50 protein-coding genes, 1 pseudogene and 2 riboswitches (2 of these 53 only partly in view) are annotated in these 57,671 nt (G+C 51.1%); of the genes and pseudogenes, 26 read left to right on the plus strand and 25 right to left on the minus strand.

Annotated elements, in window-relative coordinates; all coding sequences use genetic code 11:
* A protein-coding gene (locus ACO0LD_RS03920) for a peptidase U32 family protein (RefSeq protein WP_423003894.1) crosses the window boundary here: on the minus strand, positions 1-1,180 show its 5' portion. 794 nt of this gene lie to the left of the window's left edge; only the first 1,180 of its 1,974 coding nucleotides appear in the window; the start codon lies at positions 1,178-1,180; its stop codon lies beyond the left edge, outside the window.
* 305 nt (positions 1,181-1,485) lie between these two features.
* Between ACO0LD_RS03920 and dacB the strand changes: the two genes are divergently transcribed.
* Positions 1,486-2,991 (plus strand): D-alanyl-D-alanine carboxypeptidase/D-alanyl-D-alanine endopeptidase, encoded by a 1,506-nt coding sequence (dacB, locus tag ACO0LD_RS03925; protein ID WP_423003896.1) that lies wholly within the window; start codon positions 1,486-1,488, stop codon positions 2,989-2,991.
* Positions 2,992-3,013: 22 nt separating this feature from the next.
* On the opposite strand, the gene ACO0LD_RS03930 is transcribed toward dacB, so the two are convergent.
* Both ACO0LD_RS03930 and ACO0LD_RS03935 read right to left on the minus strand, forming a co-directional pair.
* Positions 3,014-3,943 carry a hypothetical protein gene (locus tag ACO0LD_RS03930; RefSeq protein ID WP_423003898.1) on the minus strand — a complete coding sequence of 310 codons (930 nt, stop codon included), beginning with the start codon at positions 3,941-3,943 and terminating at the stop codon, positions 3,014-3,016.
* A gap of 187 nt (positions 3,944-4,130) precedes the next feature.
* Positions 4,131-5,585: a tetratricopeptide repeat protein gene (locus ACO0LD_RS03935; RefSeq protein WP_423003900.1), complete on the minus strand. Its 1,455-nt coding sequence runs from the start codon at positions 5,583-5,585 to the stop codon at positions 4,131-4,133.
* A 176-nt stretch (positions 5,586-5,761) separates the two neighbouring features.
* Positions 5,762-5,853, plus strand: a riboswitch (glycine riboswitch).
* Between the two features lie 200 nt (positions 5,854-6,053).
* Positions 6,054-6,170, plus strand: a riboswitch (glycine riboswitch).
* A gap of 51 nt (positions 6,171-6,221) precedes the next feature.
* Here ACO0LD_RS03935 and ACO0LD_RS03940 point away from each other — a divergent pair.
* From ACO0LD_RS03940 to ACO0LD_RS03965, 6 genes are all read left to right on the plus strand, one after another.
* A complete protein-coding gene (locus tag ACO0LD_RS03940) occupies positions 6,222-6,455 on the plus strand; it encodes a hypothetical protein (RefSeq protein WP_423003902.1) in 234 nt (77 codons plus the stop codon).
* Positions 6,456-6,645: 190 nt separating this feature from the next.
* Positions 6,646-7,395 carry a hypothetical protein gene (locus tag ACO0LD_RS03945; RefSeq protein ID WP_423003904.1) on the plus strand — a complete coding sequence of 250 codons (750 nt, stop codon included), beginning with the start codon at positions 6,646-6,648 and terminating at the stop codon, positions 7,393-7,395.
* Positions 7,396-7,439: 44 nt separating this feature from the next.
* On the plus strand, positions 7,440-8,027 hold the full coding sequence (locus ACO0LD_RS03950) for a C39 family peptidase (protein WP_423003906.1): 588 nt from the start codon (positions 7,440-7,442) through the stop codon (positions 8,025-8,027).
* Between the two features lie 138 nt (positions 8,028-8,165).
* Positions 8,166-8,456: a YkgJ family cysteine cluster protein gene (locus ACO0LD_RS03955; protein WP_423003908.1), complete on the plus strand. Its 291-nt coding sequence runs from the start codon at positions 8,166-8,168 to the stop codon at positions 8,454-8,456.
* The gene (locus ACO0LD_RS03960) at positions 8,453-9,256 is read left to right on the plus strand and encodes an ornithine carbamoyltransferase (protein ID WP_423003910.1); all 804 of its coding nucleotides are present in this window, start codon (positions 8,453-8,455) and stop codon (positions 9,254-9,256) included. Before ACO0LD_RS03955 ends, ACO0LD_RS03960 begins: the two co-directional genes overlap by 4 nt.
* A 365-nt stretch (positions 9,257-9,621) precedes the next feature.
* Positions 9,622-11,349, plus strand: coding sequence for a methyl-accepting chemotaxis protein (locus ACO0LD_RS03965; RefSeq protein ID WP_423003912.1), 1,728 nt, complete (start codon positions 9,622-9,624; stop codon positions 11,347-11,349).
* Positions 11,350-11,452: 103 nt separating this feature from the next.
* On the opposite strand, the gene ACO0LD_RS03970 is transcribed toward ACO0LD_RS03965, so the two are convergent.
* Complete coding sequence (locus tag ACO0LD_RS03970) at positions 11,453-12,085, minus strand: hypothetical protein (protein ID WP_423003914.1); 633 nt, start codon at positions 12,083-12,085, stop codon at positions 11,453-11,455.
* The gene (locus ACO0LD_RS03975) at positions 12,085-12,825 is read right to left on the minus strand and encodes a hypothetical protein (protein WP_423003916.1); all 741 of its coding nucleotides are present in this window, start codon (positions 12,823-12,825) and stop codon (positions 12,085-12,087) included. Before ACO0LD_RS03975 ends, ACO0LD_RS03970 begins: the two co-directional genes overlap by 1 nt.
* A gap of 252 nt (positions 12,826-13,077) precedes the next feature.
* On the opposite strand from ACO0LD_RS03975, the gene ACO0LD_RS03980 reads away from it, so the two are divergent.
* Positions 13,078-13,923 carry an undecaprenyl-diphosphate phosphatase gene (locus tag ACO0LD_RS03980; RefSeq protein WP_423003918.1) on the plus strand — a complete coding sequence of 282 codons (846 nt, stop codon included), beginning with the start codon at positions 13,078-13,080 and terminating at the stop codon, positions 13,921-13,923.
* A 39-nt stretch (positions 13,924-13,962) separates the two neighbouring features.
* On the plus strand, positions 13,963-15,819 hold the full coding sequence (recQ, locus tag ACO0LD_RS03985) for a DNA helicase RecQ (protein WP_423004085.1): 1,857 nt from the start codon (positions 13,963-13,965) through the stop codon (positions 15,817-15,819).
* Positions 15,820-15,893: 74 nt separating this feature from the next.
* Here recQ and ACO0LD_RS03990 read toward each other — a convergent pair whose 3' ends face one another.
* Positions 15,894-16,604, minus strand: coding sequence for a tetratricopeptide repeat protein (locus ACO0LD_RS03990; RefSeq protein WP_423003920.1), 711 nt, complete (start codon positions 16,602-16,604; stop codon positions 15,894-15,896).
* A 396-nt stretch (positions 16,605-17,000) separates the two neighbouring features.
* Here ACO0LD_RS03990 and ACO0LD_RS03995 point away from each other — a divergent pair.
* Positions 17,001-18,236: pseudogene (locus ACO0LD_RS03995) on the plus strand (MFS transporter).
* Positions 18,237-18,246: 10 nt separating this feature from the next.
* Here ACO0LD_RS03995 and ACO0LD_RS04000 read toward each other — a convergent pair.
* The 4 genes from ACO0LD_RS04000 to ACO0LD_RS04015 all read right to left on the minus strand — a co-directional run bounded on the left by ACO0LD_RS04000 (position 18,247) and on the right by ACO0LD_RS04015 (position 20,003).
* The gene (locus ACO0LD_RS04000; RefSeq protein WP_423003922.1) at positions 18,247-18,507 is read right to left on the minus strand and encodes a hypothetical protein; all 261 of its coding nucleotides are present in this window, start codon (positions 18,505-18,507) and stop codon (positions 18,247-18,249) included.
* Positions 18,508-18,695: 188 nt separating this feature from the next.
* Positions 18,696-19,241: a hypothetical protein gene (locus ACO0LD_RS04005; RefSeq protein ID WP_423003923.1), complete on the minus strand. Its 546-nt coding sequence runs from the start codon at positions 19,239-19,241 to the stop codon at positions 18,696-18,698.
* 112 nt (positions 19,242-19,353) lie between these two features.
* On the minus strand, positions 19,354-19,536 hold the full coding sequence (locus ACO0LD_RS04010; protein ID WP_423003924.1) for a hypothetical protein: 183 nt from the start codon (positions 19,534-19,536) through the stop codon (positions 19,354-19,356).
* Between the two features lie 113 nt (positions 19,537-19,649).
* On the minus strand, positions 19,650-20,003 hold the full coding sequence (locus ACO0LD_RS04015) for a plasmid stabilization protein (RefSeq protein WP_423003925.1): 354 nt from the start codon (positions 20,001-20,003) through the stop codon (positions 19,650-19,652).
* Between the two features lie 251 nt (positions 20,004-20,254).
* Between ACO0LD_RS04015 and ACO0LD_RS04020 the strand changes: the two genes are divergently transcribed.
* Positions 20,255-20,947, plus strand: a complete 693-nt coding sequence (locus ACO0LD_RS04020; protein WP_423003926.1) for a helix-turn-helix transcriptional regulator — start codon at positions 20,255-20,257, stop codon at positions 20,945-20,947.
* Between the two features lie 46 nt (positions 20,948-20,993).
* Here ACO0LD_RS04020 and ACO0LD_RS04025 read toward each other — a convergent pair whose 3' ends face one another.
* Entirely contained in the window at positions 20,994-21,428 is a 435-nt protein-coding gene (locus ACO0LD_RS04025) for a hypothetical protein (protein ID WP_423003927.1), read from the minus strand.
* A gap of 204 nt (positions 21,429-21,632) precedes the next feature.
* Between ACO0LD_RS04025 and ACO0LD_RS04030 the strand changes: the two genes are divergently transcribed.
* Positions 21,633-22,703: a LacI family DNA-binding transcriptional regulator gene (locus tag ACO0LD_RS04030; RefSeq protein ID WP_423003928.1), complete on the plus strand. Its 1,071-nt coding sequence runs from the start codon at positions 21,633-21,635 to the stop codon at positions 22,701-22,703.
* Between the two features lie 337 nt (positions 22,704-23,040).
* Here ACO0LD_RS04030 and ACO0LD_RS04035 read toward each other — a convergent pair whose 3' ends face one another.
* Positions 23,041-23,286, minus strand: a complete 246-nt coding sequence (locus ACO0LD_RS04035) for a hypothetical protein (protein ID WP_423003930.1) — start codon at positions 23,284-23,286, stop codon at positions 23,041-23,043.
* A 174-nt stretch (positions 23,287-23,460) separates the two neighbouring features.
* Between ACO0LD_RS04035 and ACO0LD_RS04040 the strand changes: the two genes are divergently transcribed.
* The 4 genes from ACO0LD_RS04040 (at position 23,461) to ACO0LD_RS04055 (ending at position 30,510) form a co-directional block, all read left to right on the plus strand.
* Entirely contained in the window at positions 23,461-25,773 is a 2,313-nt protein-coding gene (locus ACO0LD_RS04040; protein WP_423003932.1) for a TonB-dependent receptor, read from the plus strand.
* 326 nt (positions 25,774-26,099) lie between these two features.
* On the plus strand, positions 26,100-27,989 hold the full coding sequence (locus tag ACO0LD_RS04045) for an amylosucrase (protein ID WP_423003934.1): 1,890 nt from the start codon (positions 26,100-26,102) through the stop codon (positions 27,987-27,989).
* Between the two features lie 188 nt (positions 27,990-28,177).
* The gene (locus ACO0LD_RS04050; protein WP_423003936.1) at positions 28,178-29,182 is read left to right on the plus strand and encodes a PfkB family carbohydrate kinase; all 1,005 of its coding nucleotides are present in this window, start codon (positions 28,178-28,180) and stop codon (positions 29,180-29,182) included.
* Positions 29,179-30,510 carry an MFS transporter gene (locus ACO0LD_RS04055; protein ID WP_423003938.1) on the plus strand — a complete coding sequence of 444 codons (1,332 nt, stop codon included), beginning with the start codon at positions 29,179-29,181 and terminating at the stop codon, positions 30,508-30,510. The genes ACO0LD_RS04050 and ACO0LD_RS04055 overlap by 4 nt, the downstream gene beginning before the upstream one ends.
* 54 nt (positions 30,511-30,564) lie before the next feature.
* On the opposite strand, the gene ACO0LD_RS04060 is transcribed toward ACO0LD_RS04055, so the two are convergent.
* From ACO0LD_RS04060 to soxC, 10 genes are all read right to left on the minus strand, one after another.
* Positions 30,565-32,388 (minus strand): tetratricopeptide repeat protein, encoded by a 1,824-nt coding sequence (locus tag ACO0LD_RS04060; RefSeq protein WP_423003940.1) that lies wholly within the window; start codon positions 32,386-32,388, stop codon positions 30,565-30,567.
* Between the two features lie 53 nt (positions 32,389-32,441).
* Positions 32,442-34,553, minus strand: a complete 2,112-nt coding sequence (locus ACO0LD_RS04065) for a hypothetical protein (RefSeq protein WP_423003942.1) — start codon at positions 34,551-34,553, stop codon at positions 32,442-32,444.
* Between the two features lie 196 nt (positions 34,554-34,749).
* Positions 34,750-36,480, minus strand: coding sequence for an Hsp70 family protein (locus ACO0LD_RS04070; protein ID WP_423003944.1), 1,731 nt, complete (start codon positions 36,478-36,480; stop codon positions 34,750-34,752).
* Positions 36,481-36,728: 248 nt separating this feature from the next.
* On the minus strand, positions 36,729-38,441 hold the full coding sequence (soxB, locus tag ACO0LD_RS04075) for a thiosulfohydrolase SoxB (protein ID WP_423004087.1): 1,713 nt from the start codon (positions 38,439-38,441) through the stop codon (positions 36,729-36,731).
* A gap of 469 nt (positions 38,442-38,910) precedes the next feature.
* A complete protein-coding gene (gene soxX / locus ACO0LD_RS04080; RefSeq protein WP_423003946.1) occupies positions 38,911-39,546 on the minus strand; it encodes a sulfur oxidation c-type cytochrome SoxX in 636 nt (211 codons plus the stop codon).
* An 11-nt stretch (positions 39,547-39,557) separates the two neighbouring features.
* Positions 39,558-40,391, minus strand: a complete 834-nt coding sequence (gene soxA / locus ACO0LD_RS04085; protein WP_423003948.1) for a sulfur oxidation c-type cytochrome SoxA — start codon at positions 40,389-40,391, stop codon at positions 39,558-39,560.
* 11 nt (positions 40,392-40,402) lie between these two features.
* On the minus strand, positions 40,403-40,714 hold the full coding sequence (gene soxZ / locus ACO0LD_RS04090) for a thiosulfate oxidation carrier complex protein SoxZ (RefSeq protein WP_423003950.1): 312 nt from the start codon (positions 40,712-40,714) through the stop codon (positions 40,403-40,405).
* A 287-nt stretch (positions 40,715-41,001) separates the two neighbouring features.
* Positions 41,002-41,490, minus strand: coding sequence for a thiosulfate oxidation carrier protein SoxY (gene soxY, locus ACO0LD_RS04095; RefSeq protein ID WP_423003952.1), 489 nt, complete (start codon positions 41,488-41,490; stop codon positions 41,002-41,004).
* A 154-nt stretch (positions 41,491-41,644) separates the two neighbouring features.
* A complete protein-coding gene (locus tag ACO0LD_RS04100; RefSeq protein ID WP_423003954.1) occupies positions 41,645-42,658 on the minus strand; it encodes a c-type cytochrome in 1,014 nt (337 codons plus the stop codon).
* A gap of 1 nt (position 42,659) precedes the next feature.
* Positions 42,660-44,024 (minus strand): sulfite dehydrogenase, encoded by a 1,365-nt coding sequence (gene soxC / locus ACO0LD_RS04105; RefSeq protein ID WP_423003956.1) that lies wholly within the window; start codon positions 44,022-44,024, stop codon positions 42,660-42,662.
* 330 nt (positions 44,025-44,354) lie between these two features.
* Here soxC and ACO0LD_RS04110 point away from each other — a divergent pair, with 330 nt between their 5' ends.
* Positions 44,355-44,681, plus strand: a complete 327-nt coding sequence (locus ACO0LD_RS04110) for a rhomboid family intramembrane serine protease (RefSeq protein ID WP_423003958.1) — start codon at positions 44,355-44,357, stop codon at positions 44,679-44,681.
* A 17-nt stretch (positions 44,682-44,698) separates the two neighbouring features.
* Positions 44,699-44,911: a hypothetical protein gene (locus tag ACO0LD_RS04115; RefSeq protein WP_423003960.1), complete on the plus strand. Its 213-nt coding sequence runs from the start codon at positions 44,699-44,701 to the stop codon at positions 44,909-44,911.
* A 293-nt stretch (positions 44,912-45,204) separates the two neighbouring features.
* On the opposite strand, the gene ACO0LD_RS04120 is transcribed toward ACO0LD_RS04115, so the two are convergent.
* The gene (locus tag ACO0LD_RS04120) at positions 45,205-45,549 is read right to left on the minus strand and encodes a hypothetical protein (RefSeq protein ID WP_423003962.1); all 345 of its coding nucleotides are present in this window, start codon (positions 45,547-45,549) and stop codon (positions 45,205-45,207) included.
* Between the two features lie 201 nt (positions 45,550-45,750).
* Entirely contained in the window at positions 45,751-49,275 is a 3,525-nt protein-coding gene (locus tag ACO0LD_RS04125) for a winged helix-turn-helix domain-containing protein (protein ID WP_423003964.1), read from the minus strand.
* 181 nt (positions 49,276-49,456) lie between these two features.
* On the opposite strand from ACO0LD_RS04125, the gene ACO0LD_RS04130 reads away from it, so the two are divergent.
* The 5 genes from ACO0LD_RS04130 (at position 49,457) to ACO0LD_RS04150 (ending at position 54,001) form a co-directional block, all read left to right on the plus strand.
* A complete protein-coding gene (locus tag ACO0LD_RS04130) occupies positions 49,457-50,107 on the plus strand; it encodes a hypothetical protein (RefSeq protein WP_423003966.1) in 651 nt (216 codons plus the stop codon).
* 414 nt (positions 50,108-50,521) lie between these two features.
* Positions 50,522-51,547, plus strand: coding sequence for a hypothetical protein (locus tag ACO0LD_RS04135; protein ID WP_423003968.1), 1,026 nt, complete (start codon positions 50,522-50,524; stop codon positions 51,545-51,547).
* A gap of 124 nt (positions 51,548-51,671) precedes the next feature.
* Positions 51,672-51,944: a hypothetical protein gene (locus tag ACO0LD_RS04140; RefSeq protein ID WP_423003970.1), complete on the plus strand. Its 273-nt coding sequence runs from the start codon at positions 51,672-51,674 to the stop codon at positions 51,942-51,944.
* A 148-nt stretch (positions 51,945-52,092) separates the two neighbouring features.
* The gene (locus ACO0LD_RS04145) at positions 52,093-52,704 is read left to right on the plus strand and encodes a Vps62-related protein (protein WP_423003972.1); all 612 of its coding nucleotides are present in this window, start codon (positions 52,093-52,095) and stop codon (positions 52,702-52,704) included.
* An 853-nt stretch (positions 52,705-53,557) separates the two neighbouring features.
* Complete coding sequence (locus ACO0LD_RS04150; protein ID WP_423003974.1) at positions 53,558-54,001, plus strand: rhomboid family intramembrane serine protease; 444 nt, start codon at positions 53,558-53,560, stop codon at positions 53,999-54,001.
* Between the two features lie 468 nt (positions 54,002-54,469).
* Here the strand turns inward: ACO0LD_RS04150 and ACO0LD_RS04155 are convergent, their stop codons facing one another.
* Positions 54,470-55,360: a LysR family transcriptional regulator gene (locus tag ACO0LD_RS04155; protein ID WP_423003976.1), complete on the minus strand. Its 891-nt coding sequence runs from the start codon at positions 55,358-55,360 to the stop codon at positions 54,470-54,472.
* Positions 55,361-55,521: 161 nt separating this feature from the next.
* On the opposite strand from ACO0LD_RS04155, the gene ACO0LD_RS04160 reads away from it, so the two are divergent.
* From ACO0LD_RS04160 to ACO0LD_RS04170, 3 genes are all read left to right on the plus strand, one after another.
* Positions 55,522-56,121, plus strand: coding sequence for a short chain dehydrogenase (locus ACO0LD_RS04160; RefSeq protein WP_423003978.1), 600 nt, complete (start codon positions 55,522-55,524; stop codon positions 56,119-56,121).
* Positions 56,122-56,276: 155 nt separating this feature from the next.
* Positions 56,277-57,131, plus strand: a complete 855-nt coding sequence (locus ACO0LD_RS04165; RefSeq protein WP_423003980.1) for a hypothetical protein — start codon at positions 56,277-56,279, stop codon at positions 57,129-57,131.
* A 290-nt stretch (positions 57,132-57,421) separates the two neighbouring features.
* On the plus strand, positions 57,422-57,671 hold the beginning of the coding sequence (locus ACO0LD_RS04170) for a substrate-binding periplasmic protein (protein ID WP_423003982.1). 572 nt of this gene lie beyond the right edge of the window; the window shows 250 of its 822 coding nt (coding positions 1-250); its start codon is at positions 57,422-57,424; the stop codon falls past the right edge of the window.

Genomic DNA, 57,671 nt, shown 5'->3' on the forward strand with positions numbered 1-57,671 from the left:
TCAGGGTACCGACTTTCAAACCTGTCAGTTCTGCCATTTTTTCATTCGGGAAGACGCGCCAGATTTCACCGTTTTCTGATGCACCTACGCGCTCTACCGTGTTGGCTTGTATGCCTGCAACGTCGCGTTTGACCATGTAGTTGAGGCCATCACCATTCGACATGGGTTCATTGGCTTCGATCTCAAAGAAGTTGGCGGCCAGACGGGTGACATAACCGAGGTGCAGGCCTACATATTTGGGGGAATCGAACGCACCTATGTCTTCAAGACGGCCATTGGCGAAATAATCGGTATGACCACGGTGGAAGTTCTTGTCCACATTGGGGCTGAATGACACCTGACTATTGCCGCTGGAAGCGCGTGTAAATTCTGGCCTGCGTTCCAGAATTTCATCAAGCAATAAACGGTAATGGGCGGTGATGTTCTTGACATAGCCCATGTCCTTGTAGCGGCCTTCTATCTTCAATGACTGTACGCCAGCATCAAGCAAGGCTTCGAGGTTGCGGCTCTGGTCATTGTCTTTCATCGACAGCAGATGTTTTTCATAGGCGACTATCCTGCCCTCGCCATCGCTGAGGGTATAAGGCAAGCGGCAGGCTTGCGAGCAATCACCACGATTGGCGCTGCGGCCATTATCGGCATGCGAGATATAGCATTGGCCAGAGAAGGCTACGCACAATGCACCATGGACGAAATATTCAAGCGGCGTGGCAACTTGCGCCTTGATGGCCTGTATCTGTTTGATCGTCAGTTCACGCGCCAGTACCAATTGTGAGAAGCCGACATCGCCAAGGAACTTGGCTTTTTCCACGCCACGGATATCGCACTGTGTGCTGGCATGCAGCTGGATAGGCGGGATGTCGAGTTCCAGTATGCCCATGTCTTGCACAATGAGGGCATCAACACCTGCCTCATACAATTGACGTATCTGCTTCCTTGCCGGTTCCAGTTCAGAATCATGCAGGATGGTGTTCATGGTCACGAAGATGCGCGCATGATAACGGTGGGCAAATTCCACCAGGCTGGCTATCTCACTGATTTCATTACTGGCATTGTGCCGCGCACCAAACGAAGGTCCGCCGATGTACACGGCATCAGCACCATGCAAGATCGCTTCGCGGCCTATCTCTACAGTTTTGGCAGGCGATAAAAGTTCGGTCTGGTTGGCAAGCAAGCTCATGACGATGGCCGGTGACAGGGAAAGGGCGAAATTATAAAGGAAATCAAGGGCTTATGTCGTATTTGCTGCTGTAACCCAGTATTAATTGAATGTTGATTAAGCAATATATGTACTGGCAAAGCCGCTTTCTTGAGTTTCAATCAACATTAATGCCTGGTTTTTGTCTTTAGCAGTGTAGATCAAGGTGGGCAAATAACCAGAAGATATGCGGCGCAGACAAAATTTCATTGCGCAAAAAGAACGCTTTCCTGTTTCCCTTTCTTGCCTGCTCTACAATGTTGTCTGCCACGATCAAATCTGAACTTATGCGCCTATCTCCTGCCAGCCTGTTATTCGTTTTACCCTTGTTACCTGCTTTTGCATTCGCACAAGCCAATCTACCGTCCTCAGTAGAAGCAGTGTTCAACAGGACCAATGTGCCAGTCCAGGCATTCAGCGCAATTGTCATGCCTGCCAGTGGCGGCCAACCAGTGTTGATGCAGGCGGCAGACCGGCCCATGAACCCGGCATCTGCCATGAAGTTGGTGACGACTATCGTAGGGCTGGAAGAACTGGGGCCGACCTTTCGCTGGAAGACACAGATACTGGCCGACAAGAGCAACAAGAAAGATATCTACGCTGGCAACCTGTACATACGCGGTGGTGGAGAGCCCAACCTGACCATAGAAAAACTGGGCGGCATGTTGCGCAATCTGCGCCAGCAAGGTTTGCGCCGCCTGCGTGGCGACATCATTCTTGACCGCAGTTATTTCCAGCCTGAGCGGCCAGATATCGGTGCGCCACAATTCGATGAATTCCCCGATGCTTATTACAACGTCATACCCGATGCACTGCTGGTCAACAGCAACCTGAGCAGCATCGCCCTTGAATCAACATCGGACAAAATCGAGGCACGCCTTAACACGCCGCTGGACAAGGTCAAGATCGTCAATCACCTGCACTTCAATGAACTGCCCTGCTCTGCCTGGGAAACGGAATGGCAGCCGCCTGTCATCGAGATGGTCAACAATATGGCAGATGATCCCGAGACAGATAACCCGAATGCGCCAGCCAGCAAAAAGCCTGTACGCCAGACCACCAAAGCTGGCCTGGAGATTACACTCAGTGGCGGTTTCCCCAAGCGTTGCAAGATCATGAACAATATCAATATCCTTGACCGCAACCAGTATCTCGCGCACCTGATACGCGCACTATGGCAAGAAATGGGCGGCACCTGGCAGGGTGAAGTGCGCGATGGTAAGACACCTGCCTCGGCCATGGTATTGGCTGAGCGCCAGTCCGAACCGCTGGCCGATATCCTGCGCATCATCAACAAGCAGTCTGACAATGTCATGGCGCGCATGCTGTACCTGACTTTGGGCGCAGAGTCTGCCAACAAACAGGGCATGAGCAATTTGCAGGCAGCGGACGCACGCATCCGGCAATGGTTGTTCAGGCAGGGCATCAATGATGCCGGGCTGGTGCTGGAAAATGGTTCTGGCCTGTCACGCGTGGAGCGTATCAGCCCGCAACAAATGGCTGGTTTATTGCAGGCGGCTGCACGTAGTAACTGGTATGCAGAATTTGCCAGCAGCCTGCCGGTCGCATCCATGGACGGCACCATGCGCCGTCGCCTCAAAGGTGGTCCGGCAGAATTGCGCGCCCGCATCAAGACCGGCACCTTGAAAGATGTGGTGGCTATTGCAGGCTATGTGCGGGACATCAATGACCAGCAATGGATAGTGGCAGCGATGATCAATCATGATGAGGCCGTCAAGGCGAAAGGCGCGCTCGATGAGTTGATTACCTGGGTAGCCGCAGGTCGCCCATAGATTTCACTGCGATTCACTGCGCCTATTTGGCTTTGACCGGCTTGTCATTCACCACGACATACTTCTGCGTATCGGCATCAAACACCAGCTTCTTCTTGCCCTTTTGTGCGGTGATGACGAAGTCATAGCTGTTGGTGCGTTCACCTGCACTGTCGGTCATGCGGCTGACCTGGCGGTAACCGTAAGTCTTGCCTGCAAATTCGACGATGAGCGGGCCTGGTGCGGCGATGCCGGGGGCCAGCTCCCACCTGGCCAGGTAGTCATAGCAATGTGGTGGGTCTTGTTCATTTTCATGCAGGTGCAGGCGCGGATGCTTGCCTTTACCTGGGCGCATCATGTTTTCGCATTCCGGGCCGCTCTCCACATGTTTGACGAGATCCACATCCTTGTCCTTATCAAGCATGGGGCTGATCTTGTCTGCTTCTATGCGCAACAAGCGCAGCCATACATGCACTTCGTTTTTTTCTACATGGCTATGTTCTATTGCCATAGCAAAGTCACCGGGGAATAATTCCACCATGCTGGTCTTGCTGATACGCCCATTGGCTGCCAGCCATTCAACCACATCCTGACGATTGGTCAGTGACCATGCTTCGGCACGGCGCTTGAACCAGTAAGCGGCAATCAGGTTAGGCAAACCCGATGCCAATGGTTCACCCTTGACCAGCAAGACCGCAGTATCTGCATCGAGTTTTTGTACATGCAAGGCATGCATGCGCAATGCCAGTTGGGTCGTCGTGGGAACAGAGGCTGGCAACTCGGCCTTTAACTGTGGTGCCCTGATGATGTCCTTGTCGTCATTGATATCCCAGCCCTTGAACACCAGGCGCATGAGGTCACGCTGCTCCAGCGTTTGCACCGACTCATTGCGTGCGCAGGCCACCAGCATGCACAGGCATAACATGAGTGCTGTGTAAGCGGGTAGGAGAGTGAAACGCCGGGTTAATTGCACTGGAGAAATTCTTCTGGATGGAGCAATGTAGATTTTAACTGATAGCTGCGCGGTGGCGGTTGTTTGGAGGGCGGGAAAATTTTTTTGATGGCAGATTTGCGGGGTTCATAAAACCTGGCTTTGTGCCACAAATCTTTCCCTGGGGAGGCAGAAGTCTCCATCCTCAGGTTCTATCTACAAAAGCGCTCTACTCCCCATTCTTGAACCGCCTTACAGCCTCATCCCGTTTGGCGATGAGCTTGTCACCCTTGGCCTGCATACCCAGGGCAAAGTAAGACTGCGCCAGGGCTTCCAGGGTGTAGATGTCCCACTCATTACCGTTGGCCATGCTCTTTTCCAGCAAGACGATGGCTTGTTTGTGGTTGTTCTTTTTGGCATATAGCAGGGCCAGTTCATTCACCAGCAATTGATAGGGCTGGCTGGTCAGGCCACGTTCAAACCAGATGCGTGCACCTTCCTGGTCTTCGCGGTAAATGGCGATGCCCTGGTAATAACAGAGGCGTGATTTCAATTCATCCACCAGTATTTCATCACCCGTGGTCTTTCTGATGTTGCCGATGAAAGTCTCCATCTCAGAAAAAGAACCGCCCCATTGAGGCAGCAATTTGCTCAGATAGGCATACACTGGCGAATACAATTTGGGGTCATATTGCAGCGCGTTTTTCAGCAAGGCGTTGTCACCTTCCTTAATGCCAAGTGCCCTGTTATTGACTATCAATTCACCTGCGCAGATAGCGCAAGACTTGATTTTTTCATTGGCTTTGGTGAGGTCTACCCTTGCCACGCTGGATAATTTATGAAAATCAGCAAACTGTTTTTTACTGGTTTCGGCGGCCAGTTTATCACCACGAGCGTCCCATGCCTGCTGCTGCAAGAACATGCCGCGTGCCAGATAAGCATAGCCATACATGCTGGATTTTACCCAGACGTCAAACTGCTTTTGAAAATCTTTGTCCAACCGCGACAAAGTGCCAAAACGCTTATACAGGGTATTTGACTTCAGCCTGCCAGCCTTGTTTTGTGCAAACGCGCTATCCAGTGCAATATCGAGTTTTTTGAATTCGCCGCGCCACAGCATGCCAACCAGGATGTTTTGCTCATGTTCTTCATCAGCATAATTGCTGCCCAGTTTTTGCAGTTCAGGATTTTCTGTTGATCGCTTCATCCACACAGCCTGATGCAATTCGGTATTTCCAGCATCGCGAAAAGACTGGTGCCAGATTTCTTGATAGCCCTCTTGCACCATGCTGTTTTTGCGGGCGATATACCATTCTGCCGTCATGCCCCAGTAAGAATAAAATCTCTCCATATCCTTGGGGAAGGGATGGAAGTAGGCTTTATAGCTGAGCATGTCCTTGTCACTTTTTTGCCCCACCACCTTATAAGGCATGAAACGGCTTTCCACCATTTTTTGCACCAACTGTGTCAATGCAGGATCAGACAGCCAGGCGCTTTCCTTCACTTTGTCATTGACAGCATCCTGCGCGGCGGGTTTGATTTGTGCATGGACGTGCATGGCAGAAAAGCCCAATGCCATTGCACAGGCCAGGCTGAGTTCACGCAAAATTGAACATTCTTTTAATCGGGATTTGCCAGTCAATTGCTGAGTCATGGATGGTGAGGTGATTGAAATATTCAGCAATCATAGCCTGACAGTCAAGTAAAAGCCAAACGCAGATACTCATGTGGGATACAAATCACAGATTCCATGAAAACAGAAAAATAAACCATTTGACATCAAAAATGATTTGCAAATGAGTAATGTGTGCACTATGCTCATTTCTACAACTTGTACAACAGGTTGAGCACATTACGAAAAAAATGATATCGGGAGAGACTGTCAAATAAGGACAGCGCCGAAGGAGCAACCGCCCCGGAAACTCTCAGGCAAAAGGGACCGTTATCATTGGAACTCATTTCATGAATAAGGGTGGGTGCGAACAAGGCGATTTGGGATGCAGTGCAAGGCGTGGTGTGCGGCCAAGGCTCATGCCTTGGCAAGCAATACAACACAGCAATGCGCCCAAATCACCAGTTCCCGAAGGGTTTGATTCATAAGGCTGACAGCCTTATGAATCAAGCGCACCTCATTATTATTTATGAAATGAGTTCCGCCAACTCTGAAGAGCTGCCTGACTACGTCGCCAGGCACACCGAAGGAGCAAGCATTGCGACCTTACCAGCAGGCGCAGGCGAAATCTCTCAGGTCCAGGACAGAGGGGGTATCCGTTGCGTAACTGCGCACGGACATCCCTTTGACGTCTGGAGTCTGCATACCATGAAATTCATCCATTTGAACGGTGACACTGTCACCGCGATGGCGGCCGCCTGCGCGCTGTCCATCTATAAAACCGGGTTCTACACTGATTGCAAAACCGTGTTCAACAGCATGCGCGATACTCAGCACGCAGCCAGCCATGATGTCCCTAACTACAAAGATGATCTCAGTATCACCACAAGTCTTTTTCTCTCACACGATATACGACCGCAGTGTAGTCACATTCATTATTGACGCTGACCAGCTCAAGTTCTTTCTAATAAAAATTCTGGTTATAGAGTTCTGAACCGCTCTATAAGCTGATCCCCTATTCCCGTTTGCGCGGGAATGTTGTCCGGCATGCCCAGCCATGCCGTGTTTCAAGCCGCCCAGTCCGCTTGAATGGGCGAGCTATTGTCTAAATTTAACCAAGGAGTAAATCATCATGCATTTTCACCCTGTTTCAAGATTCAAAAAATCCACCCTGGCCGCTTTGATACTCAGTATCAGTTGTGCTGTCGCCAGCCCTTCACTATTGGCACAAAATGTGACCAGCGATATTGGTGGAACAACTGATCAGGCACGTCTGGTCAGTGCTGCTGCGCAACGCGATTTTGCCGAGTTTGTGCAGTTCAATGTGCAGCGTCGCGGCGGCACTTTGCCGCCTGAATTCCCGCTCGAAGTCAATGATGTGCAAGACCTCAAGGATGCCAAGATAGGCTATGGTTTTCCAGTCTATAGCCTGCCGCCGCAAGATGTCATGAATGGCCGTGGTGATTTGCGCAGCATGGCAAAAGCAACCGGCGAATGGCGCTTTGTCATCACCCTCAATGACACACCGATAGGTCTGGCAACACTGCGGCAAAACAACGGGCGCTGGGGTGTAACTTCGTATGGTGGCGCAGTGCTGGCCAAGGACGTCGATGCAGCTATTGCCGTACACGGCAATAGCACACGCTCCAACTTGCGCTTTATCCGTGTCTATCAAGCCATGTCGGATTTTCTGGAAGTAGTTTCGCCTACCGATGCACGTGCCCGCTTTGCCCCCCTGCATTCAGCACGTCAGACTTTGCTGCTGCAACAGCGCAGTGAAAAACTTGGCACACAATCTGCCAACAATGGCTTGCTGGAACAAAGCGACATTCTTGAACCTTTGCGTGTCAGTGTCAAACGCAATATCGACAGCTTCCGCTAAACCAGCAACCATCTGAATATACCTACAATAAATACGGAGATATCATGAAAAAAAATCTGTTAAAGCTCATATTCGTCTTGGGAGCAATGCTGGGCATACCCAGCGTTTATGCGCAATACCGTGCATTGAATGTGCCGCTGGTCACGCAAGAGCATAGCCAGTGGTGCTGGGCAGGCAGCAGCAAGGCATTGCTGAGCTTCTACAATCAAAATCCCAGCCAGTGCCAGATCGTGAACTGGGCTTATGGCCTGAATTACGCCTGTGGCAATACCAATTTTAACTGGAACAGCAACGCCAACCAGCCTAACTCCATGTACGGCAGCGGCGGCAGCGTGCAAAACATCCTGGCACATTGGGGGGTGTCAAATACTGCCTATAGCTATGCATCGTCATGGAACACGGTGGTCAATGACATCAATGCCAACCGCCCCTTTGTCATCCGCTATGGCTGGACCAATGGCGGCGGCCATATCATGGTCGGCACAGGCTATGAAGTGTATAACGGCAGCAACTACATCTACATCATGAACCCATGGCCAGGCGAAGGCAAAACTTACAGAACCTATGGCTCTGCCGTGTCCGACTATGATCATCAGTGGACACATACACAGCGCATGAATGTCAGTGGTTGATATTTGAAATAGTGATGCAGTAAATTGTATAAAAAGCAGGCGGGAGCTTGTGCATTTAATACCTCCCGCCTGCCTGGTAAATTTCTTGATGCTTTTTTATGCTGGCGCGACAACATCCGCATCCATTAAAATGCGTACATGAGTACTTCTTTTTCCTGCCGCCCCCGTTGCGCCGCCTGCTGCATAGCACCGTCCATCAGCAGTGCCATACCTGGTATGCCCAACGGCAAACCCGCAGGTGTGCCTTGCATACAACTCGACGAACATTTGGCTTGTAAAATTTTTGGACGTCCAGACCGGCCAGCAGTTTGTGCAGGCTTGCAGCCTTCGTTTGATATGTGTGGTGAGAATCGCGAGCAGGCCATGTTTTTCCTGACGCAGCTTGAACTGGCAACAGCACCGGCTTTTTCGCAAGGCAATATTGTATGAACCTGATTCAGATCTCTGATCTATCCGCGAACGATATCACCAATATCTGGGACATGGTCGGGCAAGCCGATATGCAAATCCAGGGAAGAGTCGCCTGGTCTTTTGAAGGAAATGGTATACGGACCCGCACCAGTTTCATACAGGCATTTCAGGAACTGGGCTTGAGTTTTATTGAACTGCCCAATTTGCTCAAGACGGCAGAAAGAACAACTGACCTTGCGGCTTACCTGGATGACTTTTACGATGTCTATGTCATACGTGAACGCAATCACGAGCGCCTCGCGCAGTTTGCCAGTGATAGCCGCCGCCCTGTCATCAATGCGCTGTCCAGCCTGGGACATCCTTGTGAGGTGTTGACGGATGCTTATTATGTGAACCAGCAAATCGCTCCAATAAGGCAAGCGCGAATATGTCTGTGGGGGCCGCCCAGCAATGTCATGCTGTCCTGGCATGAACTGGCGTCAGTGATGGAGTTTCAGATTACCCAGATATGTGAAGCTGCTTTTCATGAAGAAAAGCCTCACGTCAGCTATACCTCATCGATTTCTTCCAGCTTCGATATTGTCATCACTGATGGCTGGCCTGGCACTTATGACAATGCAGAATGGTCATTGACAACCGCACACCTTGAGCAAATGGGTAGTCCAAAGTTTTTGCCAACGCCGCCATTTTCCATAGGCAAAGAAATCGCCCTTGACCCGGTCAGCTACGCAGGTTTTACAGGTTATCAGCAAAAAAACTTACTCTTGCCTGTGCAAAAAGCCATACTGCTCTACTTGCTAAACAAGACACAGTCCTGACGACCAAGGCCCGTTTAACATGCCTTTTAAGCAAGCCAAAAAAGCATGTTGGCGCGGCTGAATATCTGGATGGTTTTTTGTAAATTTTCGTCTAGACTGTACTTAACAAATCTTGACCATGTCCTGGTCAAGCTAACCTCATGACATGCGGCCACATAAGATTTAGCTATAGCAGATGCAACAATTGTTATAAAAATTTGCATAAAAAGCATACAAACTTCATACATTTAGCTTATAACTTCAACGTATAATTGCCGCATGGAAATTATATTTCCAATCTTTATGATGCAGGCCATCCGCCACACCATACATCAGTATAGGGGTCTGCATTTTCAATTTGTCTTACGACAACAAATAGAAAATCTATGACCTCTCTAGTTAAACACCTTTCGGTGGGCAAACGCTTAGGCCTGGGCTTTGTACTCATCCTTGCTCTGTTCTTTGTGACTACCCTCGTCGCTATCATCAAACTTAATACCGTTGCTGCGGCAGCAGATAATCTATTGAAAGACCCACTGGCGACCGAGCGCCTGGTGAGTGACTGGTACCGCAATATTCACACCGGCGTGCGCCGCACAACGGCAATTGCCAGAAGTAGCGATCCGTCGCTGGCAACTTTCTTTGCCGCAGAACAGGAAGAGTCCACCCGCGTATCTGGCTTGTTGCAAAAAGCCATTGCTGAACATATGACCAGCCCCGATGAAGTCGCTCTCTTCAAAGAAATCGGTGAACAGCGCCAGGCTTACCTGAATACCCGTAACACCGTTGTTACCTTGAAAAAAGATGGCAAAGTCGAAGAAGCCAACGAAGCCCTGGAAAAAGGCTTTATTCCCGCAGCTGCGCTGTATGTCAAAAAAATAGAAGAAATGCTGAGCTTGCAACGCAAGCAGATTGACGACATGTCAGCTGAAATCCAGCAGACCTATCAAACCAGCCGCATCCTTTTGATTGCCCTGTCGCTGATCGCCGCCATGCTGTCGATACTCTGCGCCTGGCTGATGACTATCTCGATTACCAGGCCGCTCGCAAGGGCCACGGCAGTTGCTGAAAAAATGGCGCAAGGCGATTTGAGTGAGACCATAGAAATCAAACTGCATGATGAAATCGGCAAGATGATGCATGCCATCAACGGCATCAACACTGGCCTGAGCAACGTCATTGGTGATGTACGCCATGGCACTGAGACCATCAATGTGGCAGCGGCTGAAATTGCCTCTGGCAATGCTGATCTGTCGTCGCGTACAGAATCACAAGCCAGCTCACTGGAAGAAACCGCCTCGTCGATGGAAGAACTGACATCCACAGTCAGGCAAAATGCGGACAACGCCCGTCAGGCCAACCAACTGGTGATCTCGGCATCTGGTGTCGCCGTCAAGGGTGGTGAAGTGGTGGGCCAGGTGGTTGAAACCATGGGCTCGATCAAAGAGAGTTCACGCAAGATTGTCGATATTATCTCTGTCATTGATGGCATAGCCTTCCAGACCAATATCCTGGCCTTGAATGCCGCCGTTGAAGCTGCCCGCGCAGGTGAACAGGGTCGTGGTTTTGCCGTGGTAGCGACTGAGGTGCGTAACCTGGCACAGCGCAGCGCATCTGCCGCCAAGGAAATCAAGCACCTTATTGATGACTCGGTAGGCAAGGTCGAGCATGGTAGCCGCCTGGTGGATACTGCTGGCCAAACCATGACAGACATCGTCACCAGCGTCCAGCATGTGGCCGACATCATGAGTGAAATCACTGCGGCCAGCCAGGAGCAAAGTGCCGGTATTGAGCAAGTGAACCTGGCCGTCACGCAAATGGATGAGATGACGCAGCAAAACGCGGCCCTGGTCGAAGAAGCTGCGGCAGCGGCAGAAAGCATGCGCGAGCAATCTGGAAGACTCTCTGAACTGGTCGCCCAATTCCATATCATGGCACAGGCACCAAAGCCGGAGGTACAAGCTAGCCGCCCCGTCAATGCCGGACGCCAGCCAGTCATTGCCAGAGCTGCAGGCAGACCAGGCAACACAGCAAATACAGCCAAAGCACAAATCCGCCAGATCCCGCAAAGAAAAACTACTGCGAAGGCTGAACAGGATTGGGAAGAGTTTTAATAGATGCAGGCTCAGGCCATCATCACTGCTGCATCAGCAACATTGGTGGTCTGAGTTTAAAACCTTCTTTAGAAATCAGCAATGACGATCGCAATAATGCGTCTCAAATCTTGATGCGCATGGAATCACCGCTCAAAAAGAACAGTGAGATGCCGTCTTCATTTTGATTGACGCGCACAACAGACTGTTCCAGGCTGGCGGCATATAGCTTGCTACCATCATGACGGAAGATACCAAACCACATGCGCTGGGTACTGGTACGGGAATTAGCGGCCAGCAAGAGGTAATCGCGCCCACCTATCTGCACTTCGCTGGCTTGCAATTCGCCCATGTAAAAGGCGGAGGGTATGCGTTCCAGCATGATGCGCAGGCCATCATGATAAACCTGGATCAACACACCATTATCAGTGCCTGAGCGTACGAAATTGAATTCAAATGAACCCATCCTGGTAGGTGTATTGCGGCGTACATGGACATGGTCGGCAAAGTCAGCAAAATAATTATTGCGGTCAGTGCGCTTCTTGTTTACTGCTTGTTGGGTGATTTCTGTTTGCACATGTTTCTCCTTAAATTCAGGGTAATTCCAGGCTTCTTCTCTGACTGCATCGCTGTCTCGTGCTGCCCAGGCAATACCGCCGCCGATGATGGGTAGAGGCACAAAGCAGCCACTCAAATTCATACATAAGCAAGCAATCAGAGCAAAGCGAAATGGCGCTACCCCTGGCTTGCTATCCATTAGTGTTCCGGCCTGATCAACAAACGCCTGCCTGAGCCAGAGGTATCCACCATGGAGATACCGTCGGCATGTTCAGTAAACTGCCAGTGACCATGCGGCAGGCCGATGCGATAGACAGGGCTGCCATCAGCCGCAAATATGGCCAGCCACATGGGCCTGTGTAAAAAACCATTTGCCACCGTCAGCACATAAGTTTCATCACCGACCCTGAGCTTGGCAGCTTCCAGGCGGCGGTAACTTTGCTCACCGGTAAACGCGGGCGATATGCTTTCTTTCAACAGGAACTGACCATTTCTGCTGATCTGCACTTCATCAATCAGGCTTGCGGTCATCACGCCGCTATCTACCGGCATGCTGCGCTGCTGGCGCGGTGATTTGCGGTAAGTGACCACAAACTCTTGCAAACGCGCTGGCACGCTGCCATCTACCTGAATATGGTGGGCAAACTGGGCAAGATGTTGGTTGGCGTCCGGCAAGCGCCAGACATATTGCTGCCGCACCACCACGACTTCGACCTGGTTACTACGGTATTCAGTCAAGACAGCTTCGCCGCTGTCATAACCCAGCCCGGCCTGAGTTGGTTGAACAGGCATGGTGGTGCTGCAAGCAGCCAAGCCCATTGCCGCCCCGATTACCATCCCCACTGCCATGCCCGCACGCGAACTGGCGCCAAGGCCAGTCTTGCAAAATGCAATAAATCGTTTGGGTTGCAGGGACATGCGATATCTAGCCATATTCATAAACAGCTCGAAGTATCGCGATGGATAAGTTTGGCGACAATGAAATTAGATAAAGTACTGAAATACAGTACTTCAGGTGCAGGTTACTGCCATCTGGCAAATCAAAAACAATGGCAAAATTGATAATTTCCATGTTTGGGTGCAGGTCATTCAAAGACCATTCACAGTCTATTACCAGCAAATTTCCAAGCAGGTGTGGCGGGCGACATGCTAAGCTTCGTCCCGACTAAAACTTCATTATTTTCGTGTTTTATGGATCTACTACTCGCCGTCAAAATCATCATCATGGGTATCGTCGAAGGCTTGACGGAATTTTTGCCCATCTCCTCCACCGGTCACCTGATTTTGACAGGGAGTTTGCTCAACTTCACCGGCGAAAAGGTGAAGGTCTTTGAGATCGTCATACAGGCAGGTGCGATTTTCGCTGTGTGCTGGGAATACCGCGCCAAGATCGCCAGCGTCGTCAGCGGCCTGGGCAGCGATCCCAAGGCGCGCAAATTTGCCCTGAACCTCATCGTCGCCTTTTTGCCAGCAGCCGTACTGGGCTTGCTATTTTCCAAAAAAATCAAGGCCGTCTTGTTTGCGCCAGTACCGGTTGCCCTTGCCTTCATCATCGGCGGCATCATCATCCTGTTTGTTGAGCGCAAACATGCAGGCGCTGACAACCACGACAATAGCCATGCGCGCATACAAACCGTGGATGATATGAGCCTGCTGGATGCATTGAAGATAGGCCTGGCGCAATCGCTGGCACTGATCCCTGGTACCAGCCGTTCTGGTGCAACGATTATTGGCGGCATGCTGTTTGGCCTGTCACGCAAAGCTGCAACTGAATTCTCTTTCTTTCTGGCGATACCTACCCTGCTGGGTGCCACTGTGTATTCGCTGTACAAGGCGCGTGAAGATTTGTCGATGGCTGACTTGCCCATGTTCAGCCTGGGTACGGTTGCGGCATTTATATCAGCCTTCTTTTGCGTGCGCTGGTTGTTGCGTTATATCAGCTCGCATAATTTCAATGTGTTTGCCTGGTACCGTATTGCCTTTGGTATCATGATCCTGATCACCGCCTACACTGGCGCGATTACCTGGGCAGACTAATTGGTGACAACTGAGGTGACAACAGAATTGACAACGGCAGTGACAGCAGCGGGCTATAGCAATACCGGGACCAGCGACAATACAGTAGACCAGGCTTTGCATTTATTGCAGACCATCTTCGGCTACCCGGCTTTCCGCTCCCAGCAAGGGCAAATCGTTGAGCATGTCGTCAATGGCGGCGATGCCCTGGTGCTGATGCCTACCGGTGGCGGTAAGTCCCTGTGTTACCAGATACCGGCATTGATACGCGATGGCGTAGGCATAGTCGTATCGCCACTGATCGCCCTCATGCAGGACCAGGTCGATGCCCTGGCCGAGGTGGGTGTACGTGCCGCCTTCTTGAATTCCACCCAGAGCTTTGATGAAATCCTGGCGGTGGAAAAGAAGATGCGCGAAGGCGATATTGATCTGGTATATATCGCCCCAGAACGCCTGCTGACCCAACGCTGCCTGGAACTGCTGCAAGTTGTCAACATCGCCCTGTTTGCGATTGACGAGGCCCATTGCGTTTCGCAATGGGGCCATGATTTCCGCCCTGAATACATCAAGCTATCAGCGCTGCATGAGCGCTTTCCTAACGTACCGCGAATTGCCCTGACAGCAACGGCTGACCAGCAAACCCGTGATGAAATCATTCATCGCCTGCAGCTGGAAAACGCAATGCAGTTCGTGTCGTCTTTTGACCGCCCGAATATCCGCTACCAGATCGTCGAAAAAGCTAATGGCCGCAAGCAATTGCTGGACTTCATTACGGCCCAGCACAGCGGTGATGCTGGCATCGTGTATTGCTTGTCACGCAAAAAGGTCGAAGAAACTGCTGAATTTTTGAACGAAAACGGTATTAGCTCCCTACCCTATCATGCCGGTATGGACTTGCAAGACCGCAGCCGTAACCAAGCGCGCTTCCTGCGTGAAGATGGCATCGTCATGTGCGCCACCATCGCTTTTGGCATGGGCATAGACAAACCCGATGTACGCTTTGTCGCGCATCTGGATTTGCCAAAAAGCATAGAAGGCTATTACCAGGAAACTGGCCGTGCAGGCCGTGATGGCGCTACCGCCAATGCCTGGATGGCATATGGCTTGCAGGATGTAGTACAACAGCGCCGCATGATTGATGAGTCAGAAGCCAATGAAACCTTCAAGCGTGTGCAAAGTGTCAAACTCGACGCCATGCTCACGCTATGTGAAACCCTGAATTGCCGGCGTGCCCACATCCTTGAGTATTTTGGTCAGAAGGCTGAGCCTTGCGGCAATTGCGACACCTGCATCAGCCCACCGGTTTCTTTTGATGGCAGTGTGGCGGCGCAAAAAATCCTGTCCACAGTCTATCGTGTGGACCAGCGCTTTGCAGCTGGCCACGTCATCGACATCCTGCGTGGCATTGATACTGAGCGAGTGCAGCAATGGCGGCATGAAAAACTGTCCACCTATGGCATAGGCTCAGACAAGAGCGAAGCCGAATGGCGCGCCCTGCTGCGCCAGATGATCGCCCTTGGCCTGGTCGCCGTCGATTATGAAAACTATAGCTCACTGAAACTGACAGAAGCATCACGTGCGGTACTGCGCGGTGAAATCAAGGTGCAGTTACGCCAGTACAAAAAAGCCGAGAAAGCCGTCAAGCACAAACGCCAGTCAGCCAAGGACTTTGCCGAATCCGATCTCGACAGCAAAGCCCAAACCGTATTCGACAAGCTGCGCTGGTGGCGGGTGGAAACGGCACGCACCCATAACGTGCCAGCCTATGTCATCTTCCCTGACGCCACCCTGCGTGAAATCGCTCGCCAGCAGCCCGCTACCCTGTCGGCTCTGCGTGCGATATCCGGCGTGGGTGACAAGAAACTGGAAAGCTACGGTAAAGAGATTATTAGTCTGATTGAGGAATTGCAGGTTTAGTGTTTTGTAGGGCAAACCTGGCCGGATAGGAGTTCGGCCAGATAGTCTGCAAGCCCACAGCAACACGACGCATTTCACTTGAGTTTGGACTTTTGTTCCCGCACATAAGTCAATTCATTACGCGCTTTGACATCGTTTTTATCAAGCTCCAGACATTGCAAGTACACTTGCTCTGCCTCGTCCAGCTTGCCTTGTTCAACAAAGACGTAAGCCTTGCCGCGCATAGCCTGGCCTAGCTCGGCATTTTTTGTGGCTGGTTCTGAGTATTTACCTGCGTTTTTCTCAGCCAGCTCGAAAGCGTTTAAAGCCATTTGCCAATTTTTCTCTTGTTGATAAACATGTCCAAGCTCTGCGCGATATTGAAAATTGCCAGGCGAGAGTGCAATAGCACGTTCGAGCAATGGCCTGGCTTCACCCAATTGTCCCAAGCTGACGAGTGCATAGGCCTTCAAATAATAGGCGTCAGCCCAGTTGGCGGACAACACCACGGCACTATTCTTACTCTGATTGGCCGATTCCAATAAATAAGCCAAGGACTCAGCAGTAGATCGGGCACAAAATATTTTTTGCTTGCTGCCCTTATATTTTCGCTCATAACTGGTAATCACCTTGTCAAAATAAGGGATAGCCTGTTTGATTTTTCCAGACCTGACCAGGCTGGCACCTTCATTAAGAACTTGCAGGTATTGCGCTTCTTCTGCTGGAGCCGCTTTGTTCTCTTGCGCCCAGACCGGGGCCTGCAAGGCTAAAAATGTTGATATCAATAAATTAAAGATTAATTTCAAGGATGCTCCCGGGTTCTGTCATGAAGGATGCTTTGCTTAGGCTTATCTGCAAAACAAGCATTACGATGTTGCCAAATATTAAATGAGATACTAAGCGAGAAGATGCTAAGCGAGATCAAGTTTAGCCAGAAATAACTGATTACTTAAACTCAACAAAGTCATATCTGAACAAATCTGCATCTGCTACTTTTTTTGGTTATCCAACCAAATTTATCTTGCAGATAACAAGCGCTTCGCATAATATTCAAATATTGGTTATTCAACCAATAATTATTCGCTTAAATTAATACAGGCACACCAAAGCCAATCATGAACCATCAAATTGCCCTCGAACAAGGAGAGACGTCAGATCTTTCATCCCGCAGCAAAATGACTGGCAAGCGTGGCCGGGCGATCATGCTATTGGTGTTTCTTACTTTACTAAACATCCTGAACTTTGCCGACCGTTTCCTCATGCAAGGTTTTGCAGTAGACATGATCCGTGATCTGCATTTGAGCAACCTTGAATTCACTTTATTGACCGGCTTTGTTTTCACCACGTTTTACACGGTGATGGGATTGTTCATGGGGGCGCTGGCAGACCGCGTACACCGGCCACGTCTGATTGCCATAGGTATTTTTAGCTGGAGTGCGCTGACTGCAGCCACCGGCTTTGCCAATAATTTCATGCAACTGGGTCTGGTGCGCATGTTCACTGGCGTCGGTGAAGCGACCTTGACGCCTACAGCTTTGGGCTTGCTGGGAGATAGATTCAGGCAAGATCAACGCGCTTTCGCTGCAGGCTTCTACTATCTGGGTGCCCCCATAGGCATAGGTGCAGCTTTTATTATTGCTGGCACTCTGGGGGCTGCAATAGGCTGGCGCAATTGTTTTTTTGCTCTGGGCGCAATCGGTGTGGTGTTGACTGTTTTTTTGTTTTTCTTGCGTGAACCACGTGACGAACAAGAAATAAAATAGGCTGCCAGCAAACGCCCTGTCACTGCCGTCTATGCAGAAATCCTGCAAGCCTTGCGTGCGTCGCCCGCTTTGTGCTTGCTCATCCTGGGTGGTGTCCTGGTGATTTTTGCCCAGGGTGCATTTGTGCTTGACCAATTATGGCTGGTGCAAGAACGGCACATGAATCAAAAATCTGCCCAGCAGCTGGCTGGCGTCATGTTTATCGCTGGTGGTGTGCTGGGAGCACTGCTGGGTGGCTATCTTGCGGATCTGCTGCAAGCGCGCCGTGCCGGTGGGCGCTTATGGTTCCTGGCGTTGATTTATCTGCTAGGTGTACCGGTAGGCTATATCTACCGCCTGCTTGATACCACGGGCATGGCGTTTTATATCTGCATGTTCATAGGCAGCATGATGATTACCATAGGATATGGCCCCTTATTCGCCTGTCTGCAAGATCTGGTACCTGCGCAATTGCGCTCTACCATGACAGCATTCATGATCTTGTGCATGACCTTGTTCGGCACTTCGCTTGGCAACCTTGCCGTGGGTGGCTTGGCTGACGTGTTCAGAACCGCTGCCTACAGTACACCTATCACCATCGCCGTGATGGTGACCATGACACCCTGTTTACTGGCGATACCTTGCTTCGCCATGGCGGCAAGAATAATGGAAAAAAATGACGGGCAACTTAATTAATTCAGCTTAATTAATTCAAATCGGCCAGTATCGCATCGATCTTTAATTTGGCGTCACGGATAACGGCAAGCTTGGCTTCGGTTTCGCTGCTTGCCTTGAAGGGGCCACTGAATTGCTGGGCAATTTCCAGTCCTTCAGCACCATACTTTTGCACTTCGCCACTGGTAGACCAATGACCATCGGGCCTTGGAAAGGCGATCACAAAAATATCATAATTCTTGTAATGCATGGTGGGTGTTCGCTCAATTGCAGCTTGAAATCTGCTGTTCATGCTAGCTCCTGATCAGGTATGTCAGTACCTGTAAAACTGTATAAGTAGAATGTGGGAACAATACCTTAGATGTCAGACACGCTGGACTGGCATAGTCGGCAGATAATGCTTACACCGGTTTGTAAAAATTGTTGGGGGGACTAAATCAATTGATTCATTAATTCATGTCTTTGCCTGAATACCGAATTTCAATATTCAAAAACAGCAAGCACCCTCACACCTCGGTGAGCTGCGCCACGCAAGCGTAAGGCGCCTTTTTCGCTGAAGCGGTATTCCAACCAAAGATGGTCATTACCGCTTTGAGAATAGCGCAGGCCGAACCTGGACAAAGTGCCCGGTTTTTCCTGCTTACCGGGAAGATTGGCAGACTGACTGTAGTACTCTTTCGTGACACGGGTATACAAGTCCTGTCCATTCGCTGCCTGAGTACTTCCCCCTCTGCTGGCAAGCTGCGCGTCAGTAACTGGTGGCACAGGTGGGCCATTCAATTCAGCTTTGTCAGCTACATTGTCAACCACACGCGCTGGCGCTGCTTTTTCATTCAATACGCTGGCATCGTCAGGCTGCCTGGATTTCCTATCAATGGCAGGCAGCTCTTTAGATAGTTCTTTGGAGAGGCTGGCCTGCTGCGCGATCATTTCAGTGTCCGGGGAAAATATTACTTCTTGGGCACAGGCGAATTGTGCATACATCAGCAGGCTGCATACGACCAGGGCTAAATAGTGAGCGCTCATGATCATCTCTTCACGAAAAATGAAGTGAGCAAGATCACGGCCAACATTCCATACAAGATGAGTTGTGGCGTATGCATGATCTTCCCCCTCGGTCAGATTGTGTTTGTTGCAGTCAATTTTCGACCAGGTTCATATGCCCTGGCAACTTGGAATATGAACGACCTTGTGGCAATTCTATTCTGATATGGGCGTATTCCCATTCAACTTCATTCGCTTCCGCCGCAGCCTTTGCGGTCCGTAATGCAACGAGCAACCATTGATGTGCCGGTGCTTTATTGATACCGATGATAATCATGATCTTACCCATGCAGAAGATTTATATAATTTTTTACGTTTCTTTTTTGCTTCTTTTTTTGCTTCTTTTTTACTTTATTTATTACTACTTATTGCTTACTGCTCTTATTGTTCTTATTGTTCTTGCCGTTTAATACGCCTGCCATAATCAACTGCCTGCTCCAGTTCTGCCTTGTTCATGCCTGAGCGGCCCCGGATATTCTTCCTGCGTGCTTCCTGATATAACTGCGCAAAAGTGCGACCTGCAGGTCCGCTATGTGAATGAAGTCCGCCACGCCTCCCCGCAGGAATATCCTGCTGGGAGGTATTGCTCGCTTCTTTGCTTTCACCATGCTGCGCCCTTTCTTTGTTAACGGTGCGTGCAGCAATTTCTGTAGCCAAACCGGGCTTACGGCCACTTTTAATTAAACCATCCTTGATATGTTTGAACTGGCGCTCTCTTTTTGCGCTCCAGGTGGCTTGTGGCATTGTCAACTCCCCGTATCTGATTTCCAACTTACTCCGCTACTCTTCCCTGCATCCATGACCTGTATACTAGCCTCCAGCCTTAAAGAACAAAATCGGACGAAGACGATAGTTACGTAAGATTACGCTGACGAAGTTGCTGTAATGCAGTGCAAGCTCGGCAAGGCGCAAGATCGATGTGCAACAGGGTAAAATTGTGCAAATTACTACTGACAAATGAATTGCCATGACCCAGATAACAACTGAAGATACGTATGTCGCGCACTGAACGCCTGCTACAGCTGATGCAAGTCCTGCGCCGACACCGCTATCCCGTTAATGGTGCAAGCTTGTCACAAGAACTGGGTATCAGCCTGCGCAGCCTGTATCGCGATATCGCCACATTGCAAAGCCAGGGCGCAAAGATTGCTGGTGAAGCTGGCATAGGCTATGTCTTGCAACCCGGCTTTACACTGCCACCTTTGATGTTCACTGAAGAAGAAATCGCCGCCATTGCCCTTGGCTCAAAATGGGTGGCGCAGCAAGCTGACCATAAACTGGCATTGGCTGCGCGTGATGCATTGGCAAAAATCGCTTCGGTCTTGCCAGCAGAAGCGCGGCTGGAACTGGAAACCAGCGGCTTGCTGATCGGCCCCGGCTGCAAGAGTGACGGCAATGATGAACAATTACGCCAGATACGCCTGGCCATACGCAAACAGCACAAACTCGTGCTGGAGTATCAGGATGAAACCGGCCAAGCCAGCGAGCGCACCATCTGGCCCTGCGCCCTGTCCTTCTTCGATAACCTGCGTATCATTGTCGCCTGGTGTGAATTGCGCAATGATTTCCGGCATTTCCGTACAGACCGCATACAGGGCTTGCAGGTAGCCGACCAAACCTATCCGCGCGCCCGCCAGGCTTTGTTGAAGGAATGGCGTGAACAACAGGGGATCAGGCCTGAGCGTTAATACATCATGTTTTTGCAGTCACAAGTAAATACTAAAACTGACATACTCAATCGACGTGCGTCTCCTGGACTGGCAAACCCGCCTCTTTCATTTTCGCCGCGATCATTGCGCCTAAGACCATGTCCGTGATGGTCAATTCCTTACCATTTTCAGAGTTTGCCTTGTAAAACCCTCTATTGTGAGAATCAAAAATGACTTTCAATCCTAGCGATGCAGCAGAAGCAGACAAGTGCCGGGCCTCGATATTTCCAAGGCACTCTTTGCTTGTGTAGCTTGTACAAGCTTTTAATATGCTGTACACATGCGACAGTGATTCACGTTCGAACTCTGGTAGCAATTTGTGCAAATTAATAATGTCACTTTTGCTTGGTCCTCCTGCTCCAAACTGAAATCGAAAATTCCATATTACGTGATCTAATATTGTCAGTGTCCATCCGGGCTGACTGCCATCCCACAAGTATGTGTATTCCTGCAAATTCATTTTTTCTCAGCGAATGAGGTTCGCATCCAATAATAAAAGGAAAAAAATCTTCTCTATGATAATGGCAACCACCTTAACCGTGTCATTATCCTGAGGCGTGAATATCCTCAAATGATCAGGACAATTTGAATGCGACTAGTCTTATTCAGTTTTATAATGCATTCTGGAATCTAGCATGTGTTGCACTTAACAATCTCAGAAAAAATGATGAAAGCCAAGACGGACACCACAGCAGACATACACAAGTCCGCCAGCAAAGAACAGCGCCGTTTGCAAATGGCTGATATTGCGCGGCTGGCCGGGGTCTCTACCTCGACGGTGTCACGTGCCCTGAGTGGTAGCAGCCTGGTCAATGATGAGACTCGTCAGCGCATTGCTGAGCTGGCACGCTCACTCAAATATTCCATCAATATTGATGCCCGCAATTTGCGCCTGAAGCAGACACGCACGATTGCCGTAGTCGTGCCCTTTGATTCTGAAACCCGCCAGCATTTATCGGACCCCTTCTTCCTGGGCATTTTAGGTAGCCTCGCCGATGCATTGACCGACCGTGGCTTTGACATGCTGTTGTCACGCATCGATGCAGAGCATCTGGATAACGCGGCGCAGATTTTTGATACTGGCCGTGTACTGGGCGTGATACTGATAGGCCAGTGGCGTCACCATGACCAGTTGAACCAGCTGGCTGCACGCCACGTGCCCATCGTGGTTTGGGGTGCGCAATTACCGCAGCAATTGTATGTGACCGTGGGTAGTGACAATGTCACTGGCGGGCAAAAAGCCACTGAGCATCTGCTGCAAAGCGGCCGCAAGCGCATCGCCTTTTTTGGTGACACGCAATTGCCTGAAGTAGCGCAACGCTATGAGGGTTATTGCAAGGCGCTGGCGCAGCACGGCATAACTCTTGACGAGAAACTGGTCGTCCCTGCTTCCTTCATAGAAGAAGGTGGCAAACTGGCAGTGGCAGAACTGTGCAGCCGCAAAACCAGCTTCGATGCCCTGTTTGCCTGTAGCGATTTGCTGGCCATGACCAGCATCAACAGCCTGCGCGAAAATAATTACCGTGTGCCGGATGATGTCGCCGTGGTTGGTTACGACGACATAGAACTGGCACGCTACTTTCACCCGCCACTGACTACCGTACGCCAGCCTATGGCACAAGCTGGCCTGGCACTGGTCGATGCCCTGTTGACCCTGATAGAAGATGGCAATAGCGAGGCGCAGTTATTACCTACTGAATTGATGATCAGGGCGAGCAGTGTTTGTATTGGGTAGTGCAACTCATGTGAGATTTTCCTTCGCTGGCAATGTTTCTTGCCTTTCAAATTCTCTTGTAAAAATTTCGCCCTTCCGTTAACTGGTGCATTGGAACACACCCTGCGGGGGCAGGGCAAGCGTAGTTTATTCAAATTATGACTATACGCTGCAACCGATTGCAATAACTCATAAGAATTTGAAGTATTCCTACAGAAAACCTCAATACTCCCCCTTGATTTTCATTGTGCATCGCAATATAAATGACTCTATTCAGCCACTCTGTTGCTCACAAAACACAAAGCCTGCCAGATGCTCTTGTTACATTGTGATGAGCGCGAATAACCGGGAAATCTGCTTAAATTTCATAGTACGCAATCCTTTGCCCCAAAATCTTCTTTTCCCCCGCCTTCCACACCATTAAATTTACCATAAAGAAATGTTGCACCATTTTATTGCAACGCATCTTTGCAATCGATTGCAATAAAATGTAATTTACCAGATAATTCTCTTCACCTGCACTACAAAAGATCTTCAACAGCGTTTGCCTTGGCAAACCAGGGATCGCAAAAAAGCGCCATAGAGTACGACGGCTGGTTTTCAAATTAAATCTGCCTGAACGTCCAAAGAGCGCGGCGAAAATTGTTGGAGGTCTTTTGTGACTGACACAGCATCACAGCTACCAGCGTGATGCGGATGTTCAGGCAATAAGGTAAGACACACGCATGCGCAGACTTATTCTGCGCGGCTTTATAAAATGATGACAGCGGAGACAGCAATGAAATCATCACACATCAAAATGACGCGCATGGCCAGCGTCATTTCCCTGGCCTTACTGCACATGAACGGTGCATGGGCGCAAGACAATACAGCAGCAGTAGACAAAGATAAAAACTCCCTGAACTTGAATTCCGTCATCGTGACGGGTACTCCTACAGGCACTTCAAAGATGAAGGCCAGCGTATCCATCAGTACCATTGATGCTGACCAGATCTCTCAATCAGCCCCGACCAATGCGGCAGAAATTTTGCGCTCTATCCCTGGTGTGCGTGCAGAATCATCAGGTGGTGAAGGTAATGCCAACCTGACTGTGCGCGGTGTGCCTATTTCTGCCGGTGGTGCGCGCTATGTGCAATTCCAGGAAGATGGTTTGCCACTGCTGCAATTTGGCGATATCGCCTTCGTCACACCAGACATGTATCTGCGCGCCGATGGCAGCCTTTCACATCTGGAAGTAGTACGCGGTGGCACGGCATCAACAATGGCCACTAATTCACCAGGCGGCATCATCAATTTCATCAGCAAGAATGGTAATGAAAAAGGCGGCAGCATAGGCATCAGCAAGGGTGTGGATTTTAGCCAGACCCGCTTTGACTTTGATTACGGCGCGGCTCTGTCTGACAAGACACGCGCCTTTATCGCTGGTTATTATCGCAGTGGCGACAGCTCACGCCCAGCTGGTCTGACAGCTGAAGAAGGTGGCCAACTGCGCGCCAATATCACGCATGAACTGGACAATGGCTACCTGCGCCTGAGCTTCAAGCATCTGGACGATAAAACACCGATGAACATGCCAGTGCCAGTCAGGACGGTGAATGGCAATATCTCGGAACTGCCCGGCATAGACCCGCGCACGGCCAGTTTTTATTCCCCCTACTGGACACGCGATATTGTTCTCGACAAAAACAATAACAAGATAGCGACGAATGTGAACGATGGCCTGCATGTCGTCAACAATGCCTTTGGTGCAGAAGCATCCTTGAAACTGGGTGGAGGCTGGACCCTGGATGAAAAATTCCGCAAGTCGAATAATACAGGTCGCTTTATTTCCATCTTCCCGGCTGATGCTGGTGTCAGCGGTGCCGCAGCAACGAATATGACTTACGCCACCGGCCCCAATGCGGGCAAGGCATACACTGGTGCAGCATTTACGGCAACGGTCTTCAATACCTCAATCGATGACCTGGGCAGTACCGTCAATGACATGAAATTGTCCAGGGTATTTGAGACATCCAGCGGCAAGTTCGCCACTACCGTAGGTTGGTATTCGTCCCTGCAAAACCTGGGCGTGACCTGGAACTTCAATCAATACCTGATGCAGTCCAGCGGTGACAAACCTGCACTGCTGAATTCAAATGGCACGATTGCCGGAACACCTGGCTTACTGGCACAAGGTACAGATGTGTTCGGCGGCTGCTGCAACCGCAATATCGATGCGCAATACAAGACCAATGCCATGTATGCCAACCTCGGTTGGGAAAGCGGTAACTGGAACCTGGATGGCAGCCTGCGCTATGACAAGCAGGATGCCAGCGGCACCTTCAACCAGGCAGTCAATCAAAGCTATCGTGCGGCCAATACCAAATTCATCAACTACGGCGTGAACCATACGTCTTACTCTTTCGGTGCCAATTATCGTGTCACCAAAGATGTCGCCGTGTTTGCCCGCGTCAGCGAAGGCATCGCCTTCAATGCCGACCGCATCATGTTTGGCAACCCGCTGGATGGCAGCACACCGATCAGTACCAATATCGTCAAGCAAACCGAGGCAGGTGTGAAATGGAAAGCCGGCAGCTTCAGCAGCTTTGTGACCCTGTTCCAGGCGAAGACAGAAGAATCAAATTTTGAGGCAACAACACAAAAATTCACCGCCAATAACTACGATGCCAAAGGTGTGGAAATCGAAGCCAGCTATCGCTACAACGCCTTCCGTGTCACTGGTGGACTGACCTACACCAACGCCAGCATCACGGCAGCGAATGACAAATCAGTGGTCGGCAAGACCCCACGCCGCCAGGCCAGCTACACCTATCAGATTGCCCCCACCTATACCATGGGTGAAACCGTCTTCGGTGCCAGCCTGATAGGTACCAGCAAGTCTTACGGTGACGACGCCAACACCCTGATCCTGCCCGCCTTCCACGTCCTGAACGCCTTCGTCAACTACAACATCAACGACCACGTCCAGGTCTCACTGAGCGTCAACAACCTGACGAACAACATAGGCTACACCGAAGTAGAAGGCGACGGACACGCAGCAAGATCCATCAATGGACGCAGCATTAAAGCGTCACTTAAGTATAGTTTTTAAGAAGCTAGGATGGAGCGCAGCGAACATCTCCCTCCCGTGCGTAGGAAGCGTGGAGGGGGTGTAGCGAGCGGCGTCAGTTTGGGTTAAGACGCGCAGTCGTACTTTAAGTACGTCGAGCATCGCAGACCCAAAATCACGCCGCGCAGTAGCCCCATCCACGCTTCCGGCAATAGTCCCTGGTAGCACTTTAGGCTCCCCTACACCCCCAACATGTGGGGGAGCCATTTTTACTGACCCGTTTTTTCTAAGGCACTGCCTGCACCATGTCTGTCGCATCGAACACAGCACCATTCCTCACAGCCTTGCTCAGCAAGCTAGCACCGGACATGCACGCGAGCATAATGTCCAGGCTGGCAAAACATCTCCCCGATTTATATAAAACGCTGCAGACCCTGTATGGTGATAAATTCAGTAATGAACAAGCTTATGCCACATGGCTGACAGAACTCTTGCAAGTCACAGGCGAGGCCATCGCGGCACGCCCCCTGCCCTTGCAAGCTCTGGATGACGCCAGAAGTGCAGACAAGAACTGGCTCACCAAAGAAAACATGTTTGGCTATTGCTGCTATGTAGACCGCTTTGCCGGTGACTTGCGCGGCGTGCAAAAGCGTATCCCGCATCTGCAGGAACTTGGCGTGACTTACCTGCACTTGCTCCCTTTTTTAAAAGCCCGTGCTGGCGAAAATGATGGTGGCTTTGCCGTAGCCGATTTTGATGCGATAGAACCGCGTCTCGGCAATATGGCGGACCTGGAAGAGCTCAGCACTGCCCTGCGTGCAGCAGGGATTAGCCTGTGTTCTGACTTTATCCTCAACCATGTGGCAGATGATCACCCCTGGGCTATCGCGGCAAAGCACGGTGACCCGCACTACCGCGATTATTTTTATCATTACACTGACCGCACAACCCCGGATAATTTTGAAAAAAATCTTGGCCAGGTTTTTCCGCAAGTTGCCCCTGGCAATTTCAGCTTTGTACCTGAACTGCAGGAATGGGTATGGACTACCTTCTACCCTTACCAGTGGGATTTAAATTACAGCAACCCCAAGGTCTTTGCCGAGATGGCGGCAGCCCTGTTGCGTCTGGCGAACCGTGGCATCGAAGCTTTTCGCCTCGATTCCACCGCTTTCTTGTGGAAGCGCGCAGGCACAAAATGCATGAACCAGCCAGAAGCACACCAGATTTTGCAAGCCTTGCGCAGCCTGGTGGATATCGCCGCTCCCGGCGTCTTGCTAAAGGCTGAAGCCATTGTTGAAACGGCAGAACTGCCCGCCTACCTTGGCAGCAACGATGAGACAAATTCAAAACAGGAATGTCACCTTGCCTATCACAGCAGCCTGATGGCAGCCTCCTGGGTAGCGCTGGCAGAACAAGACACCAGCCTGTTGCGCCATGTATTTGCTGGCACGCCAGCACTACCGCAACAAAGTAGCTGGCTGACTTATGTACGCTGCCACGATGATATAGGCTGGAATGTGCTGCGGCCTGAAGCCAGTATGGAGGCAGAAGATGTACAGCAAAGGCTGGCCAGGGTATCCCGCTTTTATAGTGGCGACGACAGTTATGCCCGCGGTGCCAGCTTCCAGGCCAATGACCCGGCAGCAGTACACGGCACGGTCGGCATGGCTGCGGCGCTGACCGGCTTTTCCAGCGCACAAACAGCAACAGAAAAACACCTGGCCAGGCAACGTCTGCTACTCTTGTATGGGCTGAGTTTTTGTTTTGGCGGCATGCCGCTGATCTATATGGGTGATGAGCTGGCGCAGGTGAATGATGAGGCATATCAGCAAGTTCTGGCACAGTCTGCAGATAGCCGCTGGCTGCACAGGCCCGTCTGGGATAAAGAATTATATGGGCAGCGTCATTCCAGCTCGCATGATGCTGGTGCTGTATTCAATGCGCTTGCTCATATGTTGCAGCAACGGCGGCAATTGCCGCAACTGGCAGCGCAAGCTGCACGGTATTTGTTGAATGCAAAAGATCCTGCCGTGCTGGCTTTCTTGCGTGGCAGCACGGATGCACCTTTGCTGTTTTTGGGGAATTTTTCAGGACATAGTATCAGCTTGAATATAGCGGAACTGTTGGCGGGCTATGATACTCCTGGACAAGGCTGGATTGATCAGTTGAGCAAGCTTGATGTTGATCTTACCGTGACATTACAAGCATATTCGCAATTGTGGTTGGTAAGGAAACAGGGAAATATGACCAAAAACTAACTCCCTCCCCTTCAAGGGGAGGGCTGGGGTGGGGATGGGGTTCGGTAAAAAATACTTGCCAACTTAATTGAAGAAACCCATCCCCATCCCGACCTTCCCCTTGAAAGGGAAGGAGAAAACTGGATATTGCACAAATACTCGCCTTTCGTAATTTTCGCAATTCAAGCCCGCTAACAGAAGAGAAACCCATGTCATTGCAAAGCAAACCCATCATCATCTTTGGCGAAACCCTGATCGATGACTTCCCGGATCAGCCTGTAGTTGGTGGCGCGCCTTTCAATGTGGCACGCAGCCTGGGTTATTTTGATTGTGCGCCCCTGGTGATTTCTCGCGTGGGCAATGATATGACTGCAGAATTGATACGCGCTGACATGCAACGTTTCAAATTGTCTGCAACTGGCTTGCAGACTGACCAGCACTACCCTACTGGACGCGTCAAGGTGACGCAAGACGATAGTACGGACAAGGCCAAACACCATTTCGAGATTTTGGCTGAGCAGGCATATGATTATATAGACAGCCAGGCGGCCACAACAGCCATGCAACAAGCCAGCCCCGTGCATGACCAGGGTATCTTTTACTTTGGCACACTGGCACAAAGAAACCCTGTATCACGCGCAGCCTTGTATGCTTTGCTTAAAGAGACAAAGGCAATCAAATACCTGGACTTGAATTTACGTGCCATGCAATACAGCCTGACGACGATAGAACAATCATTGCAGTTTGCCGACATACTCAAAGTCAATGAAGAAGAATTGCAGATACTGGCAGAAATTTATCTGAGCAAACCAAAACAAGTGAGCGAATGTGCACTGGATGATGCAGATATTCAGGTTTATGCAACAGCATTAATCCAGCTATTCAAGCTGCAAGCCATCATCACCACCCTGGGTGAACGCGGTTATGCCTATCTGGATAAGTCTGGGCAATACCTGCGTAGTGCAAGCGAAGCCGCCAAAGTTGAAGTCGTTGATACCGTAGGCGGTGGCGATGCCTTCTCCGCCATCTTTTTACTTGGCATGCAGCGCGGCTGGCCACTGCTCACCAGCCTGCAACGTGCCCATCAATTCGCTGCAGCCATCTGCGGTGTACGTGGTGCAGTTGCCAGCGATGCAGGCTTCTATGAACAATGGCAACAGCGCTGGGATACTGAAACCCTGCCAGCAACTGCAAGCGGCGGAGCAAAACCATGAATGCAGCCACAGCCAGCCCGCAACAGGTGACAGGCAAACCCCGTCTGTCATTCTGGCAAATCATCAACATGAACTTTGGTTTTTTTGGCATACAGTTCAGTTTTGGTTTGCAGCAAAGCAGCATGAGCCCCATCTATGCCTACCTGGGCGCTGACGAGGCCAGCCTGCCCTATTTGTGGCTGGCAGGTCCGGTGACAGGTTTGCTGGTGCAACCGCTGATCGGCGCCATGAGTGACCGCACTGTCAGCCGCTGGGGTAGACGCACGCCTTACTTCCTGATTGGTGCCGTGCTGTGCAGCCTGGGCTTATTGATCATGCCCTTCAGTTCTACGCTGTGGATGGCAGCTGGTTTGTTGTGGATACTCGATGCTGCCAATAATGTCACCATGGAACCGTATCGCGCCTTTGTCAGTGACAAACTCGATGCCAGCCAGCATTCTGTCGGCTTCCTGACGCAAAGCGCTTTTACTGGACTGGGGCAAACCCTGGCCTACCTGACACCATCGATACTGGTGGTGGCAGGCATGAACAGCAATAGCGTCAACAGCCATCACATCCCCTATATCGTCATCGCGGCTTTTATCATCGGTGCGGTGTTTTCGATTGCCTCTATCTTGTGGACTTTGAAGACGACGCCAGAGATTCCTCTCACTGCCGAGCAACTGGCACAAATCAGGCAACAGGCCACCGGCTGGCGTGCCACCCTGGCTGAAATAGGTCTGGCAATAAAAGAAATGCCGCCCACCATGCGCCAACTGGCGCTGGTCAAACTGTTCCAGTGGTATGCCATGTTTTGCTACTGGCAATACATCATGCTGTCACTGGGGCGCAGCATATTTGGCACCAGTGATCCCAGTTCTGCCAGCTTTCGTGAAGCAGGATTATTGAATGGACAGATAGGCGCTTTCTACAACTTCATCGCCTTCATTGCCGCCTTCGCCCTGGTGCCCTTTACCCGCCGCTTTGGCCCCAAGATCAGCCACGCAACATGCCTGACACTGGCAGGCTTGTGCATGATGAGCATACCAGCCATACATACGCCAGCGCTATTATTCATCCCCATGGTAGGCGTGGGCCTGGCCTGGGCCAGTATCATGGGCAACCCTTATATCATGCTGGCAGGCAGCATACCGGCAGAGCGCACGGGGGTGTACATGGGTATCTTCAATATGTTTATCGTCATCCCCATGATCATACAAATTTTCACCCTGCCGTTGTATTACCATGCCTGGCTGGGTGGTAATCCTGAGAACGTGATCAGGCTGGCGGGTGGCTTACTGATTTGTGCGGCGCTGGCGGTGGGCTTGGTTAAGCTACAGAAAAAATAGAGCGTGGCCCACTAAACTGGAATCTGCCTGATAAAACTAAAATAGCTAAAATAACTAAGCGCAGCCTGCATATTTTTTCTTTTTGCAAATCTGGAGCAATTTGTCTTTAGCCTTTTGATCATGATGTGCAGCAGCTTCGGCATATAAGGTGGCCGCCTTCGCCATATCAACTGCCTGCTTTGCCAAGCCACGTTCATACATTTGTGCCAGCACTCTTTGCCCAATTGGATTATTTTGTGCTGCGCTCCTGGAGGCAAGGTCATATGCCTTTAGTTCGTCTTTACGGACACCGTCCTCGCCATTCAAATAAGCAATCGCAAGATTGGCTTCAGCATTTGCATCCTTGCCTTCTGCCGCAGCCTGCATCCACACCAATGCTTTCTCTGGATTGCGCTCTACGCCTAAGCCCTTGTCATATAGTATCGCGAGCATGAACTGGGCACCAGCATGGCCTTTTTTTGCAGCCAGCTCGTAAAAATGGGCGGCTTTTCCTAAATCTTGATGACCATTCCTGGTCGCGTAATAATAATTACCCATCATCAATTGCGACCTGAGCTCGCCCTGCTCTGCTGCTTTTGAATACCATTTATATGCTTGCGTTAAGTCTCTTTCAACGCCATTCCCGACATCATAAATCCACGCCAATTGATAAGATGCGTCCGCGCTACCTTTTTCTGATGCCATTTCCCAAAAATAAATCGCTTCAGCTACATTGCGAGTTTTGCCAGCGTGCCCGCTAAAATAATTTTCACCGATTTCCTTGAGCCGTTCTGCATTCAAGAGCAAATCTTCCTGTTTTCTTTCTACCGTGCCCAAGTAACTATTATCTCTGTATGTGCTCTGATCTTGAGTATTTTGTGTATTTTGTGTATTTTGTGAGGGCGGTATAGACCTTACGGCTGGATCTGGCTTCTTGTCCCCCAATCCGGCAATCCAGGATATTAAAAAAAGGCAGAAAAATACACCCAGCGTAAACTTGGCCCTGAAATAAGGTATTTCCTTATTTTCTCGTGAATCTTGAAGTGAGCTCTGCTCCTTTTCAGTAGAAGCATCATGTTGTATAGCCTCGTATCTGGCATACCATACTTCGATATTGTTCCTGCTGGAGATCATGACCGCCCAAACCGGGTATAGATCCAGTATGCGTAGCATCAAGGGGAAGTGTACTGACAGGTAATAGTGTGCAGGCTCGCTTTCATGTCTTGCTTTCATCAGCAAAGCCCACTGGCCTTCTCGGATGGCTTCACTCTTTTTATTGAATTCTGCCTGCTCCAGAAGTGCCCGGCCTAGTATATGTCCACCCTCGCCCCAATTCAGCAAGCGCTTGCTATCTGTTTTCCATCCAAAATGGTCCCCGGCAACATCAAACAATTCGCCATTGCCTGGCTGCCAACCTTGCAGAAGGTATTGCGCAATCATTTGCTCAAAGGCCAAACCGGTTTCCATGTGTATCAGGCGTTCATCATCAAGCGTCTGCAAAAAACGCTCGCCAGCATAGGCTGGCGTATCCAGATGCCTGCGCATGTCTTCTATCATTGCTACGACAATCTGATAGGCAATAGCTTCCGGACTGTTTGCATCATCAGATGCTGCTTGCGCATGCTCAGCAGCAGATGTCTCCTGCGTGACAGCATCTTGCACGGTCGCCCCGGCTGACAGATCAACATCTGGGGCCTGCACCTTTTCCGCAATCTGTTGTCGCTGGTACTGTACCCATGCCATCGCCTCTTCAAAGGCGTCACGCAATTCCTGAAAACCTTCAAGATCAGTTTCCTGGTCTATCAGTTTCAGTTGTTTGGCGTAGACACGCTTGACTGTGCGCTCATCTGCATCCACATCCAAATCGTGTTCAAGGAAAAAGCCTGGCAAATTAGACATAAGAAGTCAGATACAAGAAAGCGGTGACGGGTTACAGGTTGCAGGTTGCAGGTTCAGCGAACAATTGAGCTTGGTCTCACGTCCGCTCCTTGATAACTACATTGAGGGTAATTTGAAAACATGCACAAGTTTTTTAAATACCTGCTTGCATCCTTGTCACCTTGAGCGGCTGCCTTGCCATACCATACTGCTGCACTCACCAGATCGACAGAATACCCACCGAGGCCTTTTTCGTAGACTTGACCAAACATTCTTTGCCCGACAATATCGTTTTGACGCGCGCTTAGCATAAACCAGTAAGCTGCCTTTTTTTCGTCTTTTTCACTGTCATAAGTACCATGCAGCCGTATCATGCCTAACTCGCTCTGCGCGATGGATAGTCCTTTTTCTGCGGCGGCAACAAGCAGGTCCAGCGCCCGCTTACCATCTTTTTTGACGCCAGTGCCAGAGGCATACATATGTGCCAGCCTGACTTGTGCCAGACTATGGCCACGATCTGCCGCCAGCTCATACCAGTGCAGGGCCGCAGCAATGTCTTTGGGCCCGCCCTTACCTTCAAAGTAGTAATCACCAGCCATCACTTTTGCAGCCAGATGACCTTGTTCGGACGCCTTGATAAACCATTTGAGCGCTTCAGCCTCGTCCCTGGCAGTGCCTTCGCCTTCCTGATAGGTCCAGCCTAATTGATACGATGCGCGCACATACCCACTATTGGCGAGCTGCGTCAGACTGCCGATAGCCTTGGCCGCAGATTCAGGGTCTGGTTTTGGTGTCTTGAGTACTGCGAATGCCGCATTGAATTTTTCTTCTGGCGTAGCTGGCGCTTTGACTTGCTGCCTGCCCGGCTCTGGCGTGTCCTTGGTCCACATTCCATGGATAGCCACGCCAAGCACCATGATCACGATAAAGGCCAAATAAATTCTCGACAACAGACGCCCGCCCCGTTTCAGGGATTCAAAAAAGGAGACTTTTTCATAGCCGCTGGCCTTTGCGCGGGGCCGCATTTTAATCGGTTCTTTCTCGGGTGCGTCATCGTTTTCAAATGAGTGGGAAGTGGATTTAGTCGTGGAAAAAGCTTTCCAGGCAAGGAAATTGTCCTTGCTGGTCATCATCCAGATCCAGATTGGATACAGCTCAGCCATGCTTTCCAGTTTTCTCAAGTCCCTGCCACGACTTGTGGCACCTGGCGGGGGCGGCTTTCTGAATTTGAGCAATAAATCTCTTTGACTCTGCTTTTCCAATGTTCCCTGAGACTGGAAAGCACTCATTTCCATGAATGCCAGGTCAAGCAGATGACCTGGCTGCCCCAGATTCAGCATGCGTTTTCTGTCCTTGTTCCAGCTAAAACATTCAAAGGCTGCATCAAGCAATTCGCCATTGCCATAGCGCCAGCCTTTTACCAGATAGGCGGCCAGCATGCGTTCAAATGCATGTCGTGCTTCCATATGATACAAACGTGCATCGTCCAGCACTTGGCGCAGGCAATGACCGGCAAACTCCGGCTTATCCGCCTGGGCACGCATGGCTTTCAGCATTTCGGCAAAGACTTGCTCAGCAAGCGTAGCGGGAGAAAGTCCGGCTGCTTCTGCAGGGCCTGGCTGCCTGGCTTGAGGTTTTGCTTGTGGCTTGGCTTGTGTCTTTGGTTCTGGTTTGGACTCTGACTTTGGTTCTGGTTTGGATTCTGGCTTTGGTTCTGGTTTGGATTCTGGCTTGGCTTGTGATTTTTCCTGCGACTGCGGTTCTTTTTTAAACCTGGGTGGCGTGGGCTGCAGTGGCTGCGGCCAGTTTATCTGATCCAGCGTCTTTTTTACTTTAGATGCCGCTGCATCTTGCTTACGCTCCGGCACTGGGGCCACGGGCCTGGCAGCTTCAGCTTGCGGTTTGGCAATCTCCAATACTGGTTCAACAGCAGGCTTTAGTTCAGCAGATTTATTCTTTTCTTTTTTTGCACTGTCTTCATATTGCGCTGTATCTGGCGTCATCCGGCTGCGATACTTCAGCCATTCCAGCGCATGTTCATAAGATTCGCGCAGGACTTGAAAACCTTCAAGATCATGTTCCTGGTCTATCTTTTTCAGTTGCCTGGCATAGGTGCGTTTGACAGCACGCTCGTCAGCATCGGCAGCGAGTTCGTATTGCTGGAAAAAATAGGGTAGGTTGGACATGATTACAATTAATTATTCGCTGGCCAGGTAAACCAACCAGGCTAGCCGAGCATGTGGTAGCAGTATGGTATGCGGCAGCAGCTTGAGGTTTTGATCTGATTGAAAATACCGCAGCCCTGCCTCTGATTAAATCTGCCTGCCTATGTCTGCCAGAACTGGCACTACCCGAGCCTGATGCAACCGGGGCAGCGCATGTTCAGTTTGGCTGTGGATCAAAATCAGAATGCAGATGACTGTCACTTTCTATCGAAGCCAGGACTTCGGAGAAGCGGGTCTTGGCCGCACTGATGTGCCGTGGATTCTGGGTTTCCAGCACCGCTTCAAATTCAGCAATTTGCTGTCCCAGCCAGTTACGCAGGTCGCCGCGCACTTGCTGGTAAATACGGTCAGCCCTGGCCAGCAGGGTGCGCATTTCCATTGTATCGCGGGGATGCATCTTGATTTTTTCGAGCTCGGCGAAACGTTGCGCCACCTCGGCATCGCTGAGCATGCCGGGGTTACCCTGTATCACCAGCACCTGGCTGTCCTTGCTTTCCACCAGCGTCGCCCTGACTTCGAGCAAACCATTGACATCATAGGTAAAACGCACATCAACACCCTTGCTATCAATATCATTCCCGGCAGGCAAATTCACATCCAGTTTGCCTAGCGGAATATTATCCTTGACCAGGCGCGACTCGCCCTGGTAGATGCGCAGCTCGACCACACGTTGACGTGCATCCATAGGGAAATACCGCTTAACCCGGCTAACAGGCACCGCAGAATTACGCTCTATCACTGGTGAAAAATGCCCAATAGCGTCCTTGCCATCTGCCAGCTTGATACTGACCTCTATACCCAGTGAATACGGTGCCACGTCCGTCATCACCACTTCTTCCAGCGCGGCGTCTTTCATCTTCAGGCCAGCCTGGACTGCGGCACCCATGGCCACGACTTCATCTGGATTGATATCGCTGGTGGGGAAACGGCCAAACATCAATGTCACCAGCCGTTTGATGACAGGCATGCGGGTAGCACCACCTGCCAGTACGATGCTGTCAAGTTCATTGGCGCGAATATTGGTGTCGCGCAGGGCGCGCTCTACCGGTTCACGCATGCGCTTGAGCAAAGGGGCGCAGAGTTTATCCAGCGCCTCTTCATCTATTTCCATGCTCAAGTCATTGCCATCCAGCTGGATTTGCACTGTGGCTTGCTGGCCGGTCGACAAGCTACGCTTGGCCGCCTCGGCAGATGCGCCCAGCCTTTGCATGAACATGGCGTTATTGCGCAAGCTGCTGCTTAAGGTATTACGCTGGAAGAACAGGTCGACAATCGCATTCGTGACATCTTCGCCCCCCAGGAAATTATCTCCGGCAGAGGCGCGTACTTCCATCACGCCTTCAAACAATTCAAGGATGGACACGTCAAAAGTGCCACCACCAAGGTCAAATACCAGGAAGCGGCTTTCACTGTCGAGCTGGTGCATGCCATAAGCCAGGGCTGCCGCACTCGGTTCGTTCAACAGTCGATCGACGGTCAGACCTGCCAGCAAACCCGCCGTGCGGGTGGCTTTGCGCTGTGCATCAGAGAAATAGGCGGGCACGGTAATCACCGCCTCAGTGACAGCTTTACCGAGAAATGCCTCGGCATCAGCCTTCAGCGACTTCAGCACAAAGGCAGACAATTCTTCTGCACGGAATTCACGCTCACCCAGGCGCACTTTCTTGTCACTACCCATGTAACGCTTGAACACTGCTGCCGTGCGCTCAGGATGGGTCTGCAAGCGCTCTCTGGCGGCCTTGCCGACCAAGATAGAACCATCGGCATCCAGACTGACGCAGGAAGGCGTCAGCGTTTCTCCCAGACCATTGGGTACCAGTTGAGATTTGCCATCTTTCCAGACCGCAACCAGACTATTTGTTGTTCCCAAATCAATACCGATGATCATGCTGACACTACTCCCGCGCTTGTTCCAAGCTCAAATCAAATAAAGTGTCATAACATAAACCAAAACAGGTGATTTTTGCGCTGTGCAACAAAAATAATTTGCAAGCGCTGCCAGCCGTCAGGAACTGACGTCCCAAACAGGAGCATAAATCGCAGAGATTAGCGAAAGAAGAGAAGTAGAACGCAGAAAATACTCACAGATATCTCGGCGACAACACCCAGATATCTACTTGCTTAAACTCTACTTGCTTAACCCAGCATGCCTGGGTTGCCAGCCACACCGATCAGGCGCGGCGTATTCAATGTGCGTGGTGTGATCTTTTTATGTGCGCGCAGCCATTGTGCCACCACATCCCAGACTGGCTCGCCCTTGGCGCCTTCTGCCACGGGTGCCCAGCCAGCTACTTTATACACCTTGGTATCAGCCAATGGCTGGCCGTTCAGGCGCATGTCCTGTATGCGCTTGCCCATGGCCGCTGCTGGTTCTATCGCATAGCTCAAACCACCGACGCGTACCATGTCGCCACCTTGCTGGTAGTAAGGATCAGGATTGAACAGGTTGTCGGCCACATCTTCCAGCACGGTCTTGATGGCTGCGCCTGTCATTTCTGTGACGGTGGTATACGAGTAAGTGGTGGCGGTCTGGTCCATCACATGTTCCATGGTGATGGCGCTATTGGGCAACAAGGAAGTGCCCCAGCGGAAGCCGGGTGAAAAAGCAATTTCTGCATTCTTGACTTCCATCAGGGCATCGACAATCAGCTGGTCAAAGCTGCCATTGAAGTTGCCACGGCGGTACAGTGTGCCCTCTGTCATTGCCAGCTTTTCACCCAACTTTGCGGCGTAAGGTGCTCGGATTTTTTGTATCAGCGCCTGCATCTCTGCATCGGCTGGCAGGAAATTGGCAAACACTGGCAACAGCTTGTACTGGAAGCCCTGTATGCGCCCTTCTTTCACATCAAAATCGAGCACGCCAAGGAACTTGCTATTGCTGCCAGCATTGGTCACCAGGGTCTTGCCGCCACCGTTTTCAACGATGACAGGTGCAGGCATGCCGTCGTGGGTATGCCCACCCAGGATGGCATCTATGCCGCGTACACGTGAGGCCATCTTGAGATCGACATCCATGCCATTGTGCGACAGGACCACGACCACTTTCGCGCCCTTGGCACGCGCCGCATCGACGGTCTTTTGCATATTCTCTTCCTGTATGCCAAAGCTCCATTCGGGCACCAGATAGCGCGGGTTGGCGATGGGCGTATACGGAAAAGCCTGGCCGATGATGGCGACTGGTACGCCATTCATTTCTTTCATGACAAAGGCTTCAAAGACCGGATCACCAAAGTCGGTAGTCTGGATATTTTGCGCGACAAAATCGACCTTGCCCTTGAAGTCATTCTCGACGATATGCTTGACGCGCTTGTCACCCAAGGTCATTTCCCAGTGCGCCGTCATGACGTTCACACCCATCTGCAAACAGGCATCGACCATGTCCTGCCCTTTGGTCCACAAGGCCGTCGCTGAACCCTGCCAGGTATCACCTCCATCGAGCAAGAGCGCGCCAGGACGGTTGCCCTTGATGCGTTTGATCAGCGTCGTCAAATGCGCAAAGCCACCGACCTTGCCATAGCTTGCGGCTGCCTGTTCAAAGTTCAGGCAGCTAAAGGCATGTGCTTCAGGTGTGTTGGGCTTGATGCCAAACTGCTTCAGCAAATGCTCGCCCACCAGATGCGGGCTTTTACCGAATGCTGCACCTATGCCCAGATTGACGCTGGGTTCACGAAAATACAGCGGCAACAACTGCGCATGGCAATCGGTGAAATGCATAAGATGGACATTGCCAAAGCGCGGCAGGTCGTAGAGCTTGTCTGCGGCAGGATTCGCCATGGCCGCCTGTGCATCAATCTGCATGCCACCAGCGGCGGCGATGGCCATTACTTGTAAAAAATCACGACGATTCAGACCCATGATGATTTGCTTTCTGTTTTTGGTGTTGTAGTGGCTGTAGGTTTTGAAGTTGGTGTTGGCTTGTTGTTGGTTTTGACGTTGCGGTTGCTTTTGATCTTCATCCGCTTGGGACGAAGCCGTTTGTGTGATGCAGAAAATGGAAAAAGAAGTGTCCGTTGTTTGAGCGTAGCGAGTTTCGGACACTTCCCATTTTTTGCTTCGCACAAACGGGCACTCCCGCAGGGAGCGAGTCTGCGGTCGCCTTTCTTTGAATACTTTCTTTGGCGAAGCAAAGAAAGTATTTCGGCCGCCGGGCCGAGACCCGGCTTGTGTCCACGAAGGGCAACCGCTTTACCAAAGCACACGGCATACAACAAACGCCACTAGGCTCCAGCCTTCGCTGGAGCGACGTAATTTAAGTTAGGCTCACATTAGAGTCACAGGCTTCAACGAAAGCCATATATGAACGATAAAGCCAAGCCCCTCACTTATTCACCGGCGACTCCACATCCAGCAACAGCGCCATCACATCCTTCAACTGTGCTTCAGTCAACACCCCGTTATGCCCAAACCGTGGCATCTTGGAACAGGCGTTATAAGCTTGCGCGTTATACAGTTTGCCCCAGGTATATTTCAAAATCTCAGGACTGGTGCCACGCAACTTGCCGAACTGATACAGTGAAGGCCCGATATTGCCGAAAGAAATCTCTGTCTTGCTCATCTGGTGGCAGGCATAGCAATTACCGCCATTGACTGAACCCATGGCATCCGACGATTGCATGCCACGGCCATTCTGGGCGATTTTCTCGCCGTTTTTCCAGTCACCCATGTACTGGCCATCAACCGGATATTTCACCGTGGCGAGTTGCGCCTGTTCCAGTTTTTTTGCTGGCTTGGCTTTCAGCCCTTGCGGATTGGCGCTACACAGTGCCTGTGCCTCGTCCTGCTGCACCATGCGCTCCATGGTGGCCGGGCCTTTGGATTTGAAGTCGGCCTTCATCATCTCCAGTGCGGCTTTGGCGTAATCTGGTTCTGCAGCAGAAACCAGCGCCGTGCTACAGAAGGCTGCCAGGAAAACACTGATATGGCTTATGCGTGGATTTATACGTAAATTTTTCATGTGCGTCCCCCTCAGCGTTTCAATGCAGGTGCATTCATGACCGCGCCATCGGCAGATTTTGCCAGGAACATGGTCAGTGCAGTGATGGTGTCTGAAGCGTAGTCAGGCACGGGGAAGCGTTGCTGGCGGAAGCAGTCATTGAGTCTATGTTGCATGGTTCTTACTTCGCCCTGTGACACACGGTAAGCTGGCCAGGTCGAATAGGCAGCCTGGGCATTTTCCTTGTTGTTCAGATTGGGCAAGTCTTGCAGGCGTATGCGCTGGCCTTCTGCAGAATGGCAGGATGCGCAGGCGAAATCATGCGAACCGGCACGGTAATAGAATATCTTTTTACCGATTTCATAAGCCTGTTTTTCTGCTGGGTGTTTGATACTGACAGTCAGTTTCATGCCACGTGATTCTGCTGTTAGAAAAGATACCAGTGCTTCAATATCAGACGGGTTGCCTGCAGAGCCGAATGGTGTTTTCACAGCCTGCTCACGCGTCAGGCCTTGCAAGCTCATGCGGCAATGCATGAGACGCTGTTCCAGGTCCATGACCTTGTTGGTATCTTTAAAATAGCGCGGCAATTCTGCATAAGCGCCCTTGGTCACACCCGGCCCTTTACCCAGATCACATTGCTCCAGCGTTTGCTGGTTAGGTCCCATCTTTTTTTGCCAGAGTTCCTGGCCGCGCATTTCCCATAATTCTGCCGGGTTGCCGTCAGCCAGCATTTGCCGGTATTTGGCAATTTCATCGGTCGCAGATGGGCTTGCAGTCTGGGCCTGTGCAGACGACAACACCGAGCATGCCAGTATGACGCACAGCGACATACAGGACAGTGATTTGAGGGCAGGACGTGACATGGTTTTCCTTATCAGGCTATGGCTGCTTCATCAGTACGCTGGTCACCTTTGCTGTCTGTCCAGGTCACCGACACTTTATCACCTTTGACGCCACCCTTGAATTTGAAAGACAGGAAAGGGTCTTTGGAAACCGAAGGGCCAAACTGCGCATCGAGCACCAGTTTGTCTTTCCATTTGGCTTGCAGGTTCTTGATGAAATGTGCGGGTACGACTTTGCCTTCCAGGTCTTTACGCTGACCTGTTTCCATATCGTGACGCATCAATACTTTTACTTCAACGACGTCGCCAGTAACCGCCGCCCGAATACGCATAGGATCGCCCATGATGTCTCCCTTTTTTTGCTAATTTTAAATGAATATTTGATCAAAACCTGAAAGCTCACCACAGAGGCACAGAGACACAGAGAAAAGCATGAGGAAAACGGAAAAATTTATGGCCTGGAATTAAGTATTACGCTGTTGTTAGGCTGAGTGTTGGGCTGGTGAATCGTAGCCCAACCTACGAAGTAACAAGGTCCGTCCCAGTTTGCGTAACAACACTTCGTTTTTCTTCTGATTTTCTCAGTGCTCCTCTGTGTCTCTGTGCCTCTGTGTTGAGAGGTCTTAAAAAATTAACCGCCGCAACCGCCTAAAGTAACCTTGATTTCTTTCGAAGCCACCAGCCATTTACCATCAGCTTTCACCAAGGCATGCACATTCGAGGTTTCACCAACCTTGACGCGGGTGCTGACTGAGGCTTCTGTCCCTTCAGGGATATTAAAAGCGGCAGACATGGCATTCGGGTTTTTTTCTATCAGGATGGCGATGTAGTCGGTATTGGCTGCCTTGCTGCTGACGCTGACGGGCACTACCGCGCCGTTTTCTGCAATATCAGGAGCGGTGATGACGATGTCGGTACTGACAGCCGGGCTGCCGGCACCCAGCGCGGCAAAGGCGTCTTGCAGGCTCTTGGCTTCAAAGACCTTGGCTTGCCATTCGGCGGCGAACACATCGGATGGTTTGAGCAAGCCAGCGGCAAAGGCCAGGCCAAATACCGTGGATATGCGTAAAAAATCACGGCGTTGCTGACCGTCATCGTTGATCTTGATTGCCTGCTTCATTACTATCTCCTGAGTGAGCATTTATCCGGCGCTGCTGATATAACTGATATTGCTGATATTGCGATTTACTGAATTTACTTCATTCGATAAGCTTAACGCGAATTCGTTCCATCGATATGACAAAGCTGAAAAAATCCTTGCTGCTTTACCAAACTTATTGACGCATGATCCAGTCCAGCATGGTCTTGATTTCTGCATCCTTGACATGGCCTTGCGGTGGCATGGGGATATCGCCCCAGGCACCACTGCCACCTGTCTTGATTTTTTTTGTCAAACTCGCCTCGGCATTGGTATCGCCCTTGTATTTCGCAGCGATCTGGGCAAAGCCAGGGCCGACCACTTTATCCTTGATGCCATGACAGGCGATGCAGGCATATTGCTTGGCCAGCTTCAAGCCTTCTTCGGCTGCTGGCGCGCTGACTTTGACAACAGCTGCCTTGTTCAAGTCCACACCACGTACTGCACCAACAGTGCGATTTTGCTCTACCGGGTTGCCGTTGGCACTACGAGCGAAGGCGGGTAATTCTGAGGTGATCTTGACTTCCTTCAAGCAGTCTTTCATGCAGGCAGTGTTCTTCACATCCGGCTTGCCATTGGTTTGCCACAGGCCGTGCTTCTCTGTCATACCGTCACGGTTGGGCATGCGTTTTTGCACTTCGGCGATGTTTTCATCCGACATGACAAAGTCGTCAGCGACGATGCCACCCATGTTCAGCAAATACGCGGTTACTGCAAACACTTCATCCGTGGTCAGGGTCTTGGGTGCATTCCAGGGCATGGCCCGGTTGATGTAATCCCATAGTGTCGAGACTGTTGCCACCTTCATCAATGTGGTGCGTTGCGGCTGGCTATTGCCAGTCAAGGCAGCCACGCGACCATTCTTGACATCATCCTTGGTCGTGCCACCAACGAGAGGCGTAAATACCTGGTTAGATTCGCCGAAAGTGCCGTGGCAAGAAGCGCACTTGCCGTCCCATACTTGCTGACCCTGGTCAACACTGCCACGCCCTTTTGGCAAACCCTTGAAGTCGGGGCGTACATCAATGTCCCAGGCTGCTACTTCCTTGGGAGTCGCCGCCCGGCCTATATTGCTATAGTCTGCGGCACTGGCTATCAGTACAGTCCCAGTCAGCACCAGCATGCTTGTGAGCTTAGTCAGCATCTTCATCTTAAGCGACCTGTACATTGCTGACCTCGCCATCTTCATTGATCTTCCACGACTGAATGGCATTATTGTGATAAATCGATTTGGTACCGCGGACTTCGCGCAGTTGGTTGATCTTGGGTTGCACATAACCGGTTTCGTCTATCGCTCGCGATTGCAAGATCGCTGGCCCACCATCCCAGTTCCAGTCCATGTTGAAACGGGTCAGGCATTTGCCAAGCACCGGGCCTTCCAGTCTGGCGGTGCGCCAACTGCGGCCACCATCGGCAGAAACATCGACGCGCTTGACCTTGCCACGGCCTGACCATGCCAAGCCGGTAATATTGTGAAAGCCTTTTTCCAGCAGCATCTGCCCGCCAGATGGCGTGGTGATGACGGACTTGCATTCTTGCACCGAGGTATATTGCCTGTGCAAGCCGCTGGGTTGCAGGTCAATGTAGTGGATAGCCTCATCTTTTGCAGCCCATGGCTGGTCGCCGACTTCGATGCGACGCAGCCATTTGACCCAGGACACGCCCTGCACACCAGGTACGACCAGGCGTAGCGGGTAGCCATTTTCTGGCCGCAGCATTTCGCCATTCATGCCATAGGCAACGATGACATCATCCATGGCGCGGACGATATCGATGGTGCGCGTCATGGCAGAACCATCGCCACCTTCAGCCAGGACAAACTTGGCTTTCTTGCGGTCTATGCCGCAATCATCGAGCAGCACAGACAAGGGCACGCCAGTAAATTCACAGCAGCTCAGCATGCCGTGCGTGTATTGCACCGTAGGTACCGCGACATTACCCCATTCAGTGGCGCTATTGGCTCCGCATTCGATGAAGTGCATGCGCGATACCGACGGCAGACGCATGAGGTCATCCATGGTGTAGACCTTGGCTTCGCGCACCAGGCCATTGATCATGAAGCGGTGCTGTGCCGGATCTATATCTATCCAGCCCTGGTGATGACGTTCAAAATGCAGTCCACTGGGGGTGATGATGCCAAAGAAACCCTGCAAGGGTGCGAAAGAGACAGAGGCCTGCGGTACCCGTGTCAGACCGGGTGACTGGCGGCGCTGCAAATTGGCTTCAAATTTGGAAGGCTGACCATAACCCTGCATGACAACGGGGTTACCCAGGGTCTTGGCATGCTCCTGCAAATTCAGTATCAGCGGGTCGCCATCACCTTCAGGCACAGTACCCGGCTTTGCCATTGCCACGCCAGATGCCAGCGCTGCGGTAGCAGCAGCGAAACTCTTGCGCAAGAAGCCACGCCGCTCATCATTCAAGCCTTGTTCAGTGATGGACAGACGCAAAGGCGCATCCAGAAAATTCTCGGGCGCACGACGCAAAAGACCGGACTTTTTAATCTGCATAGACATGAGACTGAAACTTTCCAATGAGATACTACGATCATCCTGTGCCCGCATGCCTTACCACTGCAAGCAGCATAGCCTATTCTTTAAGCACAGTTTTACTGATCTGAATTTGATCAAGCTCAAATACTACTATTTGCGCATATAATCAAATAAGGAAAGAAAAAAAGCAAATGCTTTCTTTTGTGCAAGGCACAAAAAGTTCATGTAGCGCCTAGTTAATCTTGTTCATGATAGATTCTGGCATCTCCACGAACATGTCACTTCATTAAGATGCATCAGAAAAATATATTCTCCAGATCACCAATTGCAATTCTTATCTTCATATTGATTTTGATGGGATGGACTATCTCTGCCCTGTATTTTTGGCAATCACTGTTTGCCTCACAAAAATCCCTGCGCCTGCCGCAGTTAGGTGCTGCCACGGGCGCACTGTTTGTCACGCATGAATGGTGGCGCTTGCTGGTCTCGCAATTCTTGCATGTGCATTTCCTGCATATGCTGTTCAATGCCATGTCCATACTCATCATCGCCAGCAGTCTGGAAAGAACACGAGGCTGGCTGGCGCTGCTCAGCATTTACCTGATCGGAGGTATGGCAGGCCAGTTGGCCAGCGTCTGGTCTTACCCGCCCTGGTCGCGGATGGCGCGTCACAGGCTCTGATGGCTTTGTGCGCAGGCATGTTTATCTTGCAGCCACGGAGCAGAGTTGCCTGGTTTGCTGGTTTGATAGTCGCCATACAGGTAGCGCTGGATGTGCATGCCATTGCAGGTATCAAAGCCGGGCATTTGTATGGCTTTGTTGCGGGATTATTGGTCAGCTTGGTGCTCTGGTTTTTGTCACGAAGCAAAGCTCAGTCAGCAAAACCAGAGTCTCAAACTTCAAGCCATTGAACTTTTCTTATCATCGAATACTACGTGTTGACATATCTTTACAGGCAAAGCAGTCCCACCAGATCGCAGACTGGCAAGACGTGCGACGCAGTCCAGCGTGCGATTGGGGGCCCGCCGAGGGCGGTAACCTGGAGGGAACGGGACCAAAACCTCGCCTGGCGTTGTTGTGCGTTGCTCACTTGGCCTGTCAGGCAGCGCCCCGCACGCCTAGCCAGACAAGGCTTTAGTCCCAATACAGAAAAATCTACGTCTGAAAAAAAACCGCAACCAGCACAAAGAAATTACTTCGCTTCTTATCTGTCGTTGACAATTTGCGGATCATAGCTGAATCTGATCTTCTCGTTGTAATTGTTTCTGATAAACAGCGTAACCTTTATGGGACCCTTATCCAGTTTGTGATCTGCATAGATCAGTTGATAACTCTCTCCTAAATCAGGTGTTGTGCCAGTCAACTGACTTCCGGTGCAGGCCGAATAGTCGGCATAACCGGCGAAACGATACCCAGAAACTACCGATGTTGGATCCAAGATGAATGTGATGGTTGTTTTCTCTTTTACGCAAATTATTTCAGGGACTAAAACCGGCGGAGCGCTGAAATTCAAATTGACATACACCGGAATTGACTCGTTGGTACTCATGGTATCTCCTTGTTATCAATGGATTAAAGACAAATGGGATATCCCTACAAATGCGGTAACGTGAAGCCGAGAGTGATTCAGTTTCGAGCGGCGTATCGAGCGGTGCAATTACGCATCGTTCATGGCGTTTTCAATCGCCACCATACCATTTTACGAACAAACATGCGTCAATAGCTCGGTGTTCGACGGCCTCAAACGGCATTACTGCACTTGCATGGATACCCCGTTAAGAAAGCGAACATAGTCAAATTCGCGGTAGCCGATTTGCGTCAACTGTGTCTTGACCTCGCCGACTATAGCATCATTGCCAAGGCATTTCTGCGCGCGTATCCAAGGGGAAAGTATGTGATAGTCCATGCTCCCAGGCGCATCCTTGGCAAGTAGTCCGCGCGCCTGTTGACAGGCATGCTGGGACGCCGCTTCGTCTTTCTCCCTGGCTTCTACCGCCGCAAGGATTAGCCAGCCTTCCGCTAGCGCCAAGCGGCTGCGTAGTTCGGTTGGATTGCGTGTCAGCACATCTTCAAGGTGACGCTGGGAATCTGTAAGTTGCCGCCGCGCTTCCTGGTTTTGATGAAGATCAAGTAGGGCAAGAACCATTTGTTGTCGCACCTGTGCTTCGAGCAGGGACCATTTCACTTTCTTTGGATCACGTTGCGGCAATGAATTTGTGGTTTTCCAGATGTCTTGTAGTTGGGGCAAGATGTCTTTCGCTGCCGTTTCGCGCGCTGCGATACGCAGGTAATCCAGTTTTGCAAAGAGAAAATTTCTCTGCCATGCTTTGTTGGACGGCTCTTGCTCGAGCGCCAGCTTGAGTAAATCATGCGCGATATGAAAGTCATCGAGTGCAGCGGTACTCTGTCCCAATGCGAGCTTAAGCACGGCTTGATGCTGGAGCGCCAGCGCTAAACGATTGTTCCAGAGAGCGTCGTTGGGCGCGGCCTGATGCAGGCTTTCGACAAGATCCGTCTCGCGCCGGTATAACGCCATTGCTGCGTCTAACTCACCCAGCGTCTCCTTGGCCGAGCCCATCCAGGAGATGCTGTCGGCCAGGTCGCCCTTCAAGCTGCGATCCTGTGGCTTTTTCGAACTTGCCTTGGTTTTGAGCTCGATGGAAAGTAAAAACTCCGCGCTAGCGGTTCGCGCATCGCCGCGAGCCAACGCCAGCGAACCTAAACTGCTATGCGCATACGATTGCTCTATCCACCAATCGACAGAGTCAGGCTCCAACAAATGCAAGCGGTCGCTATAATCCTGGTATTGCTTGAAATACTGCTTCGCCTGAGCCGGGTCGCCCTGTTCCATGTGTATTCTGCCCAGCCAGAAAGCATTGGCACCGAGGTTTTTCAGCACCTCACGATTGTCGGGAGCGATGGCAAACTGCTGCTGCAGAATGGTTCGGGCGACTAGTAATGCGTCGGTAGCCGCTTTCATATTTCCACGTTCGATATTCACTTCGCTGATGAGTTGCAGCGCCTTGGCACGTTGAGTGAGCGAAGTAAGATTCAATGTTTCGCCGCCTGGCCGGGACAGGTATTCCAAGGCTTTCGCGCTGACGCTGTCAAGCAGGTCGAGCTTGCCGATAGGCCTCAGCTTGTCAACAAAGTCCCCTAACATGAAACCCAACATGCCCTCGGCTTCGATGCGTTTTTGGTCTGCCACCCGCTTGGCCGATAGCGCACTCAGGCCCAGCACCATGGCAAGCGCGGCCAGTATGACGATGAGCGTAATAACTGCCACAAGAATGCGTTCGCGCAGCTTTGCTTTCTGGGTCGAGACCCGGATCAGCGCTGCTTCTTCTGAGGAAAGGGAAAACGCCGCGAGGCTCAGCAAACTGCGTGCTTCAGTCAGTTGCTTCCCATGGGGCAATAACAAATCATTGCGTCGCCCCTCGCTCACCCAGCGGGCACTTTGCGCGGCAACACGGTCTCGAACACGCAAGGCCTCGCGATACTCGCCAATCCAGGCGGTGACGCGCGGCCAGCGGCGCAAGATCGCTTCATGCGCCACGCCGAATCCTGCCGCATCGCCTAACAGTTCGCTGACAAATAGCCGGCTTTCCACCAGCGCATTGACTAAGCGCCGTTGGTCCTCGTTGCGCAAAGAGGACCAGGGCGCACGTCGGCTGGTGACCACGTCTTCGCTGGCCGAGATGGTTACCACCAGAGACAACACCTGCGGCAGGCAAGCGCGCTGCGATTCAGTCAAGGCGCTGATCGTCTGCTCGGCGCGTTGACCGATAACGCCTTCCAGGCCGCCGAGTTGATGGAATGCCTCGAAACTGAGTTCGCCATCCGCCGTGCGCCGACTGTACAGTTCCTGCAAGGTGTACTGCAGCAGAGGCAGTGCGTCCGGGCTGCCAGTCGCGCTTTCGCACAAAATGTCATCAAGCCTGATCTGCGTGTCCGCATTGATGCCGAAATGGAGTGTGGCTGCAGCGGCAGGCAAACGGATCATCTGGGCGATTTCGGCATGCGAGGGCGGACTCAGATCGAAGTGCGCACCTCTTGGTTTACCCTCCATCAAGACCGGGTATTCGGCAATGCGCGGATAAAAGTCGTTTCTGCAGGCGATGACGACGATCACACAATGGCTGCGCGCCAGCGTGTCGATCGCCTTTAAAAAGGCTTGGCGCTCATGTTCGCCAATGTGGGACCACGAAAAAATTGCTTCGAAGCGATCAAGGACCAAAGCGAAGCGCAATCGCGAGCCAGCTTCGGACTTCGGTTCAAGGGCGTGGCGCATATCTGCGATCACACTCTCAATATCATGTTCGATGCGCTGGCCCAGCGAGACCGCGCTGGCACCGGGAAATACGCCGTTCTCATCAATCTGCCAATCGAGCAACACACCACCCAGCATAGTGAGCAAATGATGCTGCCCCATCTCGCCCAAATCGAATGTCGCCGAAGATATGGTCAGCAAATTGTTTGCACTTGACCGCCCCATCAAAAGCGGCAACAGGCCAGCTTGTATCAGCGAGGTTTTGCCGGCGCCACTGGGACCGAGCACCAATACCAGCGCGCACCCAGCTTCCGCCTGCAGTGCGATCGCCTGCAACAGCTTGAAGCTGGCGTTGGCACGACCGAAAAATACCGGCGCATGCTCTTGATCGAACGCCTGCAAGCCACGAAATGGCGATTCATTTAGCCATGTTTCGTTCGCTACATCGACTACGTGAGCGTTCTCCACATGCACCTCGGCAACAGTTCGGTAGCCGCGTTTTCGTATGGTCTCTATATATGTGGGCGATAGCGCGTTGTCGCCAAGCGCGCGACGCAACTGCGTGATGGATTTGTGTACCGGATTGTCGCCGTGCAAATTGCTTCCCCAGCATTCCTGTAAAAGCTGTTCGGCGCTGACGACCGTATTTGCACGCTCACACAGCGCGACCAACACATCCATCGCACGTGGTTCTATCTGGCGAGTAGCCAGAGTGCTGGTAATCGTATTGGCCGGCGGATTGATTTGCCAATCCCCGAAGTGGAATATACGGTTTTTCATGTGGAAGCTACATCCTGATGGTGTGTATGAGGGAAGTGCAACTTCGTCATAGATAGAAAAAACCCCTATAAAACAATGACTTGCAAAGCGGAAGGTTTTCGGAAGGTTTGCATTGAAAACATTGTCTAAAGTATATCTCGTGAGAACTACTTTGAACAAGCATTCTTCGATCAGGCTAAGCATTTGCTTACCGATAAAGTAGATACCGAATTGGGAGACCATCATTAACTCGCCTGCAATGAATATATCTGCCTTGATGGAACCATCGACTATCCCCGCGATACGAGAGTTGCCAGAGTGCACCTCTGACGTTCCGTCAGCGGTGGTCCGTTTGGTACTCGCGCAAGTTTTAGCAAGCGCAACCTTCCTTAAGGCACCACGCATGTGTCGATTGTTGAAGTTTTTGGTGGACAAACGATTGGCGGGAGCTATACGAGATACCAACGAATACACGATAGGGATTGAAGTATTTGATCGCGACCCGTCAACTTACAACACTGGAGAAGACCCCATTGTGCGGGTACAAATTGGCCGTCTGCGCGAAAGGTTGAAAGACTATTACAGCACATTGGGTAGCGCAGCCGAATTGACGATTTCCATCCCGATTGGCAGTTACATGCCGATGGTTCGAAAATCGGATGAAAACCCTATTATGTTCAAGCCGCAGTACTTGCTGGCCATACTGCCGATCCATTGCCTTACGACGAATGCTGAATGTGTTTCTTTTACCCAAGGGTTGAGTGAAGAGCTCACGCATCAATTATTCAAGGAATTTGGTAAAACCATCGTCTCGCACACCTTCAGCAACATGAACCGGGTTAGCAGAAGCGACGCGACAATACAAGGCGAACATGCCGGTGCTAGCCACCTGCTGGAGGGAAGTATTCGCGTCGAGGGCGGGTTTACCCGAGCGTCTTTCCGGCTCCTTGACGCTACAGTTGGTTGCATTGCCTGGGCAGAGAATTTTGATCGACACGTCTCATTCGCCATCTCGCTGCAAGAAGACATAGCGCTTTCCGTATGCGAGGCATTAAAACGCTACTTTTCACTTGGTTGATGACAACAACCTGACGCAACACCTGCATACACCGAGGGATTACAAGCCAAAGTGCACCAGCAATCAAGCGCTCAGGTCAACCGTGTTCGCCAACAAGTTACGGTAACACGTCCGTCTCGTTACCTGAAGATACTTATATCGCCCGCGGTCTGAAGTTATCTTTGAGGCATGGGATAGGGATTGCAGCAACGATTTGACATCCTATGGAGGGGTAATTGTACTTTTGGTGCAAATTGGTGCGGTTGGAACGAAAACGCACCGGGAAATCAAAAGCTTGTGTCGTCGTGAATCTAGAACCATTAGACAAATAGAAAACGATAAACCGTCGTTTTTAACTGATGTGTCATGCGTAAGCGCACTAAATTGTACCAAAAGTAAGACTGCCCGTGTAACACCCACTTCAAGGAGAAGCAAATGATCATCCCGTCCAATATCGAAATGCATGATGTACTGGCGGCCTTCCATGCCATTCCAGACGCTGGTACGCGCAATTATTACGCCTGCCCTGTTGATCCCACTGAACCTACTGGCATGGTGTTTTCCCACTTCAAAGGCATTGCCGCGTTTGAAGATAAACTCATTTTTACCCACACCAATATCGATATCGGGGCGACCTGCGGAAAATACCTCATTGCGGACAAACTGAATGAGGGCGCCCAGGGCACCATCGACGCCACTTATGACACCCAGCCGCAAAACTGGTGTCATCCCTGCTCGTCCCAGGCTTGCGGCAGCTTCATGGCAATAGGCATCCAGCCAACCGAGACCAGCGGCAATCAATCTGCCATCCAGATTTGCGATCTGCAATACACGCTAAGTAACGAGCCGATCGTTGTCCTGGGTAGCATTCCGCGCGAAGAAGGGATCAATGGCGTGGGCATGACCAAGGAAAAGGGATCATGCGGGTGCTATATCGTAGCCGCAGTCAACGGACCGAGTTTTACCCTATACCGCTCAACCAGTGACTGCCTGCAACCGTCGGAGATCAGATTCGACGTGATCTACCACACCAATCAGTTCGCCGAATCCGGCGCCGGTCTGGCGTTGGTGACCCAGACCGATGGCCGCATTTTCATGTTCACCCTGAATGCCGATGACGATGGCAGCAACAATGAAATGTGCTTGTACTGCATCAACATCACCGCCGAAGAGCCGCTGAGCAAGCTTGCTCACCGAGTCATGACCGTGCCGGGGGTGAGCCAGTCACTGACTGACCTGCTGAGCTACCTGCTCAACAACCAAACGCCACTGGGCAACGCCATCGTCTTGTTGCTGTGGTCGTTTGCGGAAACCTATATGAACAGCAGCTTCCGCTGGGGGAAGGGTTTGGCCATCACGTCGCCCGACTCGGTCACCGTGTACGCATCCGACCGCAATGTGCTTGGCCTGTCACATGTAACACCCACGCGCCAGGATTTTTCGCTCGTGGTGTGGGGCTAGCAGATCCCGAAGTGATTCAGTTTTCACTACCCATGAATGCCAACGAACTGGCCCCTCAAGAGCGACGCGTCAGTCGGCGCACACGCACAACACCACTTGTGTCACAACCAACCGGAGAAAATCCATGAACAAACCTGAACTGAAAAGTTACTTGGAGAAGAATGATCTCGTTTGGGGCTCCATATTGGCGGCGTTGCTGGCGCTTGGTAGTGGCGTGCTCAACAGATCCTTCCGCTGGGGCAAGGATCTGTCGATAACCTGGTCCCAAAGCGTGGAGATCTACGCTACAGACTGCAATGTCCTCCCTCTTTCATATCTGCCGAACAAGGTCTCGAAAAAAGATTTCTCCGTCGTGGTATGGGCCACTGTGCCCTACATGCCAGGCATTGTTGTATAGCCAGCGCCGCTTGCGGTGGCGCGCAAGCGGCGTTGCATGATGGATGAAAGGGCCGAAAACTTTAAGCGCTAGGGCCCGGCGCACGCCGAGCAATGTTACTACTCTTGTGCAATGTACATGCACTTAACCACCTTAAAAGGAAATCGAAATGACAATCACAACACAACAATTTGGCGCCATTAATTTAGGCTATTATGCCCCCTCAGTAGACGGCTGGAATACAGGAGGGGTGACAGGAGGTCAAGATGGAAGCTTTGTTAATCCGGATGCCAATTTGCCAGATGGTTTCCTGCAATTCGGTTCCAGGGCCATAACGGGTAGTCTACTTGATGCCTCAGCTTTCTTGGTTGCCTACGTTGACGGCATAGCAGTCTCTGAGTCCACCGGATGGACGCAGGTTTGGAATACCGCAGATATTCCTGGCGGAGAAAACGGTTACCTGTATATTCCTACAGCACCGACAGGATTTGTCGCACTAGGTGTAACATTCACAAATTACGGGACACCTAACTTTAACGTGGCGTGCGTCGCGGAACAGTATGTTGCACAAGGAAATACACATCAAATTTGGAGCACAGCGGGAATCGATGGTGGGGCCGACCTCGCGCTTTATACCGTCATTATTGACCCTACCCAAACGCCTCCTGACTCTGATTTTACGTCGATTATCCCTATCTCGACCAGCACTTTCGTTGCAACTACTGTTAATGGTTCTTTTCCTTCTGCTGCAAACCTGCTTCTGCAGTGTGCCGGGCTTTAATGGAAATATCCACGTAACGGACTAATATCCAAAATCCAAATATGACACCCCTACAGCAAATGTTGATTCATCCATCGTGACAATCATCATGTAGGGTGTCAGTGAGCCGCCTGCTAGAAAACGAGGCAAACTATCAAGAAGGAAGAATCAAATCGATGGGGTCAGACTCTGAGCCTTCCCCTCATATTTGAAGATGAATGATGTTCTGGTGTACGTCGCGTATGAGAGTACGAAGCAGTGATAGTGCGTCATTCATTGGTCGTCGCGTGAGCTTGATTGAAGTGGCTTCTTGAATACAACATCGCGCTAGGAAAATAATGGATAGTGCTGTCTTAGCTTTTTTCTTGCTACCAAATTCAATCCTGAAATTGACCGATTTGGCGATTAAGTCGATGAGCCATAATGCGTAACACGCCAGCGCACCGATGAGTAATAGTGTCGCCAATCGCCTTGGTTGTCGTGTCTGGCTTTCGGACAATCCCACGCCCCAGCGCCAATTTTAAACGTCACGAAATGTTTGTTCGATTTGCATGCTGCCTCGATAAATCGCCACCACTGAGATCACCCAATAGTGGTGAGACAGCTAGTAGCCATGGCTCTTTTTGTCTCTGCGATTACTTCTTGCAATGCGCGCTTTGTCTCGCTTTTCCATGTACGGTTTTTTGATGTCGTCCCAATGCTTTTTTCTTGATAATCACCAATCGACAGGACACCGGATGTTTGCGCATATAATCAAATAAGGAAGGAAAAAAAATACTTTCTTTTGTGCAAGGCACAAAAAGTTTATGTAACGACTAAAGAACCTTGTTCGTGATAGATTCTGGCACCCATAGCAACACGCCATTTCATCAAGATGCATCAGAAAAATATATTCTCCAGATCGCCAATTGCAATTCTTATCTTCGTATTGATTTTGACAGGCTGGACTATCTCTGCCCTGTATTTTGGGCAAGCACTGTTTGCCTCACAAAAGTCCTTGCGCCTGCCGCAATTAGGCGCTGCCACGGGCGAACTATTCGTCACACATGAATGGTGGCGCTTGCTGGTCTCGCAATTCTTGCATGTGCATTTCCTGCATATGCTGTTCAATGCCATGTCCATACTCATCATCGCCAGCAGTCTGGAAAGAACACGAGGCTGGCTGGCGCTGCTCAGCATTTACCTGATCGGAGGTATGGCAGGCCAATTGGCGAGCGTCTGGTCTTACCCTGCCCTGGTCACGGATGGTGCTTCACAAGCCTTGATGGCTTTGTGCGCAAGCACGTTTATCTTACTGCCTAAAGGCAAAGTGACATAGTTTGCGGAACTGATAGTCGCCATACAGGTAGCGCTGGATGTGCATGCGATAGCGGGTATCAAGGCCGGACATTTATATGGCTTTGTTGCGGGATTACTGATCAGCTTGGTGCTCTGGTTTTTGTCACGAAGCAAAGCTCAGTCAGCAAAACCAGAATCTCAAACTTCAAACCACTGAACTTTTCTTATCATCGGACACTAAAACCATGACAGAAATCTACCAACTTCAATCCATTTCAGCGTTGGGGAGTAATACCTATTCCCTGGTGATGTCGAATGGCACAATGACGATCGAGACAGTCTGTGAAATGCTACATACTGATGGTGTGAAAGAACCTTCATGCGATTATCTGGTATTTCATTCTGAAAAATTCAATAGCTTATGCACCCACGGTCAAATCCATATCAAGCCAATTGGGAAAGCCATCTTTGCCTTTCACGCATGCCTTAAGCCAACTGTGCAGGGCATCTAGCGCTTCAAACCAAACCTGTCCAGCATAAATTCGATGAAAGTAGACAGCTTGGGCGTGGGTTGCCTGTCGCGTGGATACAGCAGATGCATGGGACGCGGCGCAGGTACATAAGCTTCCATCAGCGGCACAAGGTGACCAGCAGCGACTTCGCTGGCGAGCAGCAATTCGGATTGCATGACAATGCCAAAACCGGCCACGGCAGCGCTTTTCAAAGCCTGGCCATTATTTGAACGCAAGCGGCTCATCGGTATTTCACTAACTTCTTCCGCTGCTTCAGTCAGGCGCCAGCGCACATGTTTGTTCCAGTGTAAAAAATCCAGGCATTCGTGGTCTATCAGATCTGCCGGAGTGCGAGGTGTTCCCTTGCGTTTCAGATAGGCAGGCGCGGCGCAGATCATCATGCTGTATGGTTGCAAAGCACGTGCTATCAGGGTGGAATCTTCCAGCTGGCCTATGCGTATGGCAGCATCAAAACCATCTTCTACCAGATCGACCAGCCTGTCGTTCATATGCAGGTCGGCACGCATTTCTGGATATTGCGCCAGGTAATCGACCATGGCCGGGGCCAGCATCTCACTGCCAAAGGTGACAGGTGAGGTGATCTTCAGTACGCCACGCGCGCCACCACGCATTCTGGCCGCACCGGATTCTGCCTCGCCGATCTGCGCCAGTATGGCCTTGCATTGCTCGGCGTATTGCAAACCCAGCTCAGTCAGGCTTTGCCGCCGCGTGGTGCGCGTCAGCAGGCGTGCGCCCAGCAGGCTTTCGAGAAACTGTATGTGTTTGCCCACCATGACAGGCGATATCTCGCACTGTGCTGCCGCAGCGGTAAAACTGCCCGCATCAACCACGGCGACGAACACTTCCATGCTGCGTAATTTATCCATCCGTGCATTCCTCATTACTAACCAATAGTTAGCAATATATGCATTTTTAAGATATTTATCTACATTAAAAATTGGGTGATACTTAATTTCATGGCATATGCCAGTAGAAATTAAACAGTACAGCCCAACGAGACCGGCTGAAAAACCTAAAAGGAAATATCATGAAACTCATCATCATCGGTGCCAACGGCACAGTAGGCAGCGCCATCAGCAATGAACTGGGTGCCCGTCATGAACTCATCCGTGTAGGCAAAGCCAGCGGCGATATCCAGCTTGATATCAGCGACAGCGCGCAAATACATGCATTATTTGCCCGCACCGGCAAGGTTGATGGCGTGGTCGTGGCAGCAGGCAATGTGCACTTTGCCCCTCTCAATGAAATAGAAGAACAGCATTTCCACATTGGCCTCAACAGCAAGCTCATGGGCCAGGTGAATGTTGCCCAGATTGCCCAGGCTTATCTGCATGATGGCGGCTCCATCACCCTCACCAGCGGCGTGGTCGGTGAAACACCGATACGCGCAGGTGCCAGCGCCGCCATGGTCAACGGCGCACTGGAAGGCTTTGTGCGTGGTGCAGCTATAGAATTGCCACGCGGCTTGCGCATCAATGTCGTTAGCCCTGGTTTGCTGGAAGCATCGGTTGCTGCGCTGGGCAGTTTCTTCCCCGGCTTTGAAGCAGTATCTGCCAAACGTGTGGGCCTGGCCTATGCCAGAAGTGTGGAAGGCGCACAAACCGGACAGGTGTATACGGTGCGCTAATGCTGTTACAAGCGTGGAAAATTGTGAGCATTTTCCACTCTTGAGAAAGCTTATCAAAAAAATAGCACAAAGAATGCGCAACAAGTTAGCATGACATCATGACGCTGCCTGCAGCTAAGGCGTCATCCTTGTCAATCCCCTACAGGAGCGCTATTGTGAGCAATGAAACCTTTGATGCCCCCATCTTCATTGAAGATGGCCCATACATAGATTTGCTCCCCGGGGAATATCCCTTTTTATACAATGACCGGGGACATTGCAGACAATTGCGGCAGCCTTTTGGGGAGGAAATCACGATCGCCAAGGATAATCCCGACCTGGACATGGGTGTCAAATACGAGGGCATCAGCCACCAGCCCAAGACTATTCCCAATGATGGCTACCCTTACCAGATTACCGAATTCAATTTCAAGTCACCCGAAGTCCATTACGAAGCCATCGCCGCAACCAGGGATAGCGTGCAAGCCTTTGGCATGACGCTGCTGAAAAGCGGCGAATGCCTGCGCTTTGAATATGAGGGCATGATCATGGCCCAATATACCTATGGCAAATGGGCTGGCCATCAGTCTCCTTACATCGGCAAGCGGCGGCGGCGTGAATTGCTGACCCACAATCCTACCGATCTGGAATTCCATGATTTCCCGCATGTGTTTTTCTCGCATGATGACCGTCCCCTCGTCATCAGCGTGGCGCGCTGGCGGCCTTATGTGCAGGAAATATCGCTGGCCGATCTGTGGGTAGAACCCGGTGATGCCATCGTCCTGCCGCCCAAGACCCGGCCCATACCGCCATCAGGAGAGCTGCCTGACGAGATCGCCAGACGCATCATTATCGACTTGCACGGCAACCGCAACTCTGCCCTGGCTTGCTGGGGTAGCGACAAAGCAGCACTGACCACCACCACCGTACTGGGCAACGAACACACCATGCAAACCCGTGCGCCAAACTATCATGAAGAATTACAGCCAACCAGGCATCCCTATCCAGGTATCGGGCTGACAGAGCAATGAGGCATGCTTTGTGCAAAGCGGACGCTGCCATATTTTCCATTTAATTTACAATTGTTAGCAATGACAGCTTTACTTGCCTGAGCATGGAAAAAACTGAACTGTCCGCATTTGCAAACCTGTAGTACAGAGGGAAGCCATGAGTTGTCCAGGGAAAAAACCAAAGACTGCGCATGCATATCTATCGTCCAGTTGCATAAGGCAAAGCACGCACCTGTCAGTCTTATCGTTTCGACTATTGCGCAACGTGATTTCTGACACTAGGCTGAAGAAAAGCGCCTTGAGGTGTGCAAATGAAGAATATTGCACTTGTATCTGTATTCCTGATGCTGGGATTGAACTGCACACCTGTCAGCGCAGCAGAGCTCAACTCTGGCTGCGGCAGCATACAACTGGCTTACTATGAATTGGGTGCCCTGTATTACCATAATCCCGATGGCAGCTATGCAGGCATAGACAAGGACGTGGTTGAAGAAGTGTCCCGACGCAGCGGCTGCAAGTTTGATACCGTACTGGAATCCCGCGTGCGTATCTGGACGCAAT

It is taken from the genome of Undibacterium sp. Ji83W, from assembly GCF_049340385.1.
GTDB lineage: Bacteria > Pseudomonadota > Gammaproteobacteria > Burkholderiales > Burkholderiaceae_D > Undibacterium.

Bases quoted from the DNA above. Each gene is read 5' to 3' on its own strand.
- dacB (WP_423003896.1), top strand. From the start codon at position 1,486: ATGCGCCTATCTCCTGCCAGCCTGTTATTCGTTTTACCCTTGTTACCT.
- ACO0LD_RS03940 (WP_423003902.1), top strand. From the start codon at position 6,222: ATGAAATTCATCCATTTGAACGGTGACACTGTCACCGCGATGGCGGCC.
- ACO0LD_RS03945 (WP_423003904.1), top strand. From the start codon at position 6,646: ATGCATTTTCACCCTGTTTCAAGATTCAAAAAATCCACCCTGGCCGCT.
- ACO0LD_RS03950 (WP_423003906.1), top strand. From the start codon at position 7,440: ATGAAAAAAAATCTGTTAAAGCTCATATTCGTCTTGGGAGCAATGCTG.
- ACO0LD_RS03955 (WP_423003908.1), top strand. From the start codon at position 8,166: ATGAGTACTTCTTTTTCCTGCCGCCCCCGTTGCGCCGCCTGCTGCATA.
- ACO0LD_RS03960 (WP_423003910.1), top strand. From the start codon at position 8,453: ATGAACCTGATTCAGATCTCTGATCTATCCGCGAACGATATCACCAAT.
- ACO0LD_RS03965 (WP_423003912.1), top strand. From the start codon at position 9,622: ATGACCTCTCTAGTTAAACACCTTTCGGTGGGCAAACGCTTAGGCCTG.
- ACO0LD_RS03970 (WP_423003914.1), bottom strand. From the start codon at position 12,085: ATGGATAGCAAGCCAGGGGTAGCGCCATTTCGCTTTGCTCTGATTGCT.
- ACO0LD_RS03975 (WP_423003916.1), bottom strand. From the start codon at position 12,825: ATGAATATGGCTAGATATCGCATGTCCCTGCAACCCAAACGATTTATT.
- ACO0LD_RS03980 (WP_423003918.1), top strand. From the start codon at position 13,078: ATGGATCTACTACTCGCCGTCAAAATCATCATCATGGGTATCGTCGAA.
- ACO0LD_RS04000 (WP_423003922.1), bottom strand. From the start codon at position 18,507: ATGAACAGCAGATTTCAAGCTGCAATTGAGCGAACACCCACCATGCAT.
- ACO0LD_RS04005 (WP_423003923.1), bottom strand. From the start codon at position 19,241: ATGAGCGCTCACTATTTAGCCCTGGTCGTATGCAGCCTGCTGATGTAT.
- ACO0LD_RS04010 (WP_423003924.1), bottom strand. From the start codon at position 19,536: ATGATTATCATCGGTATCAATAAAGCACCGGCACATCAATGGTTGCTC.
- ACO0LD_RS04015 (WP_423003925.1), bottom strand. From the start codon at position 20,003: ATGCCACAAGCCACCTGGAGCGCAAAAAGAGAGCGCCAGTTCAAACAT.
- ACO0LD_RS04020 (WP_423003926.1), top strand. From the start codon at position 20,255: ATGTCGCGCACTGAACGCCTGCTACAGCTGATGCAAGTCCTGCGCCGA.
- ACO0LD_RS04025 (WP_423003927.1), bottom strand. From the start codon at position 21,428: ATGAATTTGCAGGAATACACATACTTGTGGGATGGCAGTCAGCCCGGA.
- ACO0LD_RS04030 (WP_423003928.1), top strand. From the start codon at position 21,633: ATGATGAAAGCCAAGACGGACACCACAGCAGACATACACAAGTCCGCC.
- ACO0LD_RS04040 (WP_423003932.1), top strand. From the start codon at position 23,461: ATGAAATCATCACACATCAAAATGACGCGCATGGCCAGCGTCATTTCC.
- ACO0LD_RS04045 (WP_423003934.1), top strand. From the start codon at position 26,100: ATGCACGCGAGCATAATGTCCAGGCTGGCAAAACATCTCCCCGATTTA.
- ACO0LD_RS04050 (WP_423003936.1), top strand. From the start codon at position 28,178: ATGTCATTGCAAAGCAAACCCATCATCATCTTTGGCGAAACCCTGATC.
- ACO0LD_RS04055 (WP_423003938.1), top strand. From the start codon at position 29,179: ATGAATGCAGCCACAGCCAGCCCGCAACAGGTGACAGGCAAACCCCGT.
- ACO0LD_RS04060 (WP_423003940.1), bottom strand. From the start codon at position 32,388: ATGTCTAATTTGCCAGGCTTTTTCCTTGAACACGATTTGGATGTGGAT.
- ACO0LD_RS04065 (WP_423003942.1), bottom strand. From the start codon at position 34,553: ATGTCCAACCTACCCTATTTTTTCCAGCAATACGAACTCGCTGCCGAT.
- ACO0LD_RS04070 (WP_423003944.1), bottom strand. From the start codon at position 36,480: ATGATCATCGGTATTGATTTGGGAACAACAAATAGTCTGGTTGCGGTC.
- soxX (WP_423003946.1), bottom strand. From the start codon at position 39,546: ATGAAAAATTTACGTATAAATCCACGCATAAGCCATATCAGTGTTTTC.
- soxA (WP_423003948.1), bottom strand. From the start codon at position 40,391: ATGTCACGTCCTGCCCTCAAATCACTGTCCTGTATGTCGCTGTGCGTC.
- soxZ (WP_423003950.1), bottom strand. From the start codon at position 40,714: ATGGGCGATCCTATGCGTATTCGGGCGGCGGTTACTGGCGACGTCGTT.
- soxY (WP_423003952.1), bottom strand. From the start codon at position 41,490: ATGAAGCAGGCAATCAAGATCAACGATGACGGTCAGCAACGCCGTGAT.
- ACO0LD_RS04100 (WP_423003954.1), bottom strand. From the start codon at position 42,658: ATGAAGATGCTGACTAAGCTCACAAGCATGCTGGTGCTGACTGGGACT.
- soxC (WP_423003956.1), bottom strand. From the start codon at position 44,024: ATGTCTATGCAGATTAAAAAGTCCGGTCTTTTGCGTCGTGCGCCCGAG.
- ACO0LD_RS04110 (WP_423003958.1), top strand. From the start codon at position 44,355: ATGGGATGGACTATCTCTGCCCTGTATTTTTGGCAATCACTGTTTGCC.
- ACO0LD_RS04115 (WP_423003960.1), top strand. From the start codon at position 44,699: ATGTTTATCTTGCAGCCACGGAGCAGAGTTGCCTGGTTTGCTGGTTTG.
- ACO0LD_RS04120 (WP_423003962.1), bottom strand. From the start codon at position 45,549: ATGAGTACCAACGAGTCAATTCCGGTGTATGTCAATTTGAATTTCAGC.
- ACO0LD_RS04125 (WP_423003964.1), bottom strand. From the start codon at position 49,275: ATGATGGTCTCCCAATTCGGTATCTACTTTATCGGTAAGCAAATGCTT.
- ACO0LD_RS04135 (WP_423003968.1), top strand. From the start codon at position 50,522: ATGATCATCCCGTCCAATATCGAAATGCATGATGTACTGGCGGCCTTC.
- ACO0LD_RS04140 (WP_423003970.1), top strand. From the start codon at position 51,672: ATGAACAAACCTGAACTGAAAAGTTACTTGGAGAAGAATGATCTCGTT.
- ACO0LD_RS04145 (WP_423003972.1), top strand. From the start codon at position 52,093: ATGACAATCACAACACAACAATTTGGCGCCATTAATTTAGGCTATTAT.
- ACO0LD_RS04150 (WP_423003974.1), top strand. From the start codon at position 53,558: ATGCATCAGAAAAATATATTCTCCAGATCGCCAATTGCAATTCTTATC.
- ACO0LD_RS04155 (WP_423003976.1), bottom strand. From the start codon at position 55,360: ATGGATAAATTACGCAGCATGGAAGTGTTCGTCGCCGTGGTTGATGCG.
- ACO0LD_RS04160 (WP_423003978.1), top strand. From the start codon at position 55,522: ATGAAACTCATCATCATCGGTGCCAACGGCACAGTAGGCAGCGCCATC.